This window comes from Streptomyces sp. NPDC048142 (genome assembly GCF_043202835.1).
GTDB lineage: Bacteria > Actinomycetota > Actinomycetes > Streptomycetales > Streptomycetaceae > Streptomyces.
On record NZ_JBIDBC010000035.1, the window covers coordinates 1 to 47,074 of the forward strand.

Below are 47,074 nucleotides of genomic sequence, written 5' to 3' on the forward strand. Positions count from 1 at the left end.
ACGTACCAAAGAGGGTCTCTCGAAGAAGGAGATCATCCGCTGCCTCAAGCGGTTCGTCGCCCGCGAGATCTTCCACGTCCTGACCGCCACCAACGCCACAGCAGCAGACCCGAGCCACCTCACAACCGCTGCTTGACATCCATAAGAGCATCCCGAGGGGCGCGCTACGTTCAGCCGCGCTGATCCGAGGGGGCGTTGCGTGCGGCCGCCCTGACCCGAGGGGCGTTGCGTGCGACCGTGCTCCTGACCGAGGGGGGAGTGTGTGCGCAGCAGCCGCCCCTGCCCCCGGAGGGCGTTGCGTGCGGCTGTGCCCTGACCCGGGGAGGGCCGTTACGGGCGGTCGTCGATCCGGGTGGCCCGGTCCGCGAGTGCCCGCACCTCGGCGGCGACGGCGGCGTGCCGTTCGCGCGGGATGTCGTGGCCGACGCCCGGCTGGAGGGCCGCGCACGTCCGACACCCGTGGCTGGCCGATCTGAACGACCGGCGCGGCGAGGTGCTGGGCCCGCACGCGGTCGACTACCTCGACCACGCGCTCGGAATCCTGGCCCCCGCGCCCGGCACCGCCGGTCAGAAGCTGGAGGCCATCGGCCTCATCGGCGGTCTGGCCACCCTCTTCGCCCGCCGGGAGGCCCTCGCGGCGGGCACCGGCAACCCGCCCGCGCAGACGGCCCACCTGGCGGCGGTCGCCGCCGAGGGCCGCCACCCGCACCTGCTCGCCGCCCTCACCGTGGCGGGCGCACCGCCCCCGGCCGACCGGGACGCCCTGTTCGTACGGCTGCTGCGGCGACTGCTTCCGGCGATGCTGGCCGACGACGTCGAGCCCGAGCCGAACGAGAGGCCAGGAAGCCTAAAGGTTTCTGACGAGAGGGCTGGGGGCTCCTGACCGGAGGCCCGGAGGTTCCTGACAGGAGGGCTGGGGGCTCCTGCGGTCCGGATCAGCCCTCGGCCGGGGCCACGCCGATCGGGCAGGACACTCCCGTACCGCCGATGCCGCAGTAGCCGCCCGGGTTCTTGTCCAGATACTGCTGGTGGTACGCCTCCGCCGGCCAGAACGGGCGGCCCTCGGCCGGGAGGATCTCCGTGGTGATCTCCTGGTGGCCGGAGGCCGTCAGGACCTTCTGGTACGCCTCGCGGGACGCGTCGGCGGCCGCCGCCTGGGCGGGGGAGTGGGTGTAGATCGCGGAGCGGTACTGGGTGCCCACGTCATTGCCCTGGCGGAAGCCCTGGGTCGGGTTGTGCGACTCCCAGAAGAGCTTCAGCAACTCCGGGTACGGGACGACGGCCGGGTCGAAGACCACGCGTACCGCCTCCGTGTGCCCGGTCAGGCCCGAGCAGGCCTCCTCGTACGAGGGGTTCTCCGTGTAGCCGCCCTGGTAGCCGACGAGCGTCGTCCAGACGCCCTCGGTCTGCCAGAACTTCCGCTCCGCGCCCCAGAAACAGCCCAGCGCGAAGTCCGCCACCTCCAGGCCCTCCGGATACGGGCCCACCAGGGGGTTGCCGAGGACCGTGTGGCGGGAGGGGACGGTGAATTCGGGGACGGGGCGGCCGCGCAGGGCCTGCTCCGGGGTGGGGAGCTCGGGGGTGCGGTGGTTCAGGAACATGCGGGGGCTCCTCCGGGGGTCGGTGTTCTGTCCCTACAACAAGGGAGTGGCCGCCGGGATTCCGGGTGCGGAGGCGGGTCTGCCCACTCGCTGCTGCCCCTGCATCCCCCTGCATCCCCCTGCATCCCCCTGCATCCCCCGGCTTCCCCCTGCATTCCCCCGGCTTTCTCTCTTCGCCTGCGCTCACCCTTCCGTATCCGTCACTGCCGTCACTGCCGTCACCGCCGCCAGTGCCCGTGCGAAGCCCCGCGTCCGGGCCGTCTCGTGGTTCCGGTGCCACACCAGCGCCAGAGAGGACTCCGGGAGACCGGTCACCGGCACGAAGGCCACCGCGTGGCTGCCGTAGTAGTCGGCCGTCGGGTCGCACAACAGCATCGCGCCCCGGTCCGCCCGCACCAGAGCGAGGCCCTCCTGAAGACTGCTCACCGAGGGCCCGGCCGGAATCGCGCGGCCGCCGGGTGTGACGGCCGGGGCCTGGGCCAGGCGCCAGTACTCCGGGGCCGCCCCGTGGACGCCGATGAGCGGGCAGCCCGCCAGGTCCTCGGCGTCGATGCCGGGGCGGCGCGCGTACGGGTGCCGGTCGGAGACGGCGAGGGTCAGCGGCCGGGCGGAGAAGACCGGGCCGAGCACCAACTCCTCGTCCTGGACCGGCATCAGCACCACCGCCGCGTCCACATCCCCGCGGCGCACCGCGCCGAACGGATCGCAGAGCGGGATCTCCACGATCTCGGCGGCGCAGTCGGGGTGCCCGTCCCGGAAGGCCGCGACCGCCCGCATGAACGGGTCGCTCGCCGTCCCCTGGAAGCCGACGCGGAACAGCCCGCCGACGCCCCGCGCCGCGTCCCGTACCTCGCCGATCGTCGTGACGATCGCGTCGAAGGCGGGCCGCAGCCCCGCATGGAGCTGTGCGCCGAGCGGGGTGAGCCGGACCCGGCGGCTCGTGCGGTCGACCAGCCGGCCGCCGATCCTGCTCTCCAGGGCCCGCAGCAGCTGGCTGATCCGGCTCTGCGAGAGGTAGAGACGCTCTCCGGCCCGGCCGAAGTGGAGCTCCTCGGCCAGCGCGAGGAAGGCCTCCAGTTCCCGGATCTCCGGATTGCTCACGCGTTTCCCCCGCTTTCCCCGGTCCTGGTTCCGGTCCTGGTTCCGGTCCTGGTTCCGGTCCTGGTCCTGGTCCTGGTCCATGAGCCCAGCTCATAGAAGGATGAGAGTCCGGCCGTTGTTCCCGGTCACCGTCCTCGGTTGGCTGGGGACATGACGCAGGTTCAGGAATTCTCAGGCGCCCCGGGCGCCCGCCCGACGCCCTCGCGCAACGGCTGGTGGGGGGTGGCGGCCCTCACGCTCGGCACGTTCACGGTGGTCACGTCCGAGATGCTGCCCGTCGGGCTGCTCACCCCGATGGGCCGCTCGCTCGGCGTCCCGGAGGGCGTGGCCGGTCTGACGCTGACGATCACCGGCCTCGTCGCGGCGCTCTCGGCCCCGGTCCTCGTCCCGCTGCTGGGCCGCGCCGACCGGCGTACGGCCCTGTGCGCGCTGGTCGCCGTGCTGGTCGTCGGCAACCTCGGTGCGGCCTGGGCGCCCGGCTTCGGGACCATGGTCGTCGCGCGCGTCCTGGTCGGCATCGGCATGGGCGGCGTCTGGGCCGTCGCGGCCGGGCTCGCGGTGCGCCTGGTCCCGGCGGCATCCGCCGGCGCCGCCACCTCCCTGGTCTTCAGCGGTATCGCCGTGGCGTCCGTCCTGGGCGTCCCCGCCGGTACGTACCTGGGCGCCCTCGCGGGCTGGCGCGCCGCGTTCCTCGCGGCCGCCGGGCTCGGACTGGCGGTGCTGGTCGCGGCGGCGCTCCTGCTTCCCCGGCTGCCTGCGGAGCGCACGGTTCCGCTCGGCGGTGTGCTGCGGCTGACCCGCGACCCCCGGCTGCGTACGGGTCTCGTCGTCGTCGGCTTCCTCGTCACCGGGCACTTCGCCGCGTACACGTACATCAGGCCGGTCCTGGAGGACGTCTCCGGCGTCGGCGGGAGCACGATCGGGGCCCTGCTCCTGGTGTACGGAGTCGCCGGCGTGGCCGGGAACTTCCTCGCCGGGGCGGGAGCGGCCCGCTCGCCCCGCACGACACTGCTGGTGATCGGCACGGTCCTGGCGCCCACCGTGGCCGCTCTGCCGTGGCTGGGCGGTTCCCCCGCCCTCGCGGCCGTACTGATGGCCGTCTGGGGCCTCGGCTACGGCGGGGTCTCGGTGAGCACGCAGACCTGGGTGCTGCTCGCCGCCCCCGACGCCCGCGAGGCCGCGTCCTCGCTGTTCGTCGGGGTGTTCAACGGGGCCATCGCGCTCGGGGCGCTGGCCGGCGGCCTGGTGGCGGACGGCATCGGCGTCACGGCGGCCACGGTGACGAGCGCGGCCCTCGTGGCGGGTGCGCTGGTGACCACGGCGGTCGGCCGGGCCCCGGCACCCGCCAGGACGTGACCCCCGTACGGAGGCACGGAGACACGGAGACACGGAAGCACGGGGACACGGAGAGCAGGACGTGACGTGACGCCCGTACAGAGAACACGGAGGCACGGGGACACGGAGAGGCAGAGCCCGGACGTGACGTGGTTCCCGTGCGGAGATCAGTGCGGCAGCGTCGCCGGGCTGCCGCCGTTCGCCTCGTACCCCGCGACCGCCAGCGCCCGGTAGACCGTGTACTGCGCCGCCGGATCCGGGTTCTGGGTCCACGGCAGCGCGCCCACATGGCCGTCCACGAGGACCAGCTGGTGCATCGCCTCCGACCAGCGCTCCATGTGGACCAGGAACAGCACCAGCAGATGCCGGACATGGGCCAGCATCGGGTCGTCCGGACGCGCCGCGTGCACCGCGAACATCGCGCCCTCGACCGCCTTGGTGACCACCTGGCCGCGGTAGAAGCCCTGCACCAGGTTGACCTCCGGCAGGTGCTCGTACACCGCGAACAGCGGCAGCGCCGCCAGCAGCGAACCCTGCGGGGCGCGGGCGGCGGCCGCCGTGGCGAACCGGTCGGCGTCCGCGCGCGAGCCGTGCCACTTCTCGCAGTGGAAGTGCAGCGCCGCGATGTGCGCGCCCATATGGGCCGGGGCCCGGTCGATGATCTTCGCCCAGAGCTGGTCGAACTGCTCGGGGGTGTAGTTCAGGCCCCGGGCCACCGCCAGCTCCACGATGTACGGCACCGGGTCGCCCGGCGCGAGCAGGGCCGCCTCGCCGCAGACCGTACGGGCCTCCTCCAGGATGATCCGGAAGTCGTCGCTGCCCGCCGCCGAGGAGCGCCACGCCTGCTGCACCAGGAACTCCGCGTGCACCGCGGCACCGCCCGCGTCCTTCGGGGACTCCGCGCGCCAGGCCCGCAGCCACGCGCCGCCCACCCCGGGCTGCTGCGCCAGCTCCAGCGAGGCCGCGCCCGCGAAGGCCTGGATCCGCTGCCAGCGCACCTCGCCCTCCTTCGGCGTCCCGGCGAGCAGCTGGGCGGCCGACCGCCATTGCTGGGTGCCCTGGACGACGTCGAGCACGTCCAGGAGATCCTGATCCGGGCCCGGCATCCGGACGTCCAGCTCCTCCTGGCGGGCGAAGCCGTACGTGTCCGGGTCGGCGGCGTCCGGCGAACCGGGGGCGACCTGGCGGATACCGCCCCGGCGGCGCATGACCCAGGGGCCGATGACCGCCGCGAGCATGCACATCGCGAGCAGGAACAACAGAATCTCCATGGTCCCATTGTCCCTGGAACGGCGAGTGGCCGGTAAGGGCCCTCTTCACGAACTACGCTCGGCCCCATGAGCGACCAGCACAGCTTCGAAACCCTCGCCATCCACGCGGGGAACACCGCCGACCCCCTCACCGGCGCGGTGGTTCCGCCGATCTACCAGGTGTCCACGTACAAGCAGGACGGCGTGGGCGGACTGCGCGGCGGCTACGAGTACAGCCGCAGCGCCAACCCGACCCGCACCGCGCTGGAGGAGAACCTCGCGGCCCTCGAAGGCGGCCGCCGCGGTCTCGCCTTCGCCTCCGGTCTCGCCGCCGAGGACTGCCTCCTGCGTACGCTGCTGACCCCCGGCGACCACGTGGTCATCCCGAACGACGCCTACGGCGGCACGTTCCGGCTGTTCGCGAAGGTCGCCTCGCGGTGGGGCGTGGAGTTCTCCGTGGCCGACACCTCGGACGTGGCATCCGTCCGGGCCGCGCTCACTCCGCGCACCAAGGCGATCTGGGTGGAGACCCCGTCCAACCCGCTGCTCGGCATCACCGACATCGCCGCCGTGGCCCAGGTCGCCCGGCAGGCCGGGGCCCGGCTCGTCGTCGACAACACCTTCGCCTCGCCCTACCTCCAGCAGCCCCTCGCGCTCGGCGCGGACGTCGTCGTGCACTCCACCACCAAGTACATGGGCGGTCACTCCGACGTCGTCGGCGGCGCGCTCGTCGTCAGCGATCCGGAACTCGCCGAGGAACTGGCGTACCACCAGAACGCCATGGGCGCGGTCGCCGGACCCTTCGACGCCTGGCTCGTGCTGCGCGGCATCAAGACCCTCGCCGTCCGCATGGACCGGCACACGGAGAACGCCACCAAGGTCGCCGACCTCCTGACCCGGCACCCCAAGGTCTCCCAGGTCCTCTACCCGGGCCTGCCCGAGCACCCCGGCCACGAGGTCGCCGCCAAGCAGATGAAGTCCTTCGGCGGCATGGTGTCCTTCCGCGTCGCGGGCGGCGAGGAAGCGGCGGTCGAGGTCTGCAACCGGGCGAAGCTCTTCACGCTCGGCGAGTCCCTCGGAGGCGTCGAATCCCTCCTGGAGCACCCGGGCCGGATGACGCACGCCTCCGCCGCCGGGTCCCCGCTGGAGGTCCCGGCCGACCTGGTCCGGCTCTCCGTCGGCATCGAGAACGGCGACGACCTGATCGCCGACCTCACCCAGGCCCTGCGCTGATCGCCGACCTCAGCCAGGCCCTGCGCTGATCCGCTGATCGAGGGGCCTCACCGAGGCCCTGGGCTGATCCAGGGGCCGAAGGCCCGGAAACACGAGGAGCGCCCGTCGGGACCGGCGGGCGCTCCTGACGTTCAGACGCTCACCTTCTCGTCCTCCAACATGCCCCTGATCTGCTCGCGCAGTTCGGGACCGTCCTGGTGTCCATGGACCGACGCCGCGTGTTCGCTCGCGGCCCGGACGACCTCGTCCTCCTCACCGGCGATGGTGAGGGAACAGTTCATCTCGCTCGGGTGCTTGCGGCAGTCCGCGATCTTCCTGGTCATCAAGGCCTCCTCGGCTCGTTCGAGGACCGACGTTTCCAGCGTAGACCTCCAGGGGGTGTCCGGCGGATCAGGGCCGGGTCCGCGACGCCTGGCACGGCACCTCGCCGCGTTGCCGAAACGCCCGAATCGCTCCGCGATGAGGACGCTCCAGCGCCTTGCGATGCACCGCACCAGACGCCGCGGCCTATCCGGCCCTGATCCGCCGGACACCCCCTAGCACCGGGAGCCCAACGGCTCACCAGCCCTCCAACGGCGGAGTGACCTGGGCGGGCTCGGTCGCCCACGGCTGCTCGACCCCGGCCCAGACGAGGAACGCCGCGAGCGCTGCGGCCAGCAGCCAGCCCGCCGTCCGGTGCACCGCACGGCGCAGCCGCAGCCGGCGTCCGCCGCGCAGAACCGCCCGCGCGGCCAGGTCCGGCGGCAGGGCCGGGTGCGGGCCGTCCAGCATCCGGCGGACCTGTTCCTCACGCGGATCCGGGCGGTCGCCGCTCATGGCGCCCCCCGGGGACCCGGCGGCGGCTCCTGTCCCGGCCCCGGCCCGGGTGCGGCGGCCCCGCTCCCGGGTGCGGCGGCCCCGCGCCGGGACGCCGGCTCAGGTGCAGCGGTCCCGTGCCCCGCCCGAGCGGCCCCACGCCCCGTCCGAGCGGTCCCGTGCCCCGCCCCGGTCGTCCCGTGCCCCGTCGCAGCGGCCCCGGCCGCCCGCAGCGTCGTCATCGCGCGGGCGCACACCGCGCGGATCCGGTCGGCCGGCAGCCCGAGCAGCGCCGCCGTCTGCTCCTCGCCGACCTCCTCGTACAGCCGCAGGACGAGAACGAGCCGCTCGACGGGGGTCAGCCGGTCCAGCGGACCGCCGCGCGGCCGCCGGTGGCGCCGGGCCTCCCGGGCGAACCGGAGAGCCAGCTCCCGGCGGGCCCGGTCGTAGGGGTCGCCGCCGCGCAGCCGGTCCCAGTCGGCGTACGTACCCGCGAGCGCCGCGCGCAGCAGCCGCTCGGCCCGTGGATACCCGCCCGGCGGATCGGACGGTTCGCCGGTGAGCAGCGTCGCCGTGTGCAGCAGGCGTCCGCCCGCGCCCGCCACGAAGTTCTCGAACTCCAGGGCGCGGAGCCGGTCCTGATGCGTCGCCCGCTCAGCCATGGACCACATACGAACGCCGGTGCACCGCCCCGGTCAAGAGCCCGTACACGGCCGGTACGGGGAAGGGCCGCCTCGTCCGCCGAACCGGACGACGGCGCTCGCCGTCAGTCGGAGTGCGGCGGCTGGTGCGCGGCCTGCCGGGCGGCCAGCGATCCGTTGAAACGGGTGAGCAGGGTACAGAAGATGTCCCGCTCCTCCTCCGACCAGCCGTCCGTCACCTGGGACATCAGCTCGCGCCGCGAGGCGCGGACCTCGTCCAGCCGGGCCTGGCCGCGCGGCGAGAGCTGGAGCACCACGGCCCGCCCGTCCTCCGGGTGCGAGGTGCGCTTGACCAGACCGGTGTCGACGAGCGGCGCGACCTGCCGTGTCACCGTCGAGGAGTCGATACCCATCCCGGCCGCCAGCGCCTTGACGCCCATCGGGCCTTCCCGGTCAAGACGGTTCAGCAGCAGGTACGCCGCCCGGTCCATCGAGTTGCGGACCTGGCCGACACCGCCGAGGCGGGTCTGCTCGGCACGGCGGGCGAAGACCGCCACCTGGTGCTGGAGCGAGTCCAGCAGACGTTCGGGGCCCGGGTGTTCGGGGGCGGCGCCCCCGGAAGGAGACGCAGCAGTCGTCATGTCCTGAGGGGGCATGGCCGGGGGCTCTCTTCGTGCGGTGTCGGATAGGTGGGGGACAGAGTACGCGGCCCCGGGGCAACGCGTACCAGTGCCGCACAAACCTGCGGACACCACCGCAGGCCGCCATGAGACAAGTCTGCCGGGTGCTCTTCCAGCTGCAAGACTTGCGGACATGAGCTTCCGCACGACCGCCCCCCACCCGGCCCTGATCCTCGACGACGTCCGGGGCGCGCAGAAAATGCTGGCAGGGGTGGCCAGGGTGACCGCCCTGGAGGGCAGCCGTCATCTGACCGAGCTGGTCGGCGCCCCCGTCCACCTCAAGTGCGAGAACCTCCAGCGCACCGGCTCCTTCAAACTGCGCGGCGCCTACGTCCGGATCTCCGGCCTCACCCCGGTGGAGCGGGCGGCCGGGGTCGTCGCCGCCAGCGCCGGGAACCACGCCCAGGGCGTCGCGCTCGCCTCCTCGCTCCTCGGCGTACGCTCCACGGTCTTCATGCCCCTCGGGGCGCCCCTGCCCAAGGTCGCCGCGACCCGGGAGTACGGGGCCGAGGTGCGGCTGCACGGCCAGGTCGTCGACGAGACCCTCGCCGCCGCGCAGGAGTACGCGGAGGAGACCGGCGCGGTCTTCATCCACCCCTTCGACCACCCCGACATCATCGCGGGCCAGGGCACCGTCGGTCTGGAGATCCTGGAGCAGTGCCCGGAGGTCCGCACGATCGTCCTCGGCGTCGGCGGCGGCGGGTTCGCGGCGGGCGTCGCCGTCGCGGTGAAGGCCCTGCGCCCCGACGTCCGGATCGTCGGCGTCCAGGCCGAGGAGGCCGCCTGCTACCCGCCCTCCCTGGCCGCCGGGCACCCCGTCTCGCTCGATTCCCCGGCCACGATGGCCGACGGCATCAAGGTGGGCCGCCCCGGCGACGTACCGTATCGGCTGGTCGAAGAGCTGGTCGACGAGATCCGCACGGTCACCGAGGACGAGCTGTCCAGCGCGCTGCTGCTCTGCCTGGAGCGGGCCAAGCTGGTCGTCGAGCCGGCCGGGGCCAGCCCGGTGGCCGCGCTGCTCAGCGACCCGAAGGCGTTCCGGGGGCCGGTGGTGGCCGTGCTGTCCGGCGGCAACGTCGACCCGCTGCTGATGCAGCGCATCCTGCGGCACGGGATGTCCGCGGCGGGCCGCTACCTGAGCCTGCGGCTGCGGCTCACCGACCGCCCGGGGGCGCTGGCCGCCCTGCTGGCCGCACTGACCGTGGCCGACGCCAACGTCCTCGACATCAGCCATGTGCGCACCGACCCGCGCCTCGGGCTGACCGAGGCGGAGGTCGACCTGCATCTGGAGACGAAGGGCCCGCAGCACTGCGCGGAGGTCGAGGCGGCGCTGCGCGCGGCGGGCTACCGGGTGATGGGCTGAGGAACCCGCCCGGGACGGCTGGTCCCGTGGTCGGTCGGGACGGCTGGTCCCGCGGTCGGTCGGAATGGCTGGTCCCGTGGTCGGTCGGGACGGCTGGTCCCGCGGTCGGTCGGAATGGCTGGTCCCGTGGTCGGTCGGGACGGCTGGTCCCGCGGTCGGTCGGAGCGGCTGATCTCGCGGTCGGTCGGAGCGGCTGATCTCGTGATCGCCCGGAACGGCTGGTTTCGCGCTGTCTGGTCGGGATGTGCCCGTTCGCCGGGCGGCGCGGGCCCGCCGATCCTAGGATCGGACCGGAAAGCCGCCACCGGCGACACCATCCGCGAGTGACGGGGGAGTCCCTCCATGCCAGGTGCGATCCACGCCGAAGGTCTGGTGAAGACCTTCGGCGACGTACGAGCCCTGGACGGCGTCGATCTCGACGTCCCCGCGGGTACCGTCCTCGGACTGCTCGGGCCCAACGGCGCGGGCAAGACCACCGCCGTACGGGTGCTGACCACGCTGCTGCGCCCGGACAGCGGCACGGCCGTCGTGGCCGGGATCGACGTACTGAAGAAGCCCAACGAGGTACGCCGGTCGATCGGGCTCTCCGGGCAGTTCGCCGCGGTCGACGAGTATCTGACCGGCCGGGAGAACCTCCAGATGGTCGGGCAGCTCTACCAGCTCAGCTCCCGGGACGCGAAGGCCCGCGCGGGCGTCCTGCTGGACCGGTTCAATCTCGGCGACGCCGCCGACCGCACCGCCAAGACGTACTCCGGCGGTATGCGCAGGCGCCTCGACCTCGCGGCGGCACTCGTCGTCTCCCCGCCCGTGATGTTCATGGACGAGCCGACGACCGGGCTCGACCCGCGCAACCGGCAGCAGCTCTGGGACGTGATCGAGGACCTGGTGGCGGGCGGCACGACCCTGCTGCTGACCACGCAGTATCTGGAGGAGGCCGACCGCCTCGCCCATGACATCTGCGTCATCGACCACGGCAAGGTCATCGCCCGCGGCACCTCCGACCAGCTCAAGGCCCGCACCGGCGGCGAGCGCGTCGAGGTCGTCGTGCACCGCCCCGACGAGATCGAGCGCGCCCGGTCCGTGCTGACCGCCCTCGGCAGGGGCGAGGTCACCGTGGCCCGGCTCTCCCGCAAGCTGACCGTCCCGGTGAGCGGCGGGGCCAAACTGCTGGCCGAGATCATCCGGGCCCTAGACGCCCAGGACGTGGAGATCGACGACATCGCGCTGCGCAGGCCCACCCTGGACGACGTGTTCCTCTCCCTCACCGGTCATGCGGCCGAAGTCCCCGAGCAGGGGGACGAGGAGTCCGGCGGGGCACAAGCGGAACGATCCCGTGACTCCCGGATGAAGGAGGACACCCAGTGAGCGCGATCACCAAGGATGCCCCCACGCTGGTGCCACGGCCGTCCGGGGGAGTCGCGCAGTCCGTGAAGGACTCCCTCGTCGTCGCCAAGCGGAATCTGATCCGGATGACCCGGATCCCCGAGATGGTGATCTTCGGACTGATCCAGCCGATCATGTTCGTGGTCCTGTTCACCTACGTCTTCGGCGGCTCGATCAGCATCGGCGGCTCCACCGATCCGCAGCTGTACAAGGAGTTCCTGATGGCGGGCATCTTCGCCCAGACCGTCACCTTCGCCACCGCCGGGGCCGGCGCGGGCATCGCCGACGACATGCACAAGGGGCTCATCGACCGCTTCCGGTCGCTGCCGATGGCCCGGGGCGCGGTCCTCACCGGACGGACGCTCGCCGACCTCGTACAGACCACGCTCACGCTCGTGGTGCTCGCGGGAGTCGCGCTGATCGTCGGCTGGCGCACCCACGAGAACATCGGCAAGGTGCTCTGCGGCTTCCTGCTGCTGCTCCTGCTCGGCTACGCGTTCTCCTGGATCGGGGCCCTGATCGGCCTGTCCGTGCGCACCCCGGAGGCGGCGACCTCCGGCGGGCTGATCTGGCTGTTCCCGCTGACGTTCATCTCGAACGCCTTCGTGCCGGTCACCGGCATGCCGGCGTTCCTCCAGCACGTCGCCGAATGGAACCCCTTCAGCGCCACGGTGGCCGGGGCCCGTCAGCTCTTCGGGAACACCATGCCGGGCGTGCCGAAGTCGGTCACCGGGGCCTGGCCGATGGAGCACCCGATTCTCGCCTCGGTCATCTGGTCCGTGCTGATCATCGTGGTCTTCCGCACCCTGGCGGTCCGGAAGTACCGCTCGGCCGCCGTCTGACGCGTGCGCCGGCATCCCGCCGGTACGAGACACACCGGCTTCCCCGGCAGAGACACCAAGGAGGACACACCATGACGAACGCACCCGACGACGGCCCGGCCACCACACGGCCCGGCCACCCGCCCGTCGTCGACCTGGCCACCTGGCAGGCCGCCCGGGATGAACTCCTGGTCCGCGAGAAGGCCCACACCCGCCAGGGCGACGCGCTCGCCGCGGCCCGCCGCCGGCTGCCGATGGTGGAGATCGACGGGACCGTCGAGGTCGTCGGACCCGAGGGCCCGGTTCCGTTCCTCGACCTCTTCCAGGGCCGCGACGAGCTCATCGTGTACCAGCACATGTGGTACGACGGCGCACCGCACCAGGGCCAGTGCGAGGGCTGCACCACCGCGGTCTGGCACCTGAAGGACGCCGTGTACCTCAACGCCCGGGGCGTCTCGTGCGCCGTCCTGACCACGGGGACCTGGGAGGAGGTGGCCGCCTACACCGCGTTCATGGGCTACACCCAGCCCTGGTACTCGGTGCGGGGCCTGGACGCGCCGATCGGCGGCGAGATGGGCCACTTCGTCTGCTTCCTGCGCGACGGCGGGCGCGTGTTCCTCACCTACTCCACGACGGGCCGCGGAATCGAGTCGGCCAATGGCACGTTCGGCCTGCTCGACATGACGCCCTACGGCCGCGGCGAGGCGTGGGAGGACAACCCCGAGGGCCGGCCCGTGCTCGGCCATGTCCGCGAGGGGTATCCGGGCGAGGCCGGCCAGGTCTGCTGGTACTGGCGCACGGACGCGGACGGCACCGCCGGCTGGGGCCCGGCCAGCCGCCCCACCCCGCAGTGGACCCGCCCCGGCGCGACGCCTGAGAAGACCCTCGGCCGCACCGGCGACCACTCCTGACCCGGCCCACCGGGACGGCCCGGTCCGCCGGTAGGACCCGGGGCGCGCGGCGACGCACGGGAGCCCCGGCCTTCCGAAGGCCGGGGCTCCCGCGTCGTTCCGTCGTGGTGGGTCAGCCGGAGTAGGGCTTCGCCGCCAGGATCTTCACCGTGGCGGTCTTGCCGTTCGGCAGTTCGTACTCCGCGTCCTCGCCCGTCCGCTTGCCGCTCACGCCGATGCCGAGCGGGGACTGCGGGGAGTACGTCTCGATCTCCGTGCTGGCGTATTCGCGGGAGGCGAGGAGGAAGGTCATCGTGTCGCTCTCGTCGCCGTCGAAGGCGATCGTGACGACCATGCCGGGCTCGACCACGCCGTCGTCGGCCGGGGCCTCGCCGACCTTCGCGTGCTCCAGAAGCTGGGTCAGCTGGCGCACCCGCAGCTCCATCTTGCCCTGCTCCTCCTTGGCCGCGTGGTACCCGCCGTTCTCCCGGAGGTCACCCTCCTCGCGGGCCGCCGCGATCTTGACGGCGATCTCCGTGCGCGCGGGACCAGACAGGTACTCCAGCTCGGCCTTCAGCTGGTTGTACGCATCCTGCGTGAGCCAGGTGACGTTTTCGCTGGTCTGGGTCACAGGTGCTCCTCGTCGGTGCTGGGAATACAAAGCATCGCCCTACCCAGAAGCATGTGCCTCCACGGGTGGGCGAAACCACGAGCCTAACAATTCCGCAGGAAAAGGGGGAGAAGGTAAAACGTCACACGCCAGGACCGGTCGCTACGATCCGTAGCGTCGCAGGTCACAAGGGGTGCGTCCAGGATCAGCCGGTCGGGCCGTCGTCGGCGGTGCAGCCCATCGGCTCGACCGCGGTCGCCCTGGACCGGGTCACCACGCTCACGACCTCGTCGATCCGGTCCTCGGCCCGGTCGAACCGGACCTCCTTGCGGCCCACCTCGGAGCCGTCCTCGCTGAGCGCCCGCACCAGGCAGTAGCCGTGGCCCTCGCGGTCCTTGCGGACCTCCAGGTGGACATCGGCCCGGGTGTCGGAGACGACCTTGAACTTGATCATCTCGGCGCTGATGCGCTGGCCGCCCACGTAGTCGAAACCGATCCACCCGATCACGCCGATCAGGGCGACGCCCAGGACCGATCCGACGATCTTCAGCTTGCGGTCCGCACTCCGGTCCTCGGTCCGGCCGTACCGCCCCTCGGGCGCAGTCTCGCGAACCGCCGTCATGATCGTTCCCTCCGGACCGGGCATCGAGGAATTTTCCAGCCCCTCGTTCAGTCACTATAGAAGCCGCCCGCCCGTCACCCGACCGCGCCCCACACCGATGCCGTGCGGGCCGGCACCTCTGAGGCAGAGACCGGACCGACCCGTGATCGACCAGAGTGACCTATGAGCGACCTATGACTGAGGATCGAGCTTTGACTGAGCAGCTGCGACTGATGGCCGTTCACGCCCACCCCGACGACGAGTCGAGCAAGGGCGCGGCCACCATGGCCAAGTATGTGTCCGAGGGGGTGGACGTGCTGGTCGTGACCTGCACGGGAGGCGAGCGCGGCTCCATCCTCAACCCGAAGCTCCAGGGCGACGCGTACATCGAGGAGAACATCCACGAGGTACGCAAGAAGGAGATGGACGAGGCCCGGGAGATCCTGGGCGTCCAGCAGGAGTGGCTCGGTTTCGTCGACTCGGGGCTGCCCGAGGGCGACCCGCTGCCGCCGCTGCCCGAGGGCTGCTTCGCCCTGGAGGACCCCGAGAGCGCCGCGGGGCGCCTGGTGGCGAAGATCCGCGCGTTCCGGCCGCAGGTCATCACCACGTACGACGAGAACGGCGGCTACCCGCACCCCGACCACATCATGACGCACACGATCTCGATGATCGCGTTCGACGGTGCGGCCGACAAGGAGAAGTTCCCCGAGGACGAGTTCGGCCCGGTTTATGAGCCGCAGAAGCTCTACTACAACCAGGGCTTCAACCGGCCGCGCACCGTCGCCCTGCACGAGGCGCTCCTCGCCCGGGGCCTGGAGTCCCCCTACGGCGAGTGGCTGGAGCGCTGGAAGGAGTTCGAGCGCGTCGAGCGCACCCTGACCACGCACGTTCCCTGCGACGAGTTCTTCGAGATCCGCGACAAGGCGCTCATCGCGCACGCCACGCAGATCGACCCGGAGGGCGGCTGGTTCCGGGTTCCGATGGACATCCAGCGCGAGGTCTGGCCGACCGAGGAGTACGAGCTGGCGAAGTCGCTGGTCGATACCTCCCTCCCCGAGAGCGACCTCTTCGCGGGCATCCGCGACAATGCCTGATATGTACGCGACCCAGGCACTGACGCACCTCGTCCCGCTCGCCGCCGAAGAGCTCGACAAGAACAAGGTGACCCCCGGCGTCCTCGGCTTCCTCGTCTTCGCGGCGCTCGCCGTCGGCGTGTGGGCACTGATGAAGTCGATGAACCGCCACATGGGCAAGGTCAACTTCGAGGAGGCCCCCGACCCGGCGGCGGTGGCCGCCGAACCGGTCGGCGACGGGGCGTCCTCCCCCCGGAAGTAACCCGCGCCGGGGGCCGCGCGCGTCAAGGGAAGGGCGTCCGGCCCCCGGTGCCGGACGCCCCTCACGCGTACGGGGACGGGGGCGGATCTCGTAAGCCGGTACGGGTACGGGCGGCCGCCATCCCGTACGGGTACGGGTGCCCGTCACCCTGTACGGGTGCGAGTGCGGGGGCCCGTCGTCCCGTACGGATACGGGCACCCCTCACGCGTGCGAGGACCGCCGTCACGGCCGGGCCGGCTCCGTCGCCACGCCCATGATCTGGCCGGCCGTGCGGGTCGGGGTCAGCCCGAGCCGCCACGCCTGCCAGCCGTCCTCCAGGGCCACACCCCGCTCCAGGACCACCGCGAACGCCGCCGCGGACTGCTCCAGCTTGCCGTCCCGCGCCGGGTGCCGGGCCTCGATCAGCTCGGCCAGCTCCTGCTGCGCCACCACCGTGCCCACCTCGCTGCCCCCGGGCGAGGCGTACGGCAGCAGCGTGCAGCGCAGGAACCGGGCCCAGTCGCCGCCCCGCGCGTCCCCGTACGAGGCGAACAGCTCCGCCGCCTCGCCGCACAGCTCCAGCGCCTGCGGCGCCCGCCCGTTGCCCGCGTCGATCAACGCCAGCTCCACGCACGCCCACGCCTGACCGTACGGCACCCTGATCCGCCGGAAATCGGCCCGCGCGTCCATCAGCAGCTGCCGGGCGAACCCCGAATTGCGCAGGTTGCCCGTCTGTGCGGCCCGCTGGTCCCGCGTCACCCGGCCCGAATGGTGCCGGGCGCACGCCAGCCCGTACACGTCCCGCATCCGGGAGAACATCGTCCGGGACCGTTCCAGCTCGCGGACCGCCTGATCGGTGTCCCCGGCCTCCTCCAGCGCCTGACCCAGGTAGTACAGGGTCCACGCCTCACCGCGCGCGTCCTCGTTGTCCCGGTGCCGGGCCAGGGCGTCGCGCAACTGCTCCAGCGCGGCCGCCGGATCGCCGTCCAGCAGCCGGGCGCGGGCCAGCTGGGTGATCGCCCACGCCTCGCCGCGTCCGTCGCGGGTACGCCCGTACAGCTCCAGGGCCGCGCTCAACGCCTCCTCGGCCGCCGCCACCTCACCCGTCCGCAGCCGCACCTGCCCCAGCTGGAACCGCGTCCACGCCTCGCCGTGCAGCGACTCGCCCTCCCGGTGCAGGCGCAGCGCGTCGTCCAGCAGCGTGAGCGCCCTCGCCAGATCGCCCCGGTCGCGTTCCACGGCGGCCAGGGCGTGCAGGGTCCAGGCCCGGTCCTCGGCCTGCGCCTCGGAGGACTGCAGGGCCAGCGCCTCGCCCAGCCGGGCCGCCGCCTCGGTCAGATTGCCCTGGTGGTGCAGGGTGATGCCGAGCGAGCAGAGGGCCAGCGCCTCGCCCGCGTCGTTCCGCGCCTCGTGATAGAGGCCGACGACGGAGGACAGGGTGGTGCGGGCCTTGTCCAGCTCGCCGAGCTGCCGGGCCGCGATGCCCGTGCGCCACTGCACCGAACGGCCCAGCAGCCCCTGGTCCACCGCCTGTGTCAGCTCGCTGATCTCGCCCAGGCGGTACAGGTCGCCGCGCAGCAGGCAGTAGTCGCACAGCGCGCCCAGCAGATGCAGCACGGTGGCCTGGTCGACGCCCTCCGTGTGCCGCAGCGCCGCCGTGATGAAGCTCGACTCGTCGTCCAGCCAGCGCAGCGCCGCATCCAGCGAACCGAAGCCGTGCGAACCGAACTGCCCGGCGCGGGTCGACATCTTCCCGTCGACCATCCGGATCACCGCGTCGGCCAGCTCCGCGTAGTTCGTCAGCAGCCGCTCCTGCGCCGCCGCCCGCTCGGCCGCCTCCTCCTCGTCCAGCAGCCGGGCCAGCGCGAAGGCCCGCACCAGGTCGTGCAGCCGGTAGCGCGATCCCCGTACGCGGGTGAGCAGCCCGGCCCGCGCCAGCACGGTCAGCAGCCGCTCCGCCTCCTGCTCGTCCGCCGCGAGCAGCGAGGCCGCCGCCGCCGCGCCGAGACTGGCCCGGCCCGCCAGCGCGAGCCGCCGCAGCAGCCGCCGGGCCTGCTCGCCCTGGTCCGTGTAGCGCAGCCACAGCGCCCGCTCCACCGGGGCCACCGGCCCGTACGCGCCTGGGGGTGGCCCTGCCGATCCGGCCGGGCCCGCGTGCCCTGGCACCGCACCTCGCGGCGTTGTCGTCGGTCGCCGATGCTCCGCGTCGACTCCCTCCTCCGCCTTGCGACGCACGGCACCAGGCCCCGCTCCCTGATCCGGCCTGACCGGCAGGGCCGCCCCCAGATCCTCGGCCAGCGTGTGGCGGCTGCGGGCCCCGAGCGCGGAACCGGCCACCCGCAGCGCCAGCGGCAGCCCGCCGCACAGCTCCACGACGGCGTCCGTGGACGGATAGTCGTAGGGCCCGGTCTCCTTCTCCTCGGCGACCTCGCGCAGCAGCTCCTCCGCGCCCGCCGCGTCCAGCGGGCCGACCGGCAGCTGGTGCACCCGGGCGGGCAGGTCCCCGGGCAGCTCCAGCGGCTCCCGGGCGGTGACGATCACCAGGCTGTCCGAGCGCTCCGGCACCAGGGTGCGGACCTGCTCGGCGTCCGTCGCGTCGTCGAGCACGATGGTGACCGGCGTCCCCGTGAGGTGCTGGTGGTACAGCTCGCCGAGCCGTCGCACCTGCTGCTCGGCCGACGCCCCCTCGCGGAACAGCAACTGCTCGCGCGGCGCGCCCAGCCGGTTCAGCAGATGCAGCAGGGCGTCCCGGGTCGGCAGCGGGCTCTCCCCGGCCACCTGGCCGCGCAGATCGACCACGCAGGCGCCCCGGAACTGGTCCTTGAGCGCATGGGCGGCCCGCACCGCGAGCGCGGTACGCCCCGACCCCGGCTCACCGTGCAGCACGACGACGGTCGGCCGGGTCAGGGTGGAGGCGCGGGCCGCGTGCACCCACTGGGCGATCCGCGCCAGCTCGGCCCGCCGCCCGGCGAACGGCCCCTCCGCCTGCGGGAGATGACCGAAGGACTGCTCCAGCACCACCCGGGTGCGGGCTGCCGCGCTGCGGTCGCCGCCGCGCAACTGGAGCCCCGCCGCGGCGACCTGCTTCTTCGGGGCGCGGGCGGATCGGGTCAGCATGCGCTGCTGGTCCAGGTACGGGCGGATGCCCCGTACCTCAAGGGCGGTCAGCCACTGGAGCCGCAACTGCTCGGCCCCGCCCGGCTGTCCGGCGGCACCCGCGCGGCGGTGGGCGGCCGGCCAGTGCGAGGCGGTCGCCTTCACCACGGTCGTCGCCGCGCCGGCCACCGCGACGACCGCGCCCGCGCCGAACGCCAGACCGGTGTCCGCGCCGAGCGCCAGGTCGGCGCCGAACGCGGCGGCCGCCGCGACTCCCGTCACCAGCAGGGGCGTTGCGAGTGCCGCTCTGCTGAAGCGCTCCGCGAGCGGGCGTTCTCCCGCCGCCAGGGAGTCGAGCGCCCGCGTGTACGCGGCGTACTCCTCGCCCGCACCGGCGGCCATGGTGTCGAGCGCCGCCCGCGCCCGCGACATCAGCGCCCCGGCGTCGGCCCGCCCGCCGGTGCGCCGCGCCTCCTCCTCCACGGCGCGTACCAACAGCCTCTCGGCTTCCGCCCGATGGCTGTCCCGCATAGGTGTCCCCCTCCGAGAGCCGCGCTCCGGACCTCGGGTTCCGGAACGTCGGATACCAAGCGTCGGATACCAAGCGCCGGATATCGAGCGCCGGATATCGAGCGTGGGGGTCAAGTCTCCTGCGTGGCGCTCCCCGGCGCGAGGGGTACCGGGCAAGGGGAGGGCCAAGGCGTGGGCGGGCGGCTCACCCGGCCAGGTCGCCGCCGCCCGGCACCACCAGCCCGAAGGCAGCCCGTACGTCCCGTTCCTCACGGGCCCCGTCCTCCGTGCCGATCGCCCCCACGCGCTGCTCGAATTCCTGCGCGGTGGATGCCTTCGCGGCGGAGCCCATCACGGCCGAGAGCTTCTCCAGCCGGTCCGCCAACGCGGCGACCGGGCCCCGCGCCGTCGCCGGGAAGCCGCGCTCGGCGCGGAGCGACCGGGCCGACTCGCCTGTGCCCGCGGCCATCCGCCCGGCCCAGGCCGTGGCGCCGTCGAGGTCGCTCCGCAGATCGTCGGCGGGCCGGCTGACCCGGGCCTCACCGGCCGGCCGCATCGCCGTCAGATACGCCAGCTGGACGTCGTCCCAGTCGGCCGGGTCCTGCCGCAGCGACTTCTCCAGTGACCCGGAGGCGGAGCCGATCCAGCACAGCACCGTACGGTTGCCGCTCGCCCAGCCGACCCTGTCCGGGTGGTAGTAGTACGACCGGACCCGGGGGAGGGCCGTGGTGTCGAGTGCGAAGTCGTGCAGCAGGGGAGCGCAGCCCTTATGGGTCCCGGCCACGATCGCCTCGGTTCCGGGGAACGTCTCGCCCCGCAGCTCGAACGACCCGTAGACCTGGCCCCGATGGGCCTCGTCGCACGGAACGACCTTCGCCGACGTGCTCCTCAGCCGGTCCCCGCCGGGCTCGGGCAGGCCGTCGGCCGGGGTGAAGCAGTCGTCCTCGCGCAGGTCGAACAGCGATGCCGACGTCGGCTCCCGGGGGCCGAAGACCTCGCCGTCCTCCACCGTCCAGGCGCTGAACCGCACCCCGCCGATCACCAGCAGCAGCGCGGTCAGCGCGACCACCGCCCCGCCCACGGCCGTCCCGGCGACGGCGAGCCCCTTGCCCCGCTTGCCGTTCCGGGGGATCCGCACCAGCGCGACGATCCCGAGGACCAGCCCCACCGGCGCGAGGCAGACGAGCAGCGACAGGACGAGCGAGGCGACGGCGAGCCCGCTGAGCGGCGGCTTCGGGGCAGCCGGCTGCCAGGGACCGTACGGGCCCGCCGCAGGAGGCCCGGCAGGCCCGGGGGAGCCGGGCGGTATGGGGGGCGGCGGAGGCGGTGGCACGGTCATGGGCCTGGGCCCTTTCGTATGAGGTGATCAGCGCGGGAGGCCGCGGGGGGCCGGGGGCCCGCACGGTAGCACCGCCCGCTCCCGCACTCCTGCCTGCCCACCCCCTGCCACCTGCCCGTTCACGGCATCAGAGCGCCGGTCTCAAGCCCATGCCCGGGGTGTCACCGGTGTCCCCGCCGGGGCTGCCGGACGCGGGGCCGCCGCTGCGGATGACGCGTGGTGAGGCCCCGAGTTCGCGGCGGCAGGTCTTGTTGAAGGCCTGGAGGTCGGGGATGCCGACCGAGGCGGCGACGGCGGGGATGGAGAGCGTGGTGGCCCGCAGGAAGTGGCGTGCGCGTTCCATCCGGCGGGAGCGGATGTAGCCGACGACGGTTTCGCCGGTGGCGGCGCGGAAGAGCCGGGTGAGGTGGTTGTGGGAGACGCCGGACGCCCTGGCGATGTCCGGCACGGTAAGGGACTCCGTGAGCCGCGCCTCGATCAGTGCCTTGGCGGCCGCCACCGCCGGATGAACGGTGCGGGCGCTCTGCTCCCGCAGGGGAGCGAGCCGGGCGATCCGCCACAGGGCGGCCCACACCTCGGCGGTGGCGCGGGCCGGAGTGTTCGGCCAGGCGGCCAGCGCCTGCCGCAACTGCGCGGTGAGCGCTCCCTGTTCGCGTCCCGTGTACTGGATCACGGGAATGCTGTGGGGTTTTCTCGCCGAGCCGAGGCGGAGGTGGGCGTAGAGGTGCTCGGAGCGGCCCCGGTAGCGGTACCGCACCTCGGTTCCGGGCGGCACGAGGCTTACCCGTCCGGGGCGGATCGCGTGCTCGGTGCCGTCGACCGTCAAGTCGGCCTCGTAACCGTACAGATGGAGCTGCCACAGGTCCGGCAGCGAGAACACGTCCACCTGTCCGGCCGGACCGTGTACGCCGATGCCGAGGGCGGCGAGAGCGGGAGGCTCGTCGAGCGGGGCGAGGGCCGTCAGCATGTCACGTGTTCTACCACGGCGGCCGGTGAAAACGGACCAGTGGAGGGTGAACGGGACCCACGCGGTGCGCGGCGGCCGGGCCTGGCGTGGCCGTCATGGAGAACAGACGGAAACTGCTGAATTCGGTGGAGATGGCGCGGTTCGTGGCGCGCGGGGCGCTGCGGCTCGACGCGGTGGTCCCGGCGGAGATGAACGCCGAGGGCCTGGCCGTACTGGCGGACGGCGTGCCGTCGGTGCCGTACGGGACGCCGCTGTCCGACGCGTACACGAAGGGCTCCTTCGTCCGCAGGCTGCTCGAACTGCCCCAGGTGGCAGGGGCCCTGCGCAGCCTGGTCGGCCCGGAGCCGTGGGTGGACCACCACTTCGTGCACATCCGCGAGCCGCACGGCGGCGTCGCGCAGGCGCTGCACGGGGACGCCATCATCGATGTCCGGCCGGACGCCTTCGACGTCCAGTTGATGTACTACCCGCAGGCCGTGACGCTGGAGATGGGCGGAACGCTCGTCGTGCCCGGCAGCCATCTGCGGCGGATCAACGAATCGGACACCGGCCGCTACCAGAACCTGCGAGGCCAGGACCGGTTGGTCTGCCCGGCCGGCACCGTGGTGTTTCTGCACCACGGCATCTGGCACGGGGGCCGTCGCAACGACAGCGACACCCTCCGCTACATGTTCAAGATCCGCTTCAATCCCCGGGTGCGTCAGCGACGTCTGTGGGACACCGCGGATCTCCACGATCCGCGGGTGGCCGCGGAGCTCGACGTGATGTTCCCGTGGTACGAGGGGGCGACCGGCCGGTTGGAGCGGTACAACCGCATCCTGCTGTGGCGGGAGCTGACGGGCGACGACGGCTTCGACCTCGACCACTGGGTGACCAGGGTCTCCAACCGCCCGAAGGGGATCGTGGCATGACGACCGAAGCGACGCCGCCCGCACGGGCGGACACCCCGGCCGCCGCCCCGGTGCTGCGGCAGCAGGTGCTCGTGCTGTACCTGGACGGCTCGGCACTGGACTCCCGTGTCGTCGGCTGGTCGCGCTACGACGGCACCGGCCGCACCTCGCCCACCACGGGCGACAGCGACGAGCCGCCGTACGCGTCGGGGGTGGCCGCGCTCCGGGACGGCTGGCGGCTGTTCCAGGCTGCCCAGCTGATCCCGCCGTACCCGGGTCATGAGTACGACGTCTCCTTCCTCAAGCACGAGTTCTTCTTCGAACGGCTGGTCGACGTGCGGGAGTAGTCCGGTGCCGTCCTCGCCGGGGGCGAACTCGATTCCGAGGGCGCGGTGGCCCCGGCCCCGGCGCGGGCGCGGGCGCGGGCGTGGGCGCGGGCAGGCGGCGGGCGGCGGGCGGCCCCGGCGATCGACGGGGCCGCGTGCACATGCATCGAAGCGCTTGGACGCCCTGGAGGTGTCATGGGGCGTTTCGGACGCGGTGCGCGCACGAACAAATCCGAAGTTCCCTGGAGCAGGAGTAGTTGACACCGTCACGGGTCCGTGTCAGCGTCGAAGCGCTTCGATAACGCATCGCACCGCTCAGCCTGCAAGGGGTTGTCCACGTGAGTTCCCTGTCCGCGCCCGTGCCCGCGCCCGATCGGCCGCCATTCCGTGATCCCGCGCTACCGCTGCGGCAGCGCGTCGACGACCTGCTCGAACGGCTCACGCCCGACGAGCGGATTGCCATGCTCCACCAGTACGCGCCGGACATCCCGCGCCTCGGCATCGGCCCCTTCCGCACCGGCAGTGAGGCGCTGCACGGCGTCTCCTGGCTGGGTGAGGCGACGGTCTTCCCGCAGGCCGTCGGCCTCGGCGCCACCTGGGACGAGGACGTGGTGCGCCAGGTCGCCGAGGCGACCTCGATCGAACTGCGCGCCTTCCACCGCCACCGCACGTCGGTGATCGCCCCCGACCGCGCCCCCATCAGCCTTCAGGCCTGGGCGCCCGTCCTCAACCTGCTGCGCGACCCGCGCTGGGGGCGCAACGAGGAGGGCTACTCCGAGGACCCGGCGCACACCGCCCGCCTCGGCGAGGCCTTCTGCCGTGGTCTGTCCGGCGACGACCCGACGTATCTGCGTGCGGCCCCGGTGCTCAAGCACTTCCTCGCCTACAACAACGAGGACGACCGCTGCACGACCTCCTCCGGGCTCCGCCCGCGCGTGCTGCACGAATACGACCTCGCCGCCTTCCGCCCCGTCGTCGCCTCGGGCGCCGCGACCGGTGCCATGGCCGCGTACAACCTGGTCAACGGCCGTCCCTGCCACGTGAGTCCGCTCATCGGGACGGAACTCCGCCGCTGGGCGGAGCCGACCGGCCACGAGCTGTTCGTGGTGAGCGACGCCGAGGCCCCGACGAACCTGGTCGACCCCGAGCACTACTTCGACGACCACGTCGAGTCCCACGCGGCGGCCCTCAAGGCCGGCATCGACAGTTTCACCGACCACGGCGAGGACAGCGGGACGCCGATCGGCAGGCTGCGCGAGGCGCTGGACCGCGGCCTGATCGACGAGGCCGACGTGAACCGCGCGGTCCGGCGGCAGCTGGAACTCCGCTTCCGGCTCGGCGAGTTCGATCCTGAGCTCGACCCCTACGCCGGGATCGGCCCCGAGGTGATCGACTGCTCCGAGCACCGCGCCCTGGCGAGGCGCGCCGCGACCGAGTCGGTGGTGCTGCTCAAGAACGACGGCATGCTGCCGCTCGACCCCGCCCGGACCCGGCGGATCGCCGTCCTCGGTCCACTGGCCGGCCTGCTGTGCGAGGACTGGTACAGCGGCACCCTGCCCTACCAGGTCAGCATCGCCGACGGGCTCGGCGCCGAACTCGGCCTCCACGGCGGCCAGGTGATCCGGGCGGACGGCTCCGACCGGATCGCGCTGCACTCACGCACCACCGACGAACTCCTGGGCAAGACCCCGTTCGACGTCGTCGACTGGGGCCGCGGCGTGCTGACGCTGCGCGCCGCCGACACCGGCCGCTACCTGAGCCTCAAGGACGACACCTCACTGGCCGCGGACCAGGAAATCGTCAAGACCTGGGACGTCCACGAGACCTTCCGCCTGGAACCGGCGGGCGACGGCGACATGCTGCTGCGCTCCGTACTCACCGGACGCTACGCCGCCGTGGACCCGGTGGACGGCCGGGTGACCGTCACCGCCGAGAACCCGGACGCCGCCGAGCGCTGGCACCGGGAGCTGCTGCGCGACGGCGCGGCCGAGGCGCGGGCGGCCGCCGAAACCGCCGACGCGGCGATCGTCGTCCTCGGCAACCACCCGATGATCAACGGCCGGGAGACCGAGGACCGGGCGGGCACCGAACTGCCCGAGCCGCAGGAGGCGCTGCTGCGCACGGTCGCGGCCGTGCGCCCGGAGACCGCCCTCGTGGTGATGAGCAGCTACCCGTTCGCCGTCGACTGGGCCGACGACCACCTGCCCGCCGTGATGTGGACGTCCCACGCCGGGCAGGAGACCGGCCACGCCCTCGCCGCCGTTCTGCTCGGGAAGGACGAGCCCGCGGGCCGCCTGCCGCAGACCTGGTACCGGGGTGACGATCCGCTGCCCGACCCGCTCGACTACGACATCATCAAGGCCGGCTGGACCTACCAGTACCACCGGGCCGCGCCGCTCTACCCCTTCGGCCACGGCCTGTCCTACACCGACTTCGCCTACCGTGACCTGCGGCTTTCGCAGTCGTCGATCGCCCAGGACGGCACGGTCGACGTCACGGTGACCGTCGCCGGGACCGGGTCGCGGCCCGGCAAGGAAGTGGTCCAGCTCTACGTCCGGGCCCTGGGCGCGCGCTACGAGGCCCCCCGGCGGAGCCTCGCCGACTTCCGCAAGATCAGCCTCGATCCGGGCGAGAGCCGAGAGCTGACGTTCCGGCTGCCGGCCGAACGGCTCGCTCACTGGGACGTCGCCGCCGGCGCCTTCACCGTCGACCCGGGAGCATACGAGATCACCGTCGCCCGCTCCGCCGAGCACCCGGTCCTCACCGCGCCGCTCACGGTGACCGGACCGGCCCCCGCACCCCGCGTGGTCGTCGGACGCCGGACCCTGGCAGCGGACTTCGACGACCACGCGGACTCCACCCTCGTCGACGCCACCCGCGTCAGCGGCGATGCCGTCACGCCGACCGATCCGGCGCGGTCCGCGACCCTTCTCTTCCGCGACACCGATCTCTCCGGAGCGGTACGCGTGGAGGTCGAGACCGCCCGCGAGGGTGAGGGACCACGGGAAGCGCGGCTGGAACTGCACGCGGGTGAGCTGCTCCTCGCCGAGATCGGCGTGCCGGTCACCGGCGACCGGTACACCTGGACGACGATCACGGCCGGGCTCCTCGCTCCGGTGGCCGGCGTGCACGATCTGCGCCTGACCCTGCACGGGGACTTCCGCCTCGCCGCCTTCCGCTTCGGCGCGTCCGCCAGGTCCGACTGAGGGGCCCATCCGGCCGGCGGCCCGTTCGAGGGGGGCGGGCCGCCACCCCGGGCGGGTGCCGGGTGCCGGGTGCCGAGTGCCCTGGTGTCACCACCCGAACCCGCTCCCCCCTTCCCCCATCCCCTCTCGCCTCACCCCGCTACGACCACCAGAGGAAGCCGCATGCCGCTGACAGACTTCGGACTCGACGAACTCGGAGATTACCGGCCGAAGCTGACCGCACCCCACGACTTCGACGCGTTCTGGACGCGGACCCTCGCCGAAGCCCGTTCGCGGGGCGGGGCCGTGACGGCCGGGCGGGTGACCTCCCAGCACCTGCTGCGCACCGTCGAGACCGACGACGTCCGCTTCCCCGGCTGGAACGGCGAACCGGTGGCCGCCTGGCTGCTGCGCCCGCGCGGCGCCGACGGCCCGCTGCCGGTCGTCGTCACCTACATCGGGTACAACGGCGGCCGCGGCGTGCCCACCGAGCACCTGCTCTGGTCCGCCGCGGGCTACGCCCAGCTCGTCGTCGACAGCCGGGGGCAGGGCCACGACACCCCGGACCGGAGCGAGGGCGGCGGCACCCAGTGGGCCCAGGGCTTCATGACGCGCGGCATCGACTCGCCCGACCACTACTACTACCGGCGTCTGATCACCGACTGCGTGCGTGCCGTGGACGCGGTCGGTGAGCTGCCCGGCCTCGATACCGACCGGGTCGTGGTGGCCGGCGGCAGCCAGGGCGGGGGCCTGGCCCTCGCGGTCGCCGCGCTGGCCGGGGACCGCGTGGCGGCGGTGCTGCCGGACGTGCCGTACCTGTGCCACCTGCGCCGCGCCGTGCAGATCAGCGGGGAAGGCCCGTACCAGGAGATCGTCCAGTACCTGCGCCGGCACAGCCGCCACCGGGTGGAGTCGACGTTCAACACCCTCGACTACTTCGACGGTGTGCACTTCGCCCAACGAGCCCTGGTTCCGGCGCTGTTCAGCGTGGGTCTCATGGATCCGGTCTGCCCGCCCTCCACGGTCTACGCCGCCTTCAACCACTACGCGGGCCACGACCGCACCATGACCGTGTGGCCGTTCGCCGACCACGGCGGCGGTTACGGCTCCAACCCGCGCGTCCAACTCGAATGGCTGCGCGAGCGCGGCCTGTCGCCGGAGCTCTGACCGCGATGCCGCGCGGCCGTGACCCGCGCTTCGGCCCGGTCCCCATCGACTACGACACCCTGACCCGAAGGCCCGAGGACAGCTGCCGCTGGTACCGGGGACTGATCACCGCGCACCGCGCGCGTACGGAGGAAACCACCCGATGAAGTTCACCGACGGGTACTGGCTGATGCGCCCCGGCCGCACCGCACGCTACGCCACCGAGGTCGCGGACATCCGGGCCGACGAACACCGGATGACGCTCTACGCGCCGGTGAAGCACGTGCGCCGCCGCGGTGACACGCTCAACAGCCCGTTGCTCACCGTCGAGTGCTGGTCGCCGGCCGAGGGTGTGATCGGGGTGCGCACCACCCACCACGCCGGTTCGGTACGGCCGGGGTCGGAGTTCGCGCTGCCCGGCGCGGAGCAGGGTGCCGGGAAGGTGCGGCAGGACGGAACCGTCGCCGAGCTCAGCGCCGGTGACCTGACGCTGCGGGTGGACACGTCCGGGCCCTGGCGCCTTGAGTTCACCGCCGACGGGCGGATCCTGACCACCGCGGGCGAGCGCGGCACGGCCTTCGTCACCGATGACGAGGACCGGCACTTTGTGCTCGGGCAACTCTCCTTGGATGTCGGCGAGTTGGTCTACGGGCTCGGAGAGCGGTTCACCCCGTTCGTCAGGAACGGCCAGACGGTGGACATCTGGCAGGCCGACGGCGGCACCAGCAGCGAACAGGCCTACAAGAACATCCCCTTCCACCTGACCAACAAGGGCTACGGCGTCTTCGTCAACCACCCGGGGAAGGTCAGCTACGAGGTCGGCACCGAGGCGGTCGGCCAGGTCCAGTTCAGCGTCGAGTACCAGTCGCTGGAGTACTTCATCGTCTACGGCCCCACCCCGAAACGGATCCTGGAGCGCTACACCGCGCTCACCGGCCGCCCCGCCCTGCCCCCGGCCTGGGCGCTCGGACTCTGGCTGACGACCTCCTTCACCACCGACTACGACGAGGCCACCGTCAACCGCTTCGTCGGCGGAATGGCCGACCGCGGCATCCCCCTGAGCGTGTTCCACCTCGACTGCTTCTGGATGCGCGAGTACCAGTGGTGCGACTTCGAGTGGGACGCCGACACCTTCCCCGACCCGGTCGGGATGCTGACCCGGCTCAAGGAACGGGGGCTGCGGATCAGCGCGTGGATCAACCCCTACATCGCGCAGAAGTCGGCCATGTTCGAGGAGGGCATGCGCGAGGGGTATCTCGTGCGGCGCCCCGACGGGAGCGTATGGCAGTGGGACCTGTGGCAGCCCGGCATGGCACTGGTCGACTTCACCAATCCTGCCGCACAGGAGTGGTACATCGCCAAGCTGCGCTCCCTGCTCGACCAGGGGGTCGACTGCTTCAAGACCGACTTCGGCGAGCGCATTCCCACCGACGTGGTCTGGCACGACGGTTCCGATCCGGAGCGGATGCACAACTACTACACCCACCTGTACAACCGGGCCGTCTTCGAGTTGCTGCGGGAGGTGCGCGGGGAGGGTGAGGCACTGCTCTTCGCCCGCTCCGCCACCGCGGGCGGCCAGCAGTACCCGGTGCACTGGGGCGGCGACTGCGAGTCGCACTTCAACGCGATGGCGGAGTCGCTGCGCGGCGGACTCTCCCTCGGCCTGTCCGGCTTCGGTTTCTGGAGCCACGACATCGGCGGCTTCGAGGGCACCCCGACCCCCACCGTGTTCAAGCGCTGGGTGCAGTTCGGGCTGCTCTCCTCACACAGCCGTCTGCACGGCAGCAAGTCCTACCGTGTCCCGTGGGACTACGGGGAGGAGGCCGTCGAGGTCACCCGGGCGTTCACCCTGCTCAAGCACCGCCTCGCCCCCTACCTCCAGCGCGCCGCCCAGCAGGCGCACGCCACCGGCATCCCGGTCATGCGGGCCATGGTCCTGGAGTTCCCCGACGACCCCGCCGTCGGCACGCTGGACCGGCAGTACATGCTCGGCGACGACCTGCTCGTCGCCCCCGTCTTCACCGACGACGGCACGGCCGAGTACTACGTGCCCGAAGGGCCGTGGACGAACGTCCTGACCGGTGCCAGGATCGACGGTCCCCGCTGGGTCCGCGAGCAGCACGACTTCCACACCCTGCCGCTGCTCGCCCGACCCGACTCGGTCATCCCGCTCGGCGCCGACGACCAGCACCCCGTCTCCGACTGGCCGGACGGCGTCGAGCTGCGGGTGCACGCCTTCGCCGACGGCGCCGAGCGGACCCTCGTGATCCCGTGCACCGACGGGCCCGGCGAGGCGGCCCGCTTCCACCTGCACCGCCGGGGCGACCGCCTCCAGGTGACCACCGACAGCCGGCACCCGTGGCGACTGCGGCTCGGCGGCCCGGACGGAACCGTCCACAGCCACCCCGCCGGGACCCTGGAGGCGGACGTTCCGTACGCCGACTGCTGATGGGGTCGATGCGGTGCTGCGCGGTGCGGACGCTGTGCCGCGCCGCGCCGCGCCGTGCCGTGGTGCGCTGCGCGGTGCCGTACGGAGTGGGTGCTGTGCGCGCCGGAGAGCAGTCGACACGCTTCGCGAAGGGCAGCCGTGGATCGCGGATGAGCGGTGGTGTGTGCGGCATGTGCGTGGATATCCGGGATCTCCCTGAGAGGGATCAGCGAGGAGCTTCGAAGCGCTTCGAGTCTCGTCCTCCATCAGGGTGAGTATCGAGAGATCAACATCGCTGTATCAAGCAGGACATACGGAGAGCTGCCTCCTGTGCCTCACAGGAATCTTGGATCCGACCCTTGTGCGCCTTTGAACGTTCACTTAATCTCACAGCAACATTGAAGCGCTTCGACTGTGTATCGCGTCACGGCGGTGGATGTCCGCTTCAGCTCAGCTCAGTTCAGCTCGGCCAGTTCCAGTCACGACACCGCAGCCGACGGCCTGGCCGCCGGATGTGCAGGTGCGCCACGAAGGGTTGACGCAATGACGACGAATGCCGCCTCCGGATCGAGCCGGAGAAGCTTTCTCGCCTCCACCGCGGTCGCCGCCGCAGCGGTGGCCGGGGGAATGCCCCTGCTCGCCGCCTGTGGCGGTTCGGACAGCAAGTCCCGAGAGGGCGCCACGTCGGGCAAGGACGTCGACAAGCTGCTCCCGGCATACGTCGCCAGCAACGTCGCCAAGCCGGACATCCCGTCGAAGAACGGCTCGTCGGCCGGCTACACCGGCAAGGTCGACCTCGCGGCCCTGGCCACCTCGGTCCCGGACGAGCTCGCCACCGGCGTCCCCTTCAAGATCATGTCCCCGTTCTGGGGCACCCCGCCGAAGGCCGGGTGCGCGTACTACCAGGCGGTCGACGCGGCGGCGGGCACCAAGGTCACCTGGCAGAACCAGGACGGCAACACCTACGGCCAGAAGCTCGGCGCCGTCCTCGCCTCCAGCTCCGTACCCGACATGGTGGTCGTGCCCAGCTGGGAACTGGTCGGCAAGATCGCGAACGCGGTCACCGCGAAGTTCATGGACCTCGGCCCCTACCTGGCGGGGGACAGGGTCAAGAAGTACCCGAACCTGGCCGCGATTCCCTCCGACGCCTGGCGCATGGGCGTCTTCGGCGGCGCGCTGCGCGGCATTCCGATGTCCGCCGCCCCCGCCAGCTTCATCGTGCCCTACTACCGCAAGGACATCTTCGACCAGAAGGGCTACACCGTACCCAAGTCGCCCGAAGAGTTCCTCGGTTGGGCCAAGGACGCCACCAGCGCCAAGGCCAAGGTGTGGGCCTGCGGTGACATGAGCTGGGTCTCGGCCGGCATCTTCGGCGTCAGGCCCTCCGGGACGAACGGCTGGAACATCGGGGACGGCGGCAAGCTGACCTACCGCATCGAGGAGCCCGCATACCTGGAAGCCCTGGAGTGGTCCCGCAAACTCTTCGACGCCGGTGTGGTCCATCCCGACGACAAGGCGCGCTCGGGTGACGCGAGCCAGCGGTTCACCGCCGGGCAGATCCTGGTCTTCAACGGCGACATGTCCGCCTGGTACGTCAAGGCCGCCGAACAGGCGCAGGCCAACCCGGACTTCGAGATCGACGGCATGGACATCTTCGGCGCCGACGGCGGCGACCCGACGCTGTACGCGTCCCAGCCCGCCACCATCTGGTCGCTGATCCGCAAGGGCGCCTCGAAGGCGACGATCGAGAACGCGCTGGCCGCCGCCAACTTCGCGGCAGCGCCCTACGGCACCAAGGAGCGGATGCTCGTCGACTACGGCACCGAGGGAACCCACTACACGGTCGAGGGCGGCGTCCCGGTCAAGACCGACCAGGGCAACTCCGAAGTGATCAACGCCTGGGTGATGCTGGCGACCCCGGCTCCCTACTTCGCCCACCCCGACCACCCCGCCGTCGCCCGTAAGCAGGTGGAGTGGCAGCAGCGTATGGGTGCCTTCATGAAGAAGACGTCGACGTACGGCATGAACATCGTCGAGCCGTCCCGCTACACCAGCCTCAACAGCCAGTTCGAGCAGCTGGAGATCGACTACGTACGGGGCAACCGGAAGCTGTCCGACGTGCAGGCCGCCATCTCCGCCTGGAAGTCCTCCGGCGGCGACAAGCTGCGCGACTGGTACAAGGAACTCCTCGACAAGAACGGCAGCGGCAACTGATGTCCATCACGGCCGGGAGCAGGCCGGACGGGACGCGCCCCGCCACGGCCGTCGAGGAGCCGAAGGCCGCGGCCGTCACGGAGGGGGCGAAGGCGCGGGCGCCGCGCAGGCCGGGGAATGTTCCCTGGCGAATCCGACTGCGCCGCGACCGCACGCTCATCCTGATGGTCCTGCCCGTCATCGTCCTGCTCCTGGTCTTCAACTACGTTCCGTTGCTCGGCAACGTCATCGCTTTCCAGGACTACGACCCGTATGTCTCCAGCGACGGCATCGCGGCGATCTTCCACAGCTCGTGGGTGGGCGTGGAGCAGTTCTCACGGATGTTCGACGACCCGTTGTTCTGGAGCGCCACGAAGAACACGATCGTCCTGTTCGCGCTCCAACTGGTGCTGTTCTTCCCGGTCCCCATCGCCCTCGCGCTGGTCATCAACAGCGTGATCCGGCCCCGGGTGCGGGCCGTGGCGCAGGCGATCATGTATCTGCCTCACTTCTTCTCCTGGGTTCTCGTGGTCACCGTCTTCCAGCAGGTACTCGGTGGCGCGGGCATCATCGCCCAGACCCTCACGGACCACGGGTGGACCGGGTTCGACCTGATGACCGACGCGGACGCCTTCAAGTTCCTGGTCACCGCGCAGGCCGTATGGAAGGACGCGGGCTGGGGGATCATCGTCTTCCTCGCGGCCCTGTCCGCTGTCAGCACCGACCTGTACGAGGCCGCCGCCATGGACGGCGCGGGCCGCTGGCGGCGCATGTGGCATGTGACGCTGCCCGCGCTGCGCCCGGTGATCGCCCTGCTGCTGGTACTCAGGGTGGGCGACGCGCTGAGCGTCGGATTCGAGCAGTACCTGCTCCAGCGGGACGCGGTCGGCGCGGGGGCCAGCGAGGTCCTCGACACGTACGTGTGGAACATGGGTATCCAGAACGGCGACTTCAGCTACGCGGCCGCGGTCGGCCTGGCCAAGGGAGTCATCGGAGTCTGCCTCGTCCTGGGCGCGAACAAGTTCGCTCATGTGCTGGGCGAGCAGGGGGTGTACAAGAAGTGAGCCTCAACACGCAGCTCATCCGCAGCCTCAAGGCGCCCGCCCGCCCCGGGTGGGAGGAGCCGCCGAGCAAGGCGGGAATCACCGCCAAGAGCGGGTTCCTGCTGCTCTGCTGCCTGGGGGTGCTCGGTCCGCTGTGGATCGTGATCGTCACCAGCCTCTCTCCCAAATCCGTGATCGACCGGGTCGGCGGCCTCGTCGTGATCCCGCAGGGCATCACCTTCGTCAACTACACCGAACTGCTCAGCGGTGGCCAGGTCAGCCGGGCGATCATGGTCTCGGTCGGTGTCACGCTCTTCGGCACGCTGTTCTCGATGGCGGTGTCAGTACTGGCGGCCTACGGCCTGTCGCGGCCGGGGAGTCTGGGCCATCGGTTCTTCCTGATGGCCATCATGGCGACCATGTTCTTCGGGGCCGGGCTTATCCCGACGTATCTTCTGGTGCAGTCCCTCGGCCTTACCGACACCTATCTGTCGCTGGTCCTGCCGAGCGCGGTCAGTGTCTTCAACATCCTGGTCCTGCGGGCCTTCTTCATGGGGATATCCCCCGAACTCACCGAGTCGGCCCGCATCGACGGGGCCGGTGACCTGCGCATCCTGCTGACCATCGTCATGCCGCTGTCGCGCGCGGTGCTGGCCGTCATCTCGCTGTTCTACGCGGTCGGTTACTGGAGTGCCTGGTTCAACGCCTCCATCTACCTGACCGACCAGGAGATGATGCCGCTGCAGAACGTGCTGATCCAACTGGTCCAGAAGAACAGCGAGGCGCCGACCGGCCTCCAGCACGCGGTCCGCACCGGGGAACTCTCCTCGCTGGGGCTGCAGATGGCCGTCATGGTCCTCGCGCTGATCCCCGTCACGGTCGCCTCGCCCTTCGTCCAGCGGCACTTCAAGAAGGGCATGCTCACCGGCGCCGTCAAGGGCTGATGCTCCCGCTCCACCACCGACTCGCCCTCTCGCCCCCACGTCCGGGAGGAGATGAGCATGGGTACGTGGCACCGCCGACGAGGGCCACCGGGCGCACCGTCCGAGCAGGCCCGTTCTCCACAGCCGGGGAAGAGATCCCCGGAAACCCACAGAAAAGGGATGATGGTGAAGCGACGAAGGCATGCGCTCAGGACCGCCCTCACAGCGGTCTTCCTCAGTCTGGCGGTCATGTCGACGACCGGCGCCGCCGGCGCCACGGCGGCCGAACACGGCGTTGAGCAGAAGAACGACCACAGGAAGGACAGGGGCAAGGAGAGGGACAACGGCAAGGGCAACGGCAAGGGCAACGGCAAGGGCAAGGGCAAGGGCAAGGGCAGGGACAACGGCAAGGGCAAGCGGTGGCCGGCCCTCACCCCCACGGCGATGGAGACGGTCGCGGCCATGGAGCCGGGCTGGAACGTGGGCAACACCCTGGACGCCGTCGGCGACGAGACGTCCTGGGGCAACCCACTGATCACGCGTGAGCTGTTCAGCGCCGTCCGCGCGCAGGGATACAAGAGCATCCGGCTCCCCGTGACCTGGTCCAACCGCCAGGGCGGGGCTCCCGACCACACCGTCGACCCCGCCTTCATGGACCGGGTCGAGCAGGTCGTGGACTGGGCGTTGGAGGAGGACCTGTACGTCCTGCTCAACGTCCACCACGACTCATGGCAGTGGATCAACGAGATGCCGGCCCGGCACGACACCGTGCTGGACCGCTACAGCGCCCTGTGGACCCAGATCGCCGAGCGGTTCCGTCACACGCCGTCGAAACTGCTGCTGGAGAGCGTCAACGAGCCGCAGTTCGCGAACAGCGACGGCGTCGAGCACGAGTACGCCCTGCTGAACGAGCTCAACGTCGTCTTCCACGAGATCATCCGTGGCTCCGGCGGTGCCAACGCCTCCCGTGTGCTGGTCCTGCCCACCCTGCACACCGGCTCCGACCAGGCCCGGCTGGACCCGCTGCTCGACACCTTCGACGAGCTGGCGGATCCCTACCTGGCGGCCACCGTGCACGACTACGGCTACTGGCCGTTCAGTGTGAACGTCGCCGGTGTCACCCGCTTCGACGAGCAGTCACGGCAGAGCCTGACCGACACCTTCGACCGTGTCCACGACACCTTCGTGGCGGCGGGCATTCCGGTGATCATCGGCGAGTACGGACTGCTCGGCTTCGACAGCGGCAGCACCGGCACCGTCCAGCAGGGCGAGAAGCTGAAGTTCTTCGAGATGTTCGGCTCCTACGCTCGGCAGAAGCAGCTCACCACGATGCTGTGGGACAACGGTCAGCACTTCGACCGCGCCACCCACGAGTGGCGTGACCAGAGCCTGTTCCGGCAGATGCGGTCCGCCTGGACCGTGGACTCGGCCACCGGATCCACCGACGAGATCTTCGTCCGTACGGGCCAGGAACCGGCGGACGCCACGATCACGCTGGATCTGGCCGGCAACAGCCTGGACGCCGTCCAGCACGGCTCGCGGACGCTCGTGCCCGGCGTGGACTACCGCCTCGACGGCGACCGGCTCACCTTCGCCGCCGCCACCCTGGCCCACCTCACCGAGAGCCAGGGGCACGGCGTCAACGCCACGGTGACCCTGGAGTTCTCCGCCGGAGCGCCGTGGGACGTCGATGTCATCGGCCACGACACCCCCACCCAGCGGAACGCCACCGGCACCACCGGCGCGCTGACCGTCCCGACCTCCTTCAACGGTGACCTCCTGGCCACCATGGAGGCGGTCTACTCCGACGGCACCAACGCGGGTCCGCACGACTGGACCTCCTACAAGGAGTTCGGGCGCGCCTTCGCCCCGGACTACGACACCGGCACCATCACCATCACCGACCAGTTCTTCTCCGGGATGACCGACCACTCCACCGTGCACCTCACCTTCCACTTCTGGAGCGGTGAGACCCTGGCCTACACCCTCACCAGGTCCGGCACCACCGTCACCGGCACCGTCGGCTGACCGACCCCCCGCGCGGAGCGGCCGGCCGTAGCCGGGCCCGGGTGCGGCAACGCACCGCCCGCACGACGGCCGGCCGTCCGCCGCACATCAACAGCGCCCGCCGCGCCCCGCACGAGCCGCGCCCCGCACGAGCCGCGCCCCACACCCGCCGCGCCCCACACCCACAGCGCCCGCCACGCCCACCGCGCCTGCCGGGAAAACACAGCCCTCGCACCGGGAGAATCACATGTCCCACCCCACCCGCTCGGTCACCTCCACGGCCGGACCGGCCCGGCTCGGATCCCGTGGCCCCGACGCTCCGGTCCGCCCCGCCGCCAACGGGCGCGGCGCGCAGTACGGGGAGGCCGTCTGATGCCCGCCCTGAGCGACGCGACCCGCGGCCGGCTGCTCTTCGGCGGCGACTACAACCCCGAGCAGTGGCCCGAGGAGACCTGGCACGAGGACATCCGGCTGATGAAGGCCGCCGGGGTCAACTCGGTCACCCTCGGCGTCTTCTCCTGGTCGACGCTCGAACCGGAGCCGGGCGCCCGGGAGTTCGGCTGGCTGGACACACTGATGGACCTGATGCACGAGAACGGCATCGGCGTCGTCCTCGCCACCCCCACCTCCGCGCCCCCGCCCTGGATGGGCCGGCTGCACCCCGACACCCTGCCCGTCACCGAGGACGGCCGCACCGAGTGGTGGGGCGGCCGGCAGCACTTCTCGCACTCCAGCGCCACCTACCGGCGCTACGCCGCCGCCATCACCGAGGACCTCGCCGCCCGCTACGGCGGCCACCCGGCGCTCACCATGTGGCACATCAACAACGAGTACTGCACCTTCGACCACGGTGACGAGGCCGCGGCCGCCTTCCGCCGCTGGCTGCGCGAGAGGTACGGCACCCTCGACGCCCTCAACGAGGCCTGGGGCACCGCCTTCTGGAGCCAGGGCTACGACGCCTGGGACGGCATCCTCCCGCCCCGCCTGCCCCACTACCTGCGCAACCCCACCCAGGTGCTGGACTTCCGCCGCTTCACCTCCGACATGCTCCTGGAGTGCTACGCCGCCGAGCGGGACATCGTCCGCCGGCACACCCCCCACCTGCCGGTCACCACCAACTTCATGCCGCTGTGGATCGGCCAGGACGCCTGGCGCTGGGCCGAGGAGGAGGACGTCGTCTCCGTCGACATCTACCCCGATCCGCGCGACCCGCTGGGCGGCCAGAGCGGCGCCCTCGTCCAAGACATGACCCGTTCCCAGGCGCGCGGGCCTTGGATGCTCATGGAGCAGGCCGCCGGAGCCGTCCACGCGGGGGGCGTCAACCATCCCAAGCCCCGGGGGCTCAACCGGCTCTGGTCCCTCCAGTCCGTGGCCCGGGGCGCCGACGCCGTCTGCTACTTCCAGTGGCGGCAGTCCCGGCAGGGCGCGGAGAAGTTCCACTCCGGCATGGTCAGCCATGCCGGGGAGGAGGGCCGGATCCATCAGGAGGTCAAGCAGATCGGCGCGGAGCTGAAGCGCATCGCCGCCGAGGTCACCGGCCGGAACATCACCGCCGACATCGCGGTCCTGCACGACTGGCACGCCTGGTGGGCCGGCGCCCAGGACGGCCGCCTGTCCACCCAGGTGGAGTACCCGGACGTCCTGCGCGCCTGGCACCGAGCCCTCTGGCAGGCCCATCTCACCACCGACTTCGCCCACCCCGAGCACGACCTGACGCCGTACTCCGTGGTCGTCGTGCCGCAGCTGTACGCGCTCACCGACGCGGCGATCGACAACCTCCTCAGCTACGTCCGGCAGGGCGGCACCCTCGTCTGCGGATTCCAGACCGGCGTCGCCGACGAGGACGACCGGGTCCGCCCCGGCGGCATGGACGCCCGGCTGCGCGACCTGTTCGGCATCCGCACCCTGCACGAGTGGTGGCCCCTGGACGCGGGGGAGAGCGTCACCTGCGAGGGCTTCAGGGGCTCCCTGTGGTCCGAGGAGCTGGCGGCCGACGGCACCGCCGAGGAGACCGTGCCGTACAAGGGCGGTGAGCTCGACGGACTGCCCGCCGTCCTGCGCAAGGGCCGGGCCTGGTACGTCTCCACGCTCCCGGAGCCGGAGGCGCTGCGCGACCTGCTGGCCCGGATCGCGGCCGGCGCGGGCGTCCGGCCGGTGCTCGACGGCCTCCCCGAGCAGGTCGAGGCCGTCCGCCGGGGCGAGGCGCTCTTCGTGCTCAACCACGGCCGCGAGCCGGTGACCGTCGAGGTGCCCGGTACCCACCACGACCTGCTGACGGGGGCGGCCGTCACCGACCGGATCACCCTCGGCCGCCACGGCGTGGCGGTGCTCCGGCCATGACCGCGATCGACGGGCCCGTCCACGGCACCTGGGAGCCGCACCCGGCCGCCCGCTGGGAGGACGGCTTCCTGAGCGGCAACGGCCATCACGGCGCCCTGGTGTTCGGTGATCCGAACGCGGAGCGGGTCGTCGTCACCCATCACACCCTGGTACGGCCGGGCGGGAACGACGCGCACCGACAGCCGCCCCGGCTGGCCGCCGGACTCCCCGCGCTCCAGGACCGCCTCCTGGCAGGCGATCGCACCGCCGGGGAGGGCTTCACCGACGGACGTCCGCACCAGTGGGCGCGGCCCTTCCACCCCGCCTTCCGGATCAGCCTGGTCCGGCCGGCGGGCGACAGCGACGACTACCGCCGCGACGTCGACTTCACGACGGGTGTCGTACGGGCGTCCTGCGCCGGCCGGACCAGCCGGGTCTTCGTCTCCCGCACCGACGACGTGATCGTCCAGCAGGTGACGGGGCCCGGCCTCACCCTGGACATCTCCCTCGATCACCGGCTCCCCGGCGTCCCCACAGCTCTGGCCGTCGGACACGGCGCCGTCGTCGCTCCCGAGGGCGCCCTGCTGAGCCTGCGTGCCCCCTACCCGGAGGGCGACCGTGCCTTCACCGGCGTCACGCTCGTCGTCGTCACCGGCGGCACGACGTCCCTCGCCCCGTCCCGCGCGCACATCGAGGACGCCCGGTCGGTGCTGCTCCTCACCCGCGTCCGGCGGCACACCGGCGAACTGGACGTGACCGCGGCGGGCCGTGCCCTGCGCGACCTGCCCATGGACTACGACGAACTGCTCGACCGCCACGCCGCCCTCCACCGTCCCGCCTACGAGCGTGTCACCCTCGACCTCGCCGCCGACCCGGCCGAACGGGCCCTGCCGGGCTCGGAGCTGCTGAAACGCCCGCGCGAACCCGCCCTGCTGGAGCGGCTGTTCGCGGCCGGCCGCTACCACCTGCTGTCCTCCGCCGGGCTCAGCCCGCCCCGCCTGACCGGCCTGTGGACCGGCGACTGGAACACGGCCTGGTCGGGGGCGTTCACCAACGACGCCAACCTCAACCTCCAGACCGCCTCCGCCGCGGCCGCCGACCTGCCCGAGGTCACCGAGGCCCACGCCGCGCTGATCCAGCGCCAGTTGCCCGACTGGCGGGACAACGCCCGCGTGATCTTCGGCGCCCGGGGTGTGGTCGCCCCCGCCCACACCGACGGCGAGTCCGGTCACTCGTACCACTTCAGCCGCGAGTACCCCCTGCACCTGTGGACCGCGGGTGCCGACTGGCTGCTGGGGCCCCTCGTCCACCACGACGAGACCCACGGCATCCGCGACCCGCGTACCGCCGCCGCCCTCGCCGAAGTCGCCCTGTTCTACGAGGACTTCCTCACCCGCACCGACGAGCGCGGCCGTCCCGTCGTCGTCCCCTCCTACTCACCCGAGAACCGCCCCGCAGACGCGAGCTGGGTGACGGTCAACGCCGCCATGGACCTCTCGGCGGCCCGCCACGCCCTGCACACCGCGGCCGGCTACCACCCGGACACCCCGGACGCCGACCGCTGGCGCGACCTCGCCGACCGGCTCCCGCCGCACCGGATCAACGAGGACGGGGCCCTGGCCGAATGGGCCTGGCCGGGCCTGGCGGACTCCTACGACCATCGCCACCTCAGCCACCTCTACGGCGTCTGGCCGCTGGAGGAGATCACCCCGTACGACACCCCGGAGCTGGCGGCCGCCGCCCACCGCGCCCTCGAACTGCGCGGCACCGAGAACGACTCCGCGCACGGCCATCTGCACCACGCGCTCATCGCGGCCCGGCTCCGGGACGGCGAACGCGTCGCCCGGACTCTCGGCCAGGTCCTGGACGGCGACTTCTTCCACGCCTCCCTGATGAGCGCGCACTACCCCGACCGCGACGTCTACAACGCCGACGCCGCGCACACTCTGCCCGCCGTGCTGATCGAGATGCTTCTCCAGTCGACCCCCCACCGACTGGTCCTCCTGCCCGCGCTGCCGCCGTCCCTCCCGGCGGGCCGGCTCGCGGGCCTGCGCACGCGGTTCGGCGCCGAGGTCGAACTGACCTGGGCGCCCGGCCGGGCGAGGGCGGTCCTGAAGCCGACCCGCACGGTCCGGATCGATGTCAGGACTTCTTCCGGCGACGCGCAGCCGATCGGACTCGTCGCCGGAGAGGACCACGTCCTCAGCCTTGGGGCGTGGTAGTACCCCCGCAATTTCCCCCCCCACCCATGGAAGGGACACCATGGTCACGAGCACGATACGCAAGATCACCATGACGGTGCTGGCGCCGGTGATGGCACTCGGTGCCACCGTCGGCCTCGCCGCCGCCCCCGCTTCGGCGGCGGTCTGGAACACCTGCGACCGATGGGGCACCACCAGCCTGGACGGCTACCGGCTCTACAACAACATCTGGGGCTCGGGCTTCGGCAGCCAGTGCACCTGGGCCAACTCCGGCACCAGCTGGGGCGTCTGGGCCGACCACCCGGGCACCGGCGGCATCAAGTCGTACCCCAACTCGACGAAGACGATCAACAAGACGATCGACTCGATCGGCCGGCTCACCAGCGACTACAACGTCAGCGTCCCGTCGTCCGGCGCGTACAACACGTCGTACGACATCTGGGACACCGACCACGACTACGAGATCATGCTCTGGGTCAACGACCACGGAGCCGTCGGTCCGATCGGCACCTGGCAGGACAACGTCTCGCTCGGTGGCCACAACTGGAACGTCTACAAGGGCACCAACGGGTCGAACCAGGTGTTCTCGTTCCTGCGGACGTCCGACTCCCGCTCCGGCACCGTGGACATCAAGCCGATCCTCACCTGGATCGCCCACACCAAGGGCTGGATGCCCGGCAACGAGACCATCGGCGACGTCCAGTTCGGCTATGAGATCACCTCGTCGCCCGGCGGACTCGACTTCATCACCAACAGGCTGACCGTCAACGGCGGCTGACCCCGTATCAGGGCCGGGGTCCTTCCGCGTCGCTCCTCGGCGCGGTCGGACCCCGGCCCGCGACGCTCAGGCCGGCCGCCGTCCGTACCGAAGGGGCGGCCGGGGTCAGGAGGCGGCAAAGGGCGCCGGCCCGGTGCTCGCCCGCACCGCCAGCTCGGGTGCGATGAGCACGACGTCGTCGGCGCCCCGGCCGTCGAGCTTGGCGACCAGGCGCTCCACCGCGTGCCGGCCCATCTCCTGCGCGGGGATGGAGACCGACGTCAGCCGCACCGAGGCCTGGACGGCCACCTGGTCCGGGCAGATCGCGACCACCGACACGTCCTCGGGCACGGCGCGGCCCTGCTGGCGCAGCAGGGCGAGCAGCGGCTCGACCGCCTGTTCGTTCTGCACGACGAAGCCGGAGGTGCCCGGACGCTCGTCGAGGATGCGGGCGAGAGTGCCGCCCATCGCGTCGTAGCCGCCCTCGCACGGCCGGTGCAACACCCTGACACCCAACTCGCGTGCCCGGTGACGGAGCCCGTCGAGGGTGCGCTCGGCGAAGCCGGTGTGCCGTTCGTAGACCGCGGGAGCCCCGCCGATGACGGCGATGTCGCGGTGGCCGAGCTCTGCCAGATGCTCGACGCACAACGCCCCGGTCGCCTTGAAGTCGAGGTCGACGCAGGTCAGCCCCGAGGTGTCGGCGGGCAGTCCGATCAGCACGGACGGCTGGTCGGTGCCGCGCAGCAACGGCAGCCGCTCGTCGTCGAGTTCGACGTCCATCAGGATCATCGCGTCCGCGAGGCCGCTGCCGGTGACGCGGCGGACGGCGTCGGGGCCCTCCTCGCCGGTCAGCAGCAGCACGTCGTACCCGTGCGTCCGGGCTGTCGTGGCGACCGCGACGGCGATCTCCATCATCACCGGCACATACATGTCGGTGCGCAGCGGAACCATCAGCGCGATGATGTTCGACCTGCTGCTGGCCAGGGCCCGCGCGCCCGCGTTCGGGTGGTATCCCAGCTCGCGGATGCTCTGCTCGACCCGCTGCCGGGTGGTCGTGGAGATGGACCGCTTGCCGCTGAGGACATAGCTCACCGTGCTCGCCGACACTCCGGCGTGCTGGGCGACCTTGGCGAGGGTTACCATCCAGCTCTCCAACCTTATGAAGCGCTTCGACGGACTTCGTACATCATCTGCACGGGAAGCGCATTGCTGATCCTGACGTCTGCCTGGGTGTGGGCTCATTGTACATCGAAGCGCTTCGATAAGCTCCTGCGGGGCCGGCCGGATACCAGGGCCCGGGTGAGGCGGCGCACGCGGACGCCGGTGCCCTGGCCGCCCGGGGCCGCGGGTGCATCGGCTGATGTGTGCCGTGCCGTTCTCCGGGTTCAGGGCCGGACCGCCGAGCCCGCCGGGGAGGACGGGCTCGGCGGGGCTTCTCGTCGCCCCGTGGCGGAACGTTCCCGCGTCCCTGCCGGCCGGGGGGAGGGGGACGGGTTCAGCTGTCGAGGGGCTCGTAGTCGAACCAGTCGAAGTGGACGGTGCCTGCCGCGGCGTACATGCCGATGACCCGGCCCGTGAAGCCGCCGGCGACCTCGGTCGACAGGTAGCGGCCGTCGAGGGTCGCGAGCGCGGTGAACGTGCCGTCGCTCCGCTCGACGCCGAGGGAGACGACGTCGGGTCCGGTGCAGGGTCCGTGCGGAGCCGGCGGATCCGTGACGGTGACGGCGAGGACCACCGGTCCGGCGGGCACGGCTTGTTCGGCCACGACCGTGCGCAGGGAGCCGACGCGCGCGATGACCCGCACCTCCGTGCCGGACACCTCGATCGCGTAGTGGTGCCGCTCGTCGAGCCGTACGGCGAGGCCGCCGCCTCCCTCGGCGGCATCGACCAGGGTGCGCGCCCGGCACGACAGATGCTGCCGGCGCCGGCCGGTGAACACCACGTCGGGCTCGTCCAGGGAGCCGCCCCGCGCGCGGAGCGTCAGCCAGCCGGGCCGCTCCTTGGTGGTGCAGTGCTCGGCCGGCCGGTCGCGCAGGGAGATCCAGGACGGTCGCAGTCCGGCGAGCTCGAAGTCGTCCCGCCGCTCCTCGACCGGGCCCGGGGAGAGCGGCCACGGGAGCTCGGGCAGGTCCAGGGCGACCTCGCCGACGACCGGCCAGCCGTCCACCCAGGTCACCGGGGCCAGGAAGGTCTCCCGGCCGAGTACGTGCCAGCCCGGCGTGCCGCCGCCCGGCCGGACGCCGAGCAGCACCATCCACCAGGAGCCGTCGGGGCCCTGGACCAGGTCGGCGTGCCCGGTGTTCTGGACGGGGTGGTCGGTGCCGCGATGGCTGAGGACCGGATTGGCCGGGCACGGCTCGAACGGGCCTGCGGGCGAGTGGCCGCGGGCGATCGAGACACCGTGGCCGCGCTCGGTGCCGCCCTCGGCGATGAGCAGGTACCAGTAGGCGCCGATCCGGTACAGGTGCGGCGCCTCCGGGGCCTTGGCGTCGGGCCCGCCGGCCCAGAGTGTGCGCGGTGTGCCGTACGTCCGCCCGGTGGACGGGTCGATACGGACCTGCCGGCCCCCGGCGACCGTGCACCAGCAGGTGCCGTCCTCGTCCCAGACCAGGTCGGGATCGATGCCGGGGAGATCCGGGGCCGGGATGGGGTCCGACCACGGTCCGGCCGGGTCGGTGGCCGTGACGATCAGGTTGCCGCCGCCCTCGCCGCAGTTGGTGACGATCAGCCAGAACCGGCCGTCGTGGTGGCGCAGCGTGGGGTCGTAGATCCCGCCGGAGGACCACGCGGCCGACAGAGGCAGCTGCTCCGGCCGGTCCAGGGCGTTGCCGATCTGCGTCCAGTGCACCAGGTCGCGGCTGTGGAAGAGGGGCACCCCGGGGAAGTACTCGAAGCTGGAGCAGGCCAGGTAGTAGTCGTCGCCGGCCCGGCAGATGCTGGGGTCGGGGTGGAGGCCGGTCAGCACGGGGTTGGTGGGTCGTCCGTCCGGCTGGGGCAGAGGGGGCACCCGATGGGTCCTCTCGTCGATTCCTGTATGCGGGCGCGGGGTGGTTCAGAGCCGTGAGCGCCTGGGGTGACGGATACTGGTCGGAGGTGACGATGTCGAGCTCGCGGGCGAAGGCCCACGGATTGAGCCGCAGGTAGTACGGCAGCATGAGGTTCGTCGTCACCGGGCGGTCGCTGTGCGCGCGGATCGCGTCGAGCTGTTCGCAGTACGCGGCGATGGCCTCGTCGCCCCAGAAGCGGTGGAAGTCCACTGTCTGCGCTGGGTTCTTGTGGTAGTTCGTCGCGCGGGGCGGCAGCACCTGTTCCCAGGCGGTGTAGCACTGGCTCCAGAAGGCCGTTCCCCAGGCCTCGTTGTGTACGTGCCGCAGCGCGAGGGCGGGTGGTCGCCGTACCGCTCGGCCGGCGCGGAGGCGATCCGGCGGGCCGCGGTGCGGTACGCGGGGGAGGCGAGGCAGTACGTGTCGCGGCTGCCGTGGACGTGGCGGGTGCCGTCCGCCCGGACCGGTAGCGCCTCGGGGTGGGCCAGCGTGAACCAGGGCGGCGGGGAAGCGGTCGGGGTGGCCAGGTCGACGGCCACGCCGTTCGTGTGCAGGCGGTCGATGTGGGCGTCGAGCCAGGTGAAGTCGTAGCGCCCTGCCTCCGGTTCGAGCAGGGCCCACGAGAAGACGCCCACCGTGGCCAGGTTGACCCAGGCCCGGCGCATGAGCTCGTCGTCCTCCTTCCAGGCCGGCTCGTCCCACTGCTCGGGGTTGCAGTCCCCGCCGAAGGCCAGGCCGCCCGGGCGGCCGGTGATGCTGCGAGTCGTCATGACGGTTCCTCGGTACGGGGAGTCGAGCCGCACGCTGACGCGACGTCGGGGAGGGCGCGCGTCAGGCTTGTTCGTCCTCGGTCCGGTCGCCCGGCAGGACGGTCGGCGAGCGAGCCGCTCCGGACACTCGGGGCCCCGGCCCCGTGCGACTGTCGAAGCGCTTCACTTCACTTCACGACGCAAGCTAATCGAGAAGATTCGCGGGAAACAAGAGTGGCTGCCGCACGAGATTTTATTGTTTCCTCTCCATTGACAAGCCATCAGCGCGGATGGCAGCGTCGAAGCGCTTCGAGCGTCCGGCCGCGGTCTGCGTGGTCGCTGTCATCGCTGTACGCCGGCTGCGCCAACTCGCCCTCCGGCGTCGTTGGTTGGTCTCGCGGGCCGCTCGGCCTCGCGCATGGGAAGGGGCACGCATGCGGATAATTGGCATGACTATGACACTCGGTGCGTGGTGGCGGGGGCACGGGAGGCGTGCGGCGGTGCTCGCCGTCGTGACCGCCTTGACGGCCGGGCTCCTGGCCGGACTCGGCGCCACCGGCACGGCGCAGGCGGCCACCGTGGATACGAACGCGTGGTACGTGCTGGTCAACCGTGGCAGCGGCAAGGCGCTCGACGTGTCGGGAGGCAGCACCGCCGACGGAGCGGCCCTGTCCCAGTGGTCCCGCCATGACGGGGCCAACCAGCGGTTCCGGTTCGTGGACTCGGGCGGCGGCTACTACCGGCTGGAGGCGCGGCACTCGGGCAAGGTCCTGGACGTCGCGGGCTTCTCCACCGCGGACCACGCGGACATCGTGCAGTGGAGCGACGCGGACAGCGCCAACCAGCAGTTCCGGCCGGCGGACTCCCCGGACGGTTACGTCCGGCTGATCAGCCGCCACAGCGGCAAGGCCGTCGAGATCCGGGACGCCTCCACCGCGGACGGCGCCAAGGCCGTGCAGTTCACCGACCGGGGCGGGGCCAACCAGCAGTGGCAACTGGTCCGCGCGTCGGGCGTGACCGCGCAGGTGCACACCGCGGGGCGGGTCAAGGAGGCCGGAGACACGGTGCGGTACAGCTGGCCCGGCGTGTACTTCGAAGGCCGCGTCAGAGGCACCGGCGTGGGCATCGTACTGAGCGACTCGGCCGCCGACTACGACGTCCAGGTCGACGGAACCACTGTCGCCACGCTCGTCACACCCGGCGACACCACGCACTGGGTCAACGGGCTCCAGGACCGTGAGCACACCGTCCGGCTCGTCAAGCGCAACGACAGCCCGGGGGACACCAGCACCTTCGGCGGCTTCCTGGCAGCGCCCGGCGGCGCCGTACTGAGCAAACCGGCAGCCCGCAGCCGTCAGATCGAGTTCATCGGCGACTCCCTCACGGTGGGCTACGGCAACCTCTCGGCCTCCCGCACCTGCACCTGGGACCAGGTCAAGCGGACCACCAACTCCGATGTGAGCTACGGCGCCCTCACCGCCCGGCAGCTGAACGCCGACTACCAGATCAACGGCTATTCGGGCCTCGGCATGGTGCGCAACGTCAGCGGAACCTCGCCGGATGTCACGTACCGGACCTTCTACGACCGGGCCCTGCTGAACGTCTCCGGCGACGTCTGGCAGAACCCGGGCACCTGGCGGCCCCAGCTCGTGGTGGTCAACCTCGGCACCAACGACTTCTCGGCCATCAACCCCGGGGAGCCGTGGACACCCGACAGCCTCGCGGCCGGCTACCGCAGCGCCTACGGCGACTTCCTCCAGAAGCTGCGTACGCGTTACGGGACCGGGACGACCATCGTGGCAGTCGGCGCCGGCCAGTACGCCGACCATGTCCAGCAGGTGGTCGAGGCACGCAACGACGCCGGCGACAGCGGGGTCCGCTACTGGTTCCTCGACGGCTCGGGCCTGGACTTCAGCGGCTGCGACTGGCACTACTCGGCCCATGACGACCGGCTCATCGCCGACCGGCTCACCCCGTTCATCGCCGGTCTGCCGTTGGGCTGGTGAGCGCACCGACCGGCGGGAAGCACGACAGGTCCTTACGGCGTGGGAAGGGGCTGCGAGCACCAGATCGCCTTGCCGTAGGCGGTGTGCCGGGTGCCCCATCCCTGGGTGAGCTGGGCGACGAGCAGCAGGCCCCGGCCGCCCTCGTCGAAGGCGCGGGCCCGGCGCAGGTGCGGAGCGGTGTTGCTCGCGTCGAAGACCTCGCCCGTAGGCGGTGTGCCGGGTGCCCCAGCCCTGGGTGAGCTGGGCGACGAGCAGCAGGCCCCGGCCGCCCTCGTCGAAGGCGCGGGCCCGGCGCAGGTGCGGAGCGGTGTTGCTCGCGTCGAAGAC

General features: G+C 71.9%; 38 protein-coding genes and 3 pseudogenes. 24 read left to right on the plus strand and 17 right to left on the minus strand.

The window, feature by feature from the left end:
* Positions 1-436 precede the first annotated feature (436 nt).
* Positions 437-883, plus strand: a pseudogene (locus ACGF2Y_RS31055) (TetR/AcrR family transcriptional regulator C-terminal domain-containing protein); the annotation flags it as partial.
* Positions 884-935: 52 nt separating this feature from the next.
* On the opposite strand, the gene msrA reads toward ACGF2Y_RS31055, so the two are convergent.
* Positions 936-1,601, minus strand: a complete 666-nt coding sequence (gene msrA / locus ACGF2Y_RS31060; protein ID WP_392954383.1) for a peptide-methionine (S)-S-oxide reductase MsrA — start codon at positions 1,599-1,601, stop codon at positions 936-938.
* A gap of 183 nt (positions 1,602-1,784) precedes the next feature.
* The gene (locus tag ACGF2Y_RS31065; RefSeq protein ID WP_392954490.1) at positions 1,785-2,702 is read right to left on the minus strand and encodes a LysR family transcriptional regulator; all 918 of its coding nucleotides are present in this window, start codon (positions 2,700-2,702) and stop codon (positions 1,785-1,787) included.
* A 150-nt stretch (positions 2,703-2,852) separates the two neighbouring features.
* On the opposite strand from ACGF2Y_RS31065, the gene ACGF2Y_RS31070 reads away from it, so the two are divergent.
* A complete protein-coding gene (locus tag ACGF2Y_RS31070) occupies positions 2,853-4,058 on the plus strand; it encodes an MFS transporter (protein WP_392954385.1) in 1,206 nt (401 codons plus the stop codon).
* Positions 4,059-4,204: 146 nt separating this feature from the next.
* Here the strand turns inward: ACGF2Y_RS31070 and ACGF2Y_RS31075 are convergent, their stop codons facing one another.
* A complete protein-coding gene (locus ACGF2Y_RS31075; protein WP_392954387.1) occupies positions 4,205-5,308 on the minus strand; it encodes a hypothetical protein in 1,104 nt (367 codons plus the stop codon).
* 66 nt (positions 5,309-5,374) lie between these two features.
* Between ACGF2Y_RS31075 and ACGF2Y_RS31080 the strand changes: the two genes are divergently transcribed.
* A complete protein-coding gene (locus tag ACGF2Y_RS31080) occupies positions 5,375-6,520 on the plus strand; it encodes a cystathionine gamma-synthase (RefSeq protein WP_392954389.1) in 1,146 nt (381 codons plus the stop codon).
* Between the two features lie 131 nt (positions 6,521-6,651).
* Here the strand turns inward: ACGF2Y_RS31080 and ACGF2Y_RS31085 are convergent, their stop codons facing one another.
* From ACGF2Y_RS31085 to ACGF2Y_RS31100, 4 genes are all read right to left on the minus strand, one after another.
* Positions 6,652-6,843: a DUF1059 domain-containing protein gene (locus ACGF2Y_RS31085; protein WP_392954391.1), complete on the minus strand. Its 192-nt coding sequence runs from the start codon at positions 6,841-6,843 to the stop codon at positions 6,652-6,654.
* 235 nt (positions 6,844-7,078) lie between these two features.
* Positions 7,079-7,336: a hypothetical protein gene (locus ACGF2Y_RS31090; protein WP_392954393.1), complete on the minus strand. Its 258-nt coding sequence runs from the start codon at positions 7,334-7,336 to the stop codon at positions 7,079-7,081.
* Entirely contained in the window at positions 7,333-7,977 is a 645-nt protein-coding gene (locus ACGF2Y_RS31095; RefSeq protein WP_392954395.1) for a sigma factor-like helix-turn-helix DNA-binding protein, read from the minus strand. The genes ACGF2Y_RS31090 and ACGF2Y_RS31095 overlap by 4 nt, the downstream gene beginning before the upstream one ends.
* Before the next feature lie 104 nt (positions 7,978-8,081).
* Positions 8,082-8,612, minus strand: a complete 531-nt coding sequence (locus ACGF2Y_RS31100) for a MarR family winged helix-turn-helix transcriptional regulator (RefSeq protein WP_392954397.1) — start codon at positions 8,610-8,612, stop codon at positions 8,082-8,084.
* A 157-nt stretch (positions 8,613-8,769) separates the two neighbouring features.
* Here ACGF2Y_RS31100 and ilvA point away from each other — a divergent pair, with 157 nt between their 5' ends.
* From ilvA to ACGF2Y_RS31120, 4 genes are all read left to right on the plus strand, one after another.
* A complete protein-coding gene (ilvA, locus tag ACGF2Y_RS31105) occupies positions 8,770-9,999 on the plus strand; it encodes a threonine ammonia-lyase (RefSeq protein ID WP_392954399.1) in 1,230 nt (409 codons plus the stop codon).
* 342 nt (positions 10,000-10,341) lie between these two features.
* Positions 10,342-11,364: an ATP-binding cassette domain-containing protein gene (locus tag ACGF2Y_RS31110; protein ID WP_392954401.1), complete on the plus strand. Its 1,023-nt coding sequence runs from the start codon at positions 10,342-10,344 to the stop codon at positions 11,362-11,364.
* Positions 11,361-12,224 carry an ABC transporter permease gene (locus ACGF2Y_RS31115; RefSeq protein WP_392954403.1) on the plus strand — a complete coding sequence of 288 codons (864 nt, stop codon included), beginning with the start codon at positions 11,361-11,363 and terminating at the stop codon, positions 12,222-12,224. Before ACGF2Y_RS31110 ends, ACGF2Y_RS31115 begins: the two co-directional genes overlap by 4 nt.
* Before the next feature lie 71 nt (positions 12,225-12,295).
* Positions 12,296-13,114, plus strand: coding sequence for a DUF899 domain-containing protein (locus tag ACGF2Y_RS31120; protein WP_392954405.1), 819 nt, complete (start codon positions 12,296-12,298; stop codon positions 13,112-13,114).
* A 112-nt stretch (positions 13,115-13,226) separates the two neighbouring features.
* Here ACGF2Y_RS31120 and greA read toward each other — a convergent pair whose 3' ends face one another.
* On the minus strand, positions 13,227-13,724 hold the full coding sequence (greA, locus tag ACGF2Y_RS31125; protein ID WP_392954407.1) for a transcription elongation factor GreA: 498 nt from the start codon (positions 13,722-13,724) through the stop codon (positions 13,227-13,229).
* A gap of 184 nt (positions 13,725-13,908) precedes the next feature.
* The gene (locus ACGF2Y_RS31130) at positions 13,909-14,325 is read right to left on the minus strand and encodes a DUF4307 domain-containing protein (RefSeq protein ID WP_392954409.1); all 417 of its coding nucleotides are present in this window, start codon (positions 14,323-14,325) and stop codon (positions 13,909-13,911) included.
* A 191-nt stretch (positions 14,326-14,516) separates the two neighbouring features.
* Here ACGF2Y_RS31130 and mca point away from each other — a divergent pair, with 191 nt between their 5' ends.
* Together mca and ACGF2Y_RS31140 are read left to right on the plus strand one after the other, a co-directional pair.
* Positions 14,517-15,398: a mycothiol conjugate amidase Mca gene (mca, locus tag ACGF2Y_RS31135; RefSeq protein WP_392954411.1), complete on the plus strand. Its 882-nt coding sequence runs from the start codon at positions 14,517-14,519 to the stop codon at positions 15,396-15,398.
* 1 nt (position 15,399) lies between these two features.
* Positions 15,400-15,639, plus strand: coding sequence for a hypothetical protein (locus ACGF2Y_RS31140; protein ID WP_392954413.1), 240 nt, complete (start codon positions 15,400-15,402; stop codon positions 15,637-15,639).
* Between the two features lie 222 nt (positions 15,640-15,861).
* On the opposite strand, the gene ACGF2Y_RS31145 is transcribed toward ACGF2Y_RS31140, so the two are convergent.
* From ACGF2Y_RS31145 to ACGF2Y_RS31155, 3 genes are all read right to left on the minus strand, one after another.
* Positions 15,862-19,245, minus strand: coding sequence for a tetratricopeptide repeat protein (locus ACGF2Y_RS31145; protein WP_392954415.1), 3,384 nt, complete (start codon positions 19,243-19,245; stop codon positions 15,862-15,864).
* Between the two features lie 184 nt (positions 19,246-19,429).
* Positions 19,430-20,563, minus strand: coding sequence for a DUF4190 domain-containing protein (locus ACGF2Y_RS31150; RefSeq protein ID WP_392954417.1), 1,134 nt, complete (start codon positions 20,561-20,563; stop codon positions 19,430-19,432).
* A 127-nt stretch (positions 20,564-20,690) separates the two neighbouring features.
* Complete coding sequence (locus ACGF2Y_RS31155; protein WP_392954419.1) at positions 20,691-21,530, minus strand: helix-turn-helix transcriptional regulator; 840 nt, start codon at positions 21,528-21,530, stop codon at positions 20,691-20,693.
* A gap of 95 nt (positions 21,531-21,625) precedes the next feature.
* Here ACGF2Y_RS31155 and ACGF2Y_RS31160 point away from each other — a divergent pair, with 95 nt between their 5' ends.
* From ACGF2Y_RS31160 to ACGF2Y_RS31225, 14 genes are all read left to right on the plus strand, one after another.
* Complete coding sequence (locus ACGF2Y_RS31160; RefSeq protein ID WP_392954421.1) at positions 21,626-22,441, plus strand: phytanoyl-CoA dioxygenase family protein; 816 nt, start codon at positions 21,626-21,628, stop codon at positions 22,439-22,441.
* Entirely contained in the window at positions 22,438-22,767 is a 330-nt protein-coding gene (locus ACGF2Y_RS31165; protein ID WP_392954423.1) for a hypothetical protein, read from the plus strand. Before ACGF2Y_RS31160 ends, ACGF2Y_RS31165 begins: the two co-directional genes overlap by 4 nt.
* 317 nt (positions 22,768-23,084) lie before the next feature.
* The gene (locus ACGF2Y_RS31170; RefSeq protein WP_392954425.1) at positions 23,085-25,952 is read left to right on the plus strand and encodes a glycoside hydrolase family 3 C-terminal domain-containing protein; all 2,868 of its coding nucleotides are present in this window, start codon (positions 23,085-23,087) and stop codon (positions 25,950-25,952) included.
* Between the two features lie 162 nt (positions 25,953-26,114).
* Positions 26,115-27,098: an acetylxylan esterase gene (locus ACGF2Y_RS31175; RefSeq protein WP_392954427.1), complete on the plus strand. Its 984-nt coding sequence runs from the start codon at positions 26,115-26,117 to the stop codon at positions 27,096-27,098.
* Between the two features lie 5 nt (positions 27,099-27,103).
* Positions 27,104-27,244, plus strand: coding sequence for a hypothetical protein (locus ACGF2Y_RS31180; RefSeq protein ID WP_392954429.1), 141 nt, complete (start codon positions 27,104-27,106; stop codon positions 27,242-27,244).
* Entirely contained in the window at positions 27,241-29,526 is a 2,286-nt protein-coding gene (gene yicI, locus ACGF2Y_RS31185; RefSeq protein ID WP_392954431.1) for an alpha-xylosidase, read from the plus strand. The genes ACGF2Y_RS31180 and yicI overlap by 4 nt, the downstream gene beginning before the upstream one ends.
* 522 nt (positions 29,527-30,048) lie before the next feature.
* On the plus strand, positions 30,049-31,719 hold the full coding sequence (locus ACGF2Y_RS31190; protein WP_392954433.1) for an extracellular solute-binding protein: 1,671 nt from the start codon (positions 30,049-30,051) through the stop codon (positions 31,717-31,719).
* Positions 31,719-32,762: an ABC transporter permease gene (locus ACGF2Y_RS31195; protein ID WP_392954435.1), complete on the plus strand. Its 1,044-nt coding sequence runs from the start codon at positions 31,719-31,721 to the stop codon at positions 32,760-32,762. The genes ACGF2Y_RS31190 and ACGF2Y_RS31195 overlap by 1 nt, the downstream gene beginning before the upstream one ends.
* Positions 32,759-33,685: a carbohydrate ABC transporter permease gene (locus tag ACGF2Y_RS31200; RefSeq protein WP_392954437.1), complete on the plus strand. Its 927-nt coding sequence runs from the start codon at positions 32,759-32,761 to the stop codon at positions 33,683-33,685. The genes ACGF2Y_RS31195 and ACGF2Y_RS31200 overlap by 4 nt, the downstream gene beginning before the upstream one ends.
* A gap of 228 nt (positions 33,686-33,913) precedes the next feature.
* Positions 33,914-35,692: a cellulase family glycosylhydrolase gene (locus tag ACGF2Y_RS31205; RefSeq protein ID WP_392954439.1), complete on the plus strand. Its 1,779-nt coding sequence runs from the start codon at positions 33,914-33,916 to the stop codon at positions 35,690-35,692.
* Between the two features lie 226 nt (positions 35,693-35,918).
* Complete coding sequence (locus ACGF2Y_RS31210) at positions 35,919-36,044, plus strand: hypothetical protein (RefSeq protein WP_392954440.1); 126 nt, start codon at positions 35,919-35,921, stop codon at positions 36,042-36,044.
* Positions 36,044-38,011: a beta-galactosidase gene (locus tag ACGF2Y_RS31215; protein WP_392954442.1), complete on the plus strand. Its 1,968-nt coding sequence runs from the start codon at positions 36,044-36,046 to the stop codon at positions 38,009-38,011. The genes ACGF2Y_RS31210 and ACGF2Y_RS31215 overlap by 1 nt, the downstream gene beginning before the upstream one ends.
* Complete coding sequence (locus ACGF2Y_RS31220) at positions 38,008-40,212, plus strand: glycoside hydrolase N-terminal domain-containing protein (RefSeq protein WP_392954444.1); 2,205 nt, start codon at positions 38,008-38,010, stop codon at positions 40,210-40,212. The genes ACGF2Y_RS31215 and ACGF2Y_RS31220 overlap by 4 nt, the downstream gene beginning before the upstream one ends.
* Positions 40,213-40,252: 40 nt before the next feature.
* Positions 40,253-40,969 (plus strand): hypothetical protein, encoded by a 717-nt coding sequence (locus tag ACGF2Y_RS31225; RefSeq protein WP_392954445.1) that lies wholly within the window; start codon positions 40,253-40,255, stop codon positions 40,967-40,969.
* A 105-nt stretch (positions 40,970-41,074) separates the two neighbouring features.
* Here the strand turns inward: ACGF2Y_RS31225 and ACGF2Y_RS31230 are convergent, their stop codons facing one another.
* The 4 genes and pseudogenes from ACGF2Y_RS31230 to ACGF2Y_RS31245 all read right to left on the minus strand — a co-directional run.
* A complete protein-coding gene (locus ACGF2Y_RS31230; RefSeq protein WP_392954447.1) occupies positions 41,075-42,091 on the minus strand; it encodes a LacI family DNA-binding transcriptional regulator in 1,017 nt (338 codons plus the stop codon).
* A 352-nt stretch (positions 42,092-42,443) separates the two neighbouring features.
* Positions 42,444-43,955 (minus strand): glycoside hydrolase family 43 protein, encoded by a 1,512-nt coding sequence (locus ACGF2Y_RS31235; RefSeq protein WP_392954449.1) that lies wholly within the window; start codon positions 43,953-43,955, stop codon positions 42,444-42,446.
* A 118-nt stretch (positions 43,956-44,073) separates the two neighbouring features.
* A pseudogene (locus tag ACGF2Y_RS31240) lies at positions 44,074-44,253 on the minus strand (beta-galactosidase); the annotation flags it as partial.
* 137 nt (positions 44,254-44,390) lie between these two features.
* Positions 44,391-44,762 (minus strand): annotated as a pseudogene (locus tag ACGF2Y_RS31245) (beta-galactosidase); the annotation flags it as partial.
* 434 nt (positions 44,763-45,196) lie between these two features.
* Here ACGF2Y_RS31245 and ACGF2Y_RS31250 point away from each other — a divergent pair.
* Positions 45,197-46,747, plus strand: coding sequence for an RICIN domain-containing protein (locus ACGF2Y_RS31250; protein ID WP_392954492.1), 1,551 nt, complete (start codon positions 45,197-45,199; stop codon positions 46,745-46,747).
* 32 nt (positions 46,748-46,779) lie between these two features.
* On the opposite strand, the gene ACGF2Y_RS31255 is transcribed toward ACGF2Y_RS31250, so the two are convergent.
* On the minus strand, positions 46,780-47,074 hold a 295-nt coding region (locus ACGF2Y_RS31255; protein WP_392954451.1), incomplete at its 5' end, for an ATP-binding protein.

Coding starts and splice junctions, on each gene's coding strand:
- msrA (WP_392954383.1), bottom strand. CDS start 1,601: ATGTTCCTGAACCACCGCACCCCCGAGCTCCCCACCCCGGAGCAGGCC.
- ACGF2Y_RS31070 (WP_392954385.1), top strand. CDS start 2,853: ATGACGCAGGTTCAGGAATTCTCAGGCGCCCCGGGCGCCCGCCCGACG.
- ACGF2Y_RS31075 (WP_392954387.1), bottom strand. CDS start 5,308: ATGGAGATTCTGTTGTTCCTGCTCGCGATGTGCATGCTCGCGGCGGTC.
- ACGF2Y_RS31080 (WP_392954389.1), top strand. CDS start 5,375: ATGAGCGACCAGCACAGCTTCGAAACCCTCGCCATCCACGCGGGGAAC.
- ACGF2Y_RS31085 (WP_392954391.1), bottom strand. CDS start 6,843: ATGACCAGGAAGATCGCGGACTGCCGCAAGCACCCGAGCGAGATGAAC.
- ACGF2Y_RS31090 (WP_392954393.1), bottom strand. CDS start 7,336: ATGAGCGGCGACCGCCCGGATCCGCGTGAGGAACAGGTCCGCCGGATG.
- ACGF2Y_RS31095 (WP_392954395.1), bottom strand. CDS start 7,977: ATGGCTGAGCGGGCGACGCATCAGGACCGGCTCCGCGCCCTGGAGTTC.
- ACGF2Y_RS31100 (WP_392954397.1), bottom strand. CDS start 8,612: ATGCCCCCTCAGGACATGACGACTGCTGCGTCTCCTTCCGGGGGCGCC.
- ilvA (WP_392954399.1), top strand. CDS start 8,770: ATGAGCTTCCGCACGACCGCCCCCCACCCGGCCCTGATCCTCGACGAC.
- ACGF2Y_RS31110 (WP_392954401.1), top strand. CDS start 10,342: ATGCCAGGTGCGATCCACGCCGAAGGTCTGGTGAAGACCTTCGGCGAC.
- ACGF2Y_RS31120 (WP_392954405.1), top strand. CDS start 12,296: ATGACGAACGCACCCGACGACGGCCCGGCCACCACACGGCCCGGCCAC.
- ACGF2Y_RS31130 (WP_392954409.1), bottom strand. CDS start 14,325: ATGACGGCGGTTCGCGAGACTGCGCCCGAGGGGCGGTACGGCCGGACC.
- ACGF2Y_RS31140 (WP_392954413.1), top strand. CDS start 15,400: ATGTACGCGACCCAGGCACTGACGCACCTCGTCCCGCTCGCCGCCGAA.
- ACGF2Y_RS31145 (WP_392954415.1), bottom strand. CDS start 19,245: ATGCGGGACAGCCATCGGGCGGAAGCCGAGAGGCTGTTGGTACGCGCC.
- ACGF2Y_RS31150 (WP_392954417.1), bottom strand. CDS start 20,563: ATGACCGTGCCACCGCCTCCGCCGCCCCCCATACCGCCCGGCTCCCCC.
- ACGF2Y_RS31155 (WP_392954419.1), bottom strand. CDS start 21,530: ATGCTGACGGCCCTCGCCCCGCTCGACGAGCCTCCCGCTCTCGCCGCC.
- ACGF2Y_RS31160 (WP_392954421.1), top strand. CDS start 21,626: ATGGAGAACAGACGGAAACTGCTGAATTCGGTGGAGATGGCGCGGTTC.
- ACGF2Y_RS31165 (WP_392954423.1), top strand. CDS start 22,438: ATGACGACCGAAGCGACGCCGCCCGCACGGGCGGACACCCCGGCCGCC.
- ACGF2Y_RS31175 (WP_392954427.1), top strand. CDS start 26,115: ATGCCGCTGACAGACTTCGGACTCGACGAACTCGGAGATTACCGGCCG.
- ACGF2Y_RS31180 (WP_392954429.1), top strand. CDS start 27,104: ATGCCGCGCGGCCGTGACCCGCGCTTCGGCCCGGTCCCCATCGACTAC.
- yicI (WP_392954431.1), top strand. CDS start 27,241: ATGAAGTTCACCGACGGGTACTGGCTGATGCGCCCCGGCCGCACCGCA.
- ACGF2Y_RS31190 (WP_392954433.1), top strand. CDS start 30,049: ATGACGACGAATGCCGCCTCCGGATCGAGCCGGAGAAGCTTTCTCGCC.
- ACGF2Y_RS31195 (WP_392954435.1), top strand. CDS start 31,719: ATGTCCATCACGGCCGGGAGCAGGCCGGACGGGACGCGCCCCGCCACG.
- ACGF2Y_RS31205 (WP_392954439.1), top strand. CDS start 33,914: ATGTCGACGACCGGCGCCGCCGGCGCCACGGCGGCCGAACACGGCGTT.
- ACGF2Y_RS31210 (WP_392954440.1), top strand. CDS start 35,919: ATGTCCCACCCCACCCGCTCGGTCACCTCCACGGCCGGACCGGCCCGG.
- ACGF2Y_RS31215 (WP_392954442.1), top strand. CDS start 36,044: ATGCCCGCCCTGAGCGACGCGACCCGCGGCCGGCTGCTCTTCGGCGGC.
- ACGF2Y_RS31220 (WP_392954444.1), top strand. CDS start 38,008: ATGACCGCGATCGACGGGCCCGTCCACGGCACCTGGGAGCCGCACCCG.
- ACGF2Y_RS31225 (WP_392954445.1), top strand. CDS start 40,253: ATGGTCACGAGCACGATACGCAAGATCACCATGACGGTGCTGGCGCCG.
- ACGF2Y_RS31230 (WP_392954447.1), bottom strand. CDS start 42,091: ATGGTAACCCTCGCCAAGGTCGCCCAGCACGCCGGAGTGTCGGCGAGC.
- ACGF2Y_RS31250 (WP_392954492.1), top strand. CDS start 45,197: ATGACACTCGGTGCGTGGTGGCGGGGGCACGGGAGGCGTGCGGCGGTG.